The following is a 56211-nucleotide window of genomic DNA, read 5'->3' on the forward strand; positions in this document are numbered from 1 at the left end:
GCGATTTAACAAACTTCGAGAGGCTGTTGAAAAAACAGAAGTTAAATACAAGAAAGACACGATATTCGTAACAATAAGTATTGGTGCTGTCTTTGCTGAGGATAGCTTGAATCTTGACCTTAGTGTGTTACTTTCCAAAGCGGATAAACTGCTATATACGGCGAAAAAGAATGGCCGAAATCGAGTTATTCTAGAGTAATAAAAACTTTAGGCTGTGCGAGGTTTCACGTATTTGACAGCCTTAAGCCCCCTAGTTTTTATATACTAGGTGCTAGCCCCATGCAGCTTGCTCCATAGTTTCAAGATTTTGCGCTTGTTATTTGCTTTTAGGTGTATATACTTACAGGAACTGTATGAACAGACAGGTCTTTTATGCGCCCACTCACAGCTCGACAAACTGAAGTTTTAGAACTTATTAAAACAACCATGCAAGAAACGGGAATGCCGCCTACGCGCGCGGAAATAGCTCGTCAACTTGGTTTTCGTTCTGCCAACGCAGCAGAAGAACATTTGAAGGCATTGGCGCGTAAGGGCGTAATTGAAATTTTGCCTGGTACCTCGCGTGGTATTAAGTTAAATATCCCCCTCGAGGATACTGCACCAGAAGAAGAAGGCTTGCCTCTAATAGGGCGCGTGGCGGCTGGTGAGCCAATTTTGGCGCAAGAGCATGTAGAATCCCACTACAAGGTCGACCCTGCTTTGTTTCAGCCTCAGGCAGACTTTTTACTTCGTGTAAACGGCATGAGCATGAAGGACATCGGTATCTTGGATGGCGATCTTCTTGCTGTGCATCGCACGACTGATGTCCACAACGGTCAGGTAGTGGTCGCGCGGGTGGATGAAGACGTTACGGTGAAGCGTTTAGAGAAACGCGGTCGTGAAGTTTTACTTCATGCTGAAAACGAAGAGTTTTCGCCAATTAAGGTAGACCTTGCCAGCGAGCCTTTTGCTATTGAAGGTATTGCCGTAGGTGTTATTAGAAACGCCGACTGGATGTAAGGTTTTAGCATCTTCAATCAAAAGCGGCGTATTAGCCGCTTTTTTTATGCCTTTTAGTACCATATTTTAGTTAATTTTCTTAGGTTAGCGTTTGTTAGTATGTCTCAAAACTACGAAATCTGGCATCACCATTGTGCGAAAGATATGCGCTATTTGGCCCGAGAATGAATTGGCTAATACACATTTATTATTTGAAAGTTTGTTTGAAAAATAGGACGAGCGATGTGTTAATTGTTGATTTTATGACCAAATGAAGCTTCATCCTCATCAACACCCCGTTCAAAATGCGCGTTTGATTTTTTAAGCGCCGCGAGCACGCCCAATATCCTCTCCAACAAAATTGTAACGTAAGCCTGCCACAAGAAATGGTTAAAAATTAGCCTCTTCATTAAATTTTTAATAGAAAAGACTAGACGACACGACATTATTGCGCAATTCTTATACAGAGATTAACAAAATAATAACAATGACTCTAAATTTGTTTTACAAGTTGAGGTGATGGGTCAATCGTTCGCAAACCATTTGGTAGGGCAGCGCGCAGAATAATCAGCGTTTTTGGTCTTGCTATTACGGAGGTGCTGAGTGAAACAACTAACGACCGTTTTTGCAAAGTGGTGTTCAATAATACCATTTTTGCTTTTCTCCCCTTTGCTTCTTGCACAAGAAGTTAGTGAAGAAGCCTCTTCGCTTAATTTGAGACGCGGTGCTACCGACATCAGTGGGCAGGTCTATGATCTGCATATGTTGATGTTCTTCATTTGTGTAGGTATCGCGGTTGTAGTTTTTGGCGTGATGTTCGCCTCAATGTATCTGCATAGAAAGTCTCGTGGCGCCAAGCCCGCTAACTTTCATGAGAACGTGAAGGTTGAAATAGCGTGGACCGTTGTACCTTTTCTTATTCTCATCTTTATGGCTGTGCCTGCGGCAAACACGCTTATTGCGATGGAGGACACGTCTGAGCCTGACATGACTGTGCTAGTAACAGGCTCACAGTGGAAGTGGCACTACAAGTACATGGACAGCGACGTAGAATTTTACTCACTGCTTGCTACTCAGCGTGAGCAAATAGAGAACAAATTTCAAAAAACCGACAATTATCTGCTTGAAGTTGACCGTCCGTTAGTTATTCCAACTGGGAAAAAAGTACGTTTTCTTATTACCTCTGACGACGTTATCCATTCGTGGTGGGTCCCGGATTTTGCTGTGAAAAAAGATGCCAACCCGGGCTTTATTAACGAGTCTTGGGCCAAAGTGAATGAGCCTGGTATTTATCGCGGACAGTGCGCAGAGCTTTGTGGAAAAGACCACGGCTATATGCCGGTTGTGGTGATTGCTAAAGAGCCAGCTGAATTTGATAAATGGATGGGTGAACAAGAAGAAATTGTTCGCAAAGCAAAAGAAGAAGAGCAGCGTCTACTTTCTATGAATATGTCTATGGATGAATTGATGAAAGAAGGCGAGCGCGTTTACAACGCTACGTGTGCAGCGTGCCACATGCCAAATGGTGAGGGTTTACCAGGTGTATTCCCAGCACTTAAAGGCAGCAAGATGGCGTTAGAGGATCAGCAAGGTCACATCGACATTGTACTTCATGGTAAGGCGGGTACAGCCATGCAAGCGTTTAGCAAAATGCTGAGCCTTAAAGAAATTGCTGCGGTAGTCACTTACGAGCGCAATGCGTGGGGCAATAACACGGGCGATATGGTGCAGGCCAAAGACGTCAATGCAGTGGCAAACGGAAACTAGGAGCAGACAAATGAGCAAAGCAACTGAAGTTATTTCGCCAGATACCTCTGCGCCTCACAGTGGTCAAGTAAATGGCGATCATCTACATGATGACCATGAACATCACGACCATATTCCTAAGGGAATAACGCGCTGGCTGTTTACCACTAACCACAAAGACATAGGCACACTGTATCTGTGGTTTGCCTTCATCATGTTTTTGGTTGGCGGCGCAATGGCCATGGTTATTCGCGCTGAATTGTTCCAACCTGGCTTGCAAATTGTTGAGCCAAACTTCTTTAACCAAATGACCACGGTGCATGGGCTTATCATGGTGTTTGGTGCTGTAATGCCTGCCTTTACAGGGCTCGCAAACTGGCTCATCCCCATGATGATCGGCGCCCCAGATATGGCATTGCCGCGCATGAATAACTGGAGCTTTTGGATTTTACCTGGCGCTTTTTTAATTCTGCTTAGCTCGCTATTTATGGAAGGTGGCGGCCCTGCCTTCGGTTGGACTTTTTATGCGCCGCTCTCAACAACCTACAGTGGCGATTCGACAGCATTGTTTGTGTTCTCTGTTCACATTATGGGTATCTCATCCATTATGGGTGCGATTAACGTGATAGTGACCATCTTTAATATGCGTGCGCCAGGCATGACTTGGATGAAAATGCCGCTATTTGTATGGACGTGGCTTATTACAGCGTTCTTGCTGATTGCGGTAATGCCAGTGCTTGCTGGCGCGGTGACCATGGTATTGACAGACAAGTTTTTCGGAACCAGCTTCTTTGATGCTGCAGGTGGTGGCGACCCGGTGATGTTCCAGCATATTTTCTGGTTCTTCGGGCATCCTGAAGTCTACATTATGATCTTGCCCGCTTTCGGCATTATTTCTCAAATTGTCCCTACCTTTTCTAGAAAACAACTGTTTGGCTATGCCTCTATGGTTTACGCCACGGCGTCTATCGCACTGCTTTCTTTTGTAGTTTGGGCTCACCATATGTTTACCACGGGCATGCCGGTGTACATGGAAATGTTCTTCATGTTTGCCACCATGCTTATCTCGGTACCAACTGGGGTAAAAGTGTTTAACTGGGTAGCGACCATGTGGCGTGGTTCACTAAGCTTTGAAATGCCAATGATGTTCGCTATTGCTTTTATCGTGCTGTTTACCATTGGTGGACTATCTGGACTAATGCTGGCGATAACACCTGTGGACTTCCAGTACCACGATACCTACTTTGTTGTGGCTCACTTTCACTATGTTCTGGTAACAGGGGCGGTCTTTTCAATTATGGCGGCCGTGTATTACTGGCTGCCTAAATGGACAGGCAAAATGTACGACACTACTTTGGCTAAATGGCATTTCTGGTGTTCTTTAGTATCGGTAAATGTCTTGTTCTTCCCTATGCACTTTGTGGGTTTGGCAGGTATGCCACGCCGTATTCCTGACTATGCATTACAGTTCGCTGATTTCAATAAATGGATAAGTTTGGGTGGTTTTGCATTCGGTTTATCTCAGCTTATCTTTCTTGCCCTGCTTATTAAGGCGTGCAAAAAGCAAGGTGAGCCGGTATCAGCGCAAGTTTGGGACGGCGCAGAAGGATTGGAATGGGAAATTCCATCCCCCGCTCCTTATCACACGTTTGAAACTCCGCCTGTCGTCAAGTAATGATAGGTGGGATTTGTGAATTGACCATTCTTGTAAAGCGCTAAACTGCAGCGGTAAGGATGGTATTCACATATTGCTGACGGTGGAGTAGATAAGCGGCTAAAAAAGCGTTTACCAAGCTTCACTTTTGGAGTTACCCGGAGGTTGCGTGATGTCACAGCAAAGTGCAAATAACAAAATGGTTATCAAGCTTGTTGCTATTGTCATAGGCATGTTTGGTTTTGGCTTCGCTTTGGTTCCCTTGTATGACGTATTCTGTGACGTAGCGGGAATTAATGGCAAAACCGAGAACACGGCAGCCGTTTACCAATCAGTTGAGATTGATGAATCGCGAGAAGTGACCGTAGAATTTATTACTCGCACAAATACCGGTATGCCGTGGGAGTTTCGCGCTGAAACCAAGCGTGTGAAAGTGCACCCCGGCGAGCTAAACACGGTATCGTTTTATGTGAGAAATCCTGCATCAAGCAATATCGTCGCTCAGGCCATTCCTTCTGTATCTCCCGGAACAGCAGCACTCTATCTGAATAAAACGGAATGCTTCTGCTTCAATCAGCAGCCACTTGATGCGGGGAGTGAGGCCTATATGCCTATGCAGTTCTACGTAGACCCGCAGCTTCCTGAAGATATAACCTTTTTTACCTTGCAGTACACACTCTATGACGTCACAGCGCGAGCCAGTGACCTAACGACAACACCGAATCCCTTTATGGCTTCGACACCATCAACTGGCGAATAAGCAGAAGGGATAAGGAGAAGAAAATGCAAACCGAAGTACAGAATCACGAATACCAAAAATACTATGTACCAGCGCAAAGCCCATGGCCCATTGTAGGGGCCGTCGCTCTATTTCTTATAGCTGTAGGTGCAGGCAACTATGTGGTGCAGGCGACCAAAGGCGAAACCGGCTATGGCGGTCATATCCTTTTAGCGGGAATAGCCGTATTGCTGATTATGCTAGTGGGCTGGTTTAAAAACCAAATTGATGAGTCTATGGCTGGGCTTTACAGCGACCAGCTAGGACGTTCATACCGCCAAGGCATGAGCTGGTTTATTTTCTCTGAAGTAATGTTTTTCGCCGCGTTTTTCGGTGCGCTTTACTACGCACGGTTTATCTCGGTTCCATGGCTTGGTGGCGCATCGAATAACGCTATGACCAATGAAGTCTTATGGCCGACTTTTGAGGCAATCTGGCCGCTGGTATCAACGCCAGGCGGCACAACCACACAAGAAATGAGTGCTGCGGGTTTACCCACAATCAACACTGTTATCTTGCTTATCTCATCAATCACACTGCACTTCGCTCATGTGGGTCTAGAGCAAAACAAACGCAAGCAGTTGACCCTTATGCTAGGCATTACCATTTTACTCGGGTGTGGGTTCCTGTTTTTACAGGTGGAAGAGTACATTCATGCCTATCGCGACTTGGGGCTTACGCTTCAGTCAGGCATTTATGGCAACACCTTCTTTATGCTTACAGGGTTTCACGGTATGCATGTGACCCTCGGTACCATCATTCTTATTGTATTGTTTTTTAGAGTGTTAAAGGGGCACTTCACACCAGAAAACCACTTCGCTTTTCAGGCGGGAAGCTGGTATTGGCACTTTGTAGATGTAGTGTGGGTCATGCTCTATCTCTTCGTTTACGTGCTTTAGAAACAACACCCCAAACTCAATAAGGCCTTGGGTTTGGGGTAATTAAACCGGTACCAATAGCAATAAGAATAATAATAACAATGACGGCAGAAGTGAGCACTCGTCGACCAATATATTTACTCATTGGCCCCTTAGATGTGTCGTTTTTTATCATGATGCGCATCGCCATGAACAGATTAACAATCATGTACAGTACCAACGCAACAAGGACTATTTTTATCAACATACTCACCTCAGTTTTTATTCTCATTTTGCAGGGTGCGAGATAATCATGCTTTTTCGCACTCGCCACGTTATTCCTTGGTTACTCACAGGCTTTAGTGTGGCGATTATGTGCGGGTTAGGTTACTGGCAACTTGATCGCATGGTTCAAAAGCAACAACGTTTAGCTAGCATAGCGCAAAAGCAAAGTAATGGAACCTTGAGTTTAGAAGAGGCGCTGAACCACACAGATCCGAGAGATATCACCGTTTCTTTCAGTGGTTCCTTAGATGCAAATCACGTATTGCTTTTAGATAACCAGATTTACAATCAACGGGTAGGGTTTGACGTGATAGCGCCGGTATATACCAATGCCGGTTGGCTTTTAGTGAACTTTGGCTGGGTGCCCGCACCAGATTTAACTCGCACCTTGCCAGATATAAGTTTTACGAGCGAAATTCGCGATTTTACCGGTGTCGTCAGTGTTCCGGGTAATAACCCTTTAGTTAAAGAAACCAACATGGCCTTGGCGCAAAGCCCTGCGCTTGTTCAGCACATCGAATTTCCCGAATTAAACGACGCCTTAGAGCGACATTTTTTACCTTTTGTTCTCCAGCTTACTACGCCTGACCCAGCGTTTATTCGCGAACATCAGGCCGTTGTAATGTCTCCCGAAAAGCACCTGGGTTATGCCGTTCAGTGGTTTGGTTTAGCCATTGCCGCTGCGGCTATAGGTGGTTTTGCAATTAATAAGAAAGGACGTAGTTATGAGTAATGCTGCTTCGAAAAAAACGTTAATTATCATGGTAGCTGTGTTTGTTTTGCCTGTCGTCATGGCGAAGCTTGCACTTGACAACGATTGGTTTACCAAAGGCGCTACTAATAAAGGTCAGCTGCTTGCGCCAACAATCGACATGAGTGCACTTTTGAAAGATGCAGAGCCTAAGTGGCGTTTACTTTACGTCATGCCGAATGAGTGCGATGCAGTGTGTGAAAACGCACTATTTAGCATTAACCAAGTATGGCTTGCTTTAGGTAAAGAGTCTGATCGCGCCCAAGCCGTGGTCGTAACAAGCGATTCAAGTGATCAAGTCGCGATAGCAGCCTTAGCGGACTACCCCTTTGTAGAAACCTTGCCGGTTACCACGCCAACCGCCCTCGCCTCTAGCAGTGTTTATATCGTCGATACTCAAAATAACGCCATGCTCTTTTACGAAATTAAAGACGATAGAAAAGACGCGGTGATGGAAAGCCGTAACATGCTGGCGGACATGAGAAAGCTATTAAAGCTATCACGCATAGGATAAACGCCATGAAAAAGTTAACCCTATTCAGTATATTTTTAGCTGCTGTTGTTATCATTTTAGGTGCCTATACCCGTTTGACCGATGCCGGATTAGGCTGCCCGGATTGGCCTGGGTGTTACGGAAACTTAACCGTCCCCTTAAGTGAAGAAAAGGTAGCACAGGCAAACGCCGCCTACCCTGAGCGTCCGGTAGAAGCATTTAAGGCGTGGAATGAGATGATTCACCGCTACTTTGCAGGAACGTTAGGGCTATGTGTACTGGCTATTGCCATTATTGCTGTTCGGCAGCGCGACAAAGGCACGCCCGTTAAATTACCACTGTTACTGCTGGGGCTTATTATCTTCCAGGCTGCACTTGGTATGTGGACAGTGACGCTCAACCTGCTTCCCGTTGTTGTAATGGGGCATTTGTTAGGAGGCTTCTCCGTAATATCCTGCCTATTTATTCTCTATCTTCGCTTGCGCAATACCGCAGGCGGTGCACCGAAAACTAAACAAGCGCCCATAGCGTCAGCTATGCATGTTCAGGGCATTGTCGACTTACCTAAAGCTAGAGCCTTTCAGCGAAACCTCAAATTTTTCGCCTTTATTGGACTCGGCGTACTTGTTACGCAGATTGCTCTGGGAGGGTGGACTTCGGCAAATTATGCGGCCTTAGCTTGTACGGAAATGCCGGTTTGTGAAAGCGGTTGGCAGGAACGAATTGATTTGGCAGGCGCATTCAGTGTGCCTGATGCAGACAACTATGAATTCGGTGCTCACGATTACGGCGAGCGAGTCACTATGCACATAGTGCATAGGTTCGGTGCGGTCATTACGTTTTTATACTTGCTAGCACTGGGTATCAGTGTGTTGGTAAGCCGCCATACCTCAAGTAAACAAAAATATGTGAGCGCGTTTATGTTGGTAGCCTTGTGTACGCAGGTGGCATTAGGGCTTAGCAACATTATCTTTATGCTGCCATTGGCTGTCGCTGTAATGCATAACGCAGTAGCAGCCGTGTTACTTCTTTCCCTACTCAACCTCATTTTTACCGTATTTCTGGCACTAGAAAACGATAACGTCTTTGGTACAGAAAAACGAAGAACAGACTCATTCTCAGGCTCGAAACCACTGCAGGGGGCAGGTGCATTTAGCATACATGAAGCGCCTTTGCAGGGCCCATTTAACGCGTCAACGTCTTCTCATATTCTCCCTAAAGCTCCAGGAGGTTTCCATGGCTAAATCGGTCTCTTTACATGCGCGTACTTCACGCAAGCACAATGTAGTCACGTGGCGAGATTACTATGAAATGACTAAGCCTAATGTCGTCATGTTGTTGCTGTTAACCGCGTTAGTGGGAATGTGCTTAGCTACGCCTACTTGGGTAAACGCAACTGTGCTCATCTGCGGCTTATTGGGTATTGGTATGTTGTCTGCGTCTGCTGCCGTTATTAATCACGTTGTCGACCATAAAATAGACAGCGTCATGGCACGTACGTTTAATCGGCCTGTCGCGAAAGGCAAAGTCAGTATAAACAACGCGCTGTGGTTTGCCGGTATCTTAGGTGTGGTAGGATTCGTGGTGTTGGCCTTATTTGTAAATATGTTAACCGCGTGGTTAACCCTAGCAAGTTTAGTGGGCTACGCGTTTATCTACACTATGTACTTAAAGCGAGCGACACCGCAAAATATCGTGATTGGCGGTTTGGCGGGTGCCGCGCCGCCACTTTTAGGCTGGACGGCAGTAACCGGTGAAATACATGCACATGCACTACTTTTGGTCCTGATTATCTTTACTTGGACCCCACCCCATTTTTGGGCCCTCGCCATTCATAGAGAAAAAGACTATGCCAAAGCGAAGGTGCCTATGCTGCCAGTAACCCATGGTGTGTCTTTTACGAAAACTTCAGTATTGTTATATACAGTGTTGCTAGGACTTGTGTGCCTGCTTCCCTACCTTACAGGTATGAGTGACCTCATTTATTTAATTGGCTCAAGCATGCTTAACATTGGATTTTTATATTATGCTTTAAAGCTAAAATTTGATGCACAGCCTCAAACAGCAATGAAAACTTTTAGGTTCTCTATTATTCATCTCATGGTATTGTTTGTAGTATTACTCTTAGATCACTACATTCCATTGAGTTTATGAACCAACGAACTATTGTCGGCCTTGTAGCATTTTTAGCGTTGTGTGCGGGCATTGTCGGGGCGCTTTATATCGCGCCTCCAAGTGTTGAAAGTCAGCCTGAATACTTTCAAACCTACCCTGAGCCAAGAGCATTATCACCTTTCACACTAACGTCACATGAAGGTGACGTATTCGATAATTCCTCGCTCAAAGGCCAATGGAGCTTAGTATTTGTGGGCTATACATTTTGCCCAGATATTTGCCCCACGACCATGGCCGAGTTAAACGAAATATACTCTGAACTAAAGGCATTAAATACTGTCGAACCAATTCGAGTTGTATTTGTATCCGTTGATCCGAATCGCGATTCAATAGAAAGACTTTCAGAGTATGTGAGCTATTTTAATGAGGAGTTCATCGCCGTTACCGGAGAGCACAAAGCGCTATTCCCGTTCGTACGTAATTTAGGGATGATGTATGCTATTGCTGAAAGTACCGATAACCCCAACTATTTAGTTGATCACAGTGCATCTGTTGTACTTGTCGACCCTGAAGCCAGGGTGATAGGAAGATTCAAACCAAAAAGAGAGCCAGGAAAGCTATCGATAAGTGATTCTCAGCAAATATTGGCAGATATGCCGATAATTACCTCGAAGCAGTAGTATGGAAATAGAAATTAGGCAAGGTGTGGCATCTGATGCCGCGCAAACTACGCCGCTCATATTGAACGCGGCGCAGTCATTATTAACGTCTATTTTTGGACATAATAAGAATAAAACAGCCGATGGCTACCTTGCTCATGCTTGGGAACTAGGCGGCGGTCAGTATGGCTTCAACAATCATTGGGTGGCATGCAGTGGTGATGAAGTGCTAGGTGTGGTAACTGCTTGGCATAGCAAACTGGGTGCCGCATTTGATAGAGCAACCCTAGACAGCATTACGTCATACTTTACGCTTGATGAAGCTATGACAGTACTCATGCGTAACCAAACAGTAGCGGTAAACCTTACGCCCCCCACCAATACTGAACTAATGATTGGACACCTTTCCGTTGAAGAAAGCGCCCGACGAACCGGGGTGGGCTCTATGCTGATGGATGCTATGCAGGTGCGAGCGGAAAAACTCAAGAAACGTAAGCTTGTGCTCGATGTTGAAGTATCGAACGTGTCGGCTATCCGTTTTTATCAACACCATGACTTCGTGGAAGAGTCTATTAATAAAGGCTTTATCCGCTTTGCTCGTCCAGTTTAGGTAAACGTTTCCTTATGTAAGCGCGAGTTCATTGACGCGAACTCGCGCGAGCCCCACATCAGGCTAATTCCAAGTCAAAATTTTTAATTTACTTAGTCAGGATAATTGCCATTTTCATCCGCCACAAAGAAGGGCGTTGAGTACCAATAATAGCGACCAGCTTGAGTATTGGATGGTGCTGTACAGTTCACCCGTGAGCGGCCTACCGGGAGCGTCTTATCTAAGGTGAACGAAAGCACCTTACCTTCAAGGTCTGTCTCGATGGTATCGCCCCCAAAAAAACAATTAACCTGAGTAAGACGCACATCGTCACTGTCTATAGTCAAGCTTATGGGTGAAGACAAGGTTCGTGTCGTCATGCGAGGGTTTTCATGTGAACTGTGCGTTACTGGCATAGCAAGGCTATTAAGCTTGGTCTTGAGCGTTGCCAAATTTGCGTAAGGACCTGCAGCTGGAAACCGTGGAAGGGCTTGCATGTCGCTAGATGGGCCTACAGCCCCAGAGTGCTGTCCAAATCCAACATAACCTTCAGTTTTGAGCTTATTAGTAAGCGCGGTGTTGTACTCGCCAAACGGGTACGCTAGATATTTAAGGCTTATATTTAGCTTGTCTTCTATCTTCTTTTCAGCACTTTCTACGTTTTCCCACACTTTTTCCAGCCATGCGCGCTCCCCCATCGCTTGCTCACCGTTTAGCATATGAAGGTGATCTAGCGTATGGTTGGCAAAAGTAACGCCGTTGTTGTGCATGGCAATTACTTGCTCCCAGGTTAGCTGCTTCGGGCCTACGCCAATTTCATCGGGATTGATAAACACTGTGTATGGAAAGCCAAGGTCAGCCAGAATAGGATGAGCATTGTGTAAGATATTCGCGTAACCATCGTCAAACGTGATAGCCACTGCTTTTTCGGGCAGTGTTTTATTGTGTTGTATTGCTTCAACAACGTCCTGTAGCGAAACAACTGTGTGGTGTTTGTCCAAGTATTCCATGTGCGATCTAAAGGCTTCAGGCGAAATACTGGTACTAGCCGGTGTTGAAGACGACACATGGTGGTAAAGCAAAATGGCTGCGTTAGGCGTGGCACTCGTACTAGAATCTGAAGCGAAGCTAGGCGAGGCCAGCAACATATTGAAGAGCCCCAACAACGTTAAAGAAAAGATCTTCAAACGCGAGCGAATCATCATTCTATTTTGAATTACATTGTTGGTTTTCATATCATCATCCACTGAGTGCCTGAACAAATTCAATAGCATGGTAAACTTCAAAATTACGCAAATTGGGCCAATTTTATATTTGGTCGCGCAGGTACGCTTTTACTTATGCTGTTGCCTAGGTTGATAGTATATAGCGAAATTAACCCCTACTGAGATCATTTATGCCCCGTACCCAAGTAACTCAGCGCTCTTTTTTTGACGACCATTCCCGTCTGTTGGCGTTAGCGCTTCCCATGATCTTAGCAAATATTACCACGCCCCTATTGGGCTTGGTTGATACCGCAGTTTTGGGGCATATGTCTTTACCTGCAATGCTTGCGGGAGCATCGGTAGGCGCACTAATTCTAACGCAAATATACTGGGTGTGCGGATTTCTTCGCATGTCTTCAACGGGCTTAAGTGCACAAGCTAAAGGTTCGCCGAATAACACGTTAGAGTCAGCAAAAGTGTTGTGGCAAACGGTGGCTGTTGCCTTGGTATTGGGGGCATCGGTACTTGCTCTTCAATCTCCCATTTTGTCTATAGGCTTAGCTCTAACTCAGCCAAACAGTGACGTCGCCCTTCACCTTCAACACTATTTTTCGACGCGGGTATGGGGTGCGCCAGCGGCTATGCTGAACTTGGCATTGGTTGGATGGCTTGTCGGGCAGCAAAAAACGCGCAGCGTCATGGCTATTCAAATAGTGGGAAATTTATTAAATGCGGCACTCGATGTGGCGTTTGTGTTCGGTCTTGGTTTGTCCGTGGCTGGTGTAGCGCTGGCCAGTGTTATCGCTGAATACACCATGGCTATAATGGCGTTAATGGTGGCATTTAAACACGTGGGCAGTGTAGCGGTAAGTGCGTCTTGGTTTAACCGTGCGGCCCGTAAGGTGCTAATGAAGTTAAACGGTGACATGTTACTACGGAATCTGGCACTGCAAGGCTGCCTAGCGTTCCTCACTATTCAAGGGGCCCGTTACGGTGAAACGTCGGCGGCCGTCAATGCTATACTCATGCAGTTTTTTGTTCTAATTGCATTGGGGCTTGATGGTATTGCGTATGGCGTGGAAGCGCTGGTCGGTGAAGCCAAAGGGGCGTCTGACAGCAGCGAAGTGAAACGACGCACCTGCCAAGGGTTAGTCTGGTCGAGTATTTTTGCCCTTATTTATAGCTTGATATTTTTCGCTGGCGGTGAGGCTATTATTACGTTGCTTACGGAGCATAGTGACATTGTAGATGCTGCGCTACCTTATCTTGGCCTAATGGTATTACTTCCTTTATTAGCGCATTGGTGTTTTTTGTACGACGGCGTGTTTGTTGGTCTCACTCGAGCCAGCGCCATGAGAAATACCATGATAATAAGTGCTTTAGGTGTATATTTCCCTGTTTGGTATCTCACGCAAGACCAAGGTAATGTTAGCCTGTGGTACGCCCTACTCGCCTTTTTACTTGCTCGAGGCGTGACACTGGCGTGGAGCTTTTATCGTTTAGATAAACGCGGTGAACTAGCTACATCGCAAAACTAGCGTTTTTAGAGCGTATCGCTGACCTTATTTTAGGAGGGCGTGCCTAGCACGCTACTTCTTTCAGCCTTCTTAGTGCATTATCCCGCTTTATTTTTGCTACTGAGTTTTTTGCGCGGCTCTTTTTTGCACAATGATAATAGTGTGTAGCTCAGGGTGCTGATCAAACTCAACGTGGCGAATAAATCCGCCCGCTTCCATCAATATTTCCAAGTATCTATGTAGCCCTAGCGAGGCGTAGTAGACTTCTGGGCCCATCACTTCGTTTGTATGTTGACCACTTTCATCCGTGCCACCGCAGCTAAAAAGTAACACGCCGTCATCGTCTAAGTGGTTCACTAGCTTCTTAAGCAAAGGCTCTTGCTGCGTTAGAGGAATATGCCAAAAGCTATCCCAAGCGCTTATAAACGAATAGTGCTTGGGCATAGTGAATGTACACACGTCGGCGCGATAGAAGGTATGAGCGGGTAATTGAGTTGTCGCAATGGCGAGCATTTCTTCGGATACATCAATACCTTCGTACGTTAACCCTGCGCTTTCGATAATGGGAACAAAGCGGTTTGTGCATCCACAACCTATGTCTAGCGCGTAACCTCTTTTTTTTGGTTTGACTTGATTGCTCTCGTCTCCTTTATTTAGTGCTTCTCTTTTGTTAGGCGCTTCTCTTTTGTTAGGCGCTTCGCTTGGCACTGTATCGGGCTCTTGTGATGGGATGTCCGGCAAAAATGACAGGGCTTTTTGATAGGCCGTCATGCCATTTTTCTGATTAAATTCAGGGCGAGTCCAAAGGTGAGTAATGGTGTCGTAGGCCTTGCCGGTTTCTTCAGGTGTCATATTCCCTCTGTTAGCCGAGCTTATACTGGTTCAAGATTAATTCATTTAGCAGCAATGTATAGTCAAAGTACAAGGAAGAGAAAAAGCGAAACCCGTTTGAGGCATGGAGCGGCCTGACACTAACGCCTTTGCGTTTTCGTTTGGCTAGGGCTTATATGTAGACTTAAATAGGCATACCCAAAGCGCTATTACTAAAAGCGCTTTGGGCCAAATAGACATCTAAAAGCGAATAGCCTGCAAAAAGGCGTAGGCACCTAAGCAGGCTAGCTTCAGCTATTTTTTTACGATATGCGTGGCACAGAGTTTGTTACCTGACGGGTCTCTCAGGTAAGCAAGGTATAATTGGCGTTCGCTATTTCCCCGAATGCCTGGTGGGTCTTCACACGGAACGCCCCCATTTTCGCTTCCTACCTTATGCCACTCATCTACAACCTCGGGTGTGCGTGCCGCAAGGCCAAGTGTAGTGCCATTGCCGTGTGTCGCTGCCTCGCCATTAATTGGCTTGGTTAGGGCTAAAATACCTTTGGGCGTGTAGTAAAACACGCGTCCATATTCATCAAAAACGCCGGGTTCGTAACCCAATACACCTAAAATAGCGTCATAAAATTTCTTCGACGCCTCAAGGTCGTTTGCGCCTAACATAACGTGGCTAAACATAGTTGTGTCCTCTGAAATAGTAGGGGTAACCCCCTTTTATCAAATTAGGTTACTCGTGCTCTGCCTTAGTGTATTTATTGCCCTAAAGCGAAGTCTACCGCGGCTTTAGCATGGATAGCGGTAGTGTCGTATAACCTAACCTTGGTATGTTGTTGTTGCACTAATAACGCAATTTCTGTGCAGCCTAAAATAATGCCTTCAGCACCCTCGGCCGCAAGCGCGTTTATTACTTCAATATACGCCTCACGAGAATCAACACAAATCACGCCCTTGCATAATTGTTCATAAATAATGTTATGGACTGTATCTCGTTGTTGCGCATTTGGAATAACAACTTCAATACCAAAAGCCTCTTCAAGACGGGATGTATAAAAGGTTTGCTCCATGGTGAAGCGGGTGCCTAGCAGCCCAACTTTCTTAACTGAATTTTTCTGCAGCACACGACCCGTGGCATCGGCAATGTGAATAAGAGGGATACTAATATTTTGCTCTATGTCAGCCGCGACTTTGTGCATGGTATTGGTACAAATTAATACGGCTTTTGCACCAGCAACTTCTAAATGCTTTGCCTCGCGGATAAGTATATCGGCGGTTTTATCCCATTCACCCTTATGTTGAAGCTGTTCTATGTGAGCGAAATCGACGCTGCTTATTATTAGCGGTGCACTGTGAAGGCCGCCAAGTCGTGTATTAACGTCACGGTTTATTGCTTGGTAATAACTTACCGTTGATTCCCAGCTCATGCCGCCGAGCAAGCCTAGCTTTTTAATAGTATTTTCCACAGTTCACCTTTTTTAGGTATTTAGTACTACCTTCAATCTACCGATAAAATGAAGTCGCGACTAGTGGCTGGAAGAAGGAAAACATTATGAACAGAAATATAACAGCGATATAACTAGCTAAGTGTAGGGAGAGACGTTGGCGCGTTGTGAATACTTTAACGCGGTAAAGTGGCTTAAATTAAATAGATAAGCTCAATTGTTAGAACTTAGGCGGCCGCTTCTTATTTTTGATGAACGAGAAACGCTGAATGAAAATGCCCCAGTAACCTAACATGGCAATAGCAAAGCCAAGAAATAGCACTAAAAGGCTTAGGTAACGCAGCGCAACATGAAGTTCGCTAAGGGTAAACAACATCAAGACGCCGACAACGAAAATAGATAAGCCTATTTTGAATCGTTGCCAGCTCTTGAGTGGATCTTGCGTCAGCATAAGGGCAGCATTGTAATGTGCACCTAAACAAGCACAGTATTGCGCTTAGTAGTAAGAGTGCTCACCAGCTTGGTGTTCAGTTGCATCACGCACGCCTTTAAGCTCGCCAGCAAACTGTTCAATCATTTGCTTCTCTATACCTTCTTTAAGCGTAACGTCTACCATTGAGCAGCCATTACAGCCACCGCCGAATTGAAGAATAGCGTAGCCATCATCAGTTAACTCGGTAAGTACAACATTACCCCCGTGGCTAGCAAGCTGTGGGTTGATTTCTGATTCGATCATATAGTTGATCCGCTCAACCAAAGGGGCATCGTCAGCCACTTTACGGGCTTTAGCATTTGGCGCTTTAAGCGTTAATTGAGACCCCATTTGATCGGTAACATAGTCAATCTCCGCTTCATCAAGGTACGGCGCACTTTCTTCGTCCACCACGGCATCAAAACCGTTAAACGGAAGGCGAGTATCCGTCTCTTCCACAGCATCTGGCGGACAATAGGACACGCCACACTCAGCTGACGAGGTGCCTGGGTTTACGACGAATACACGAATATTCGTGCCAGACTCTTGTTTACTCAACAGTTTTACGAAGTGAGCCTGGGCTTCTTCTGATATAGTTATCATCAGCAAGTCCTACATATTTTGAAAATTTAGATTATTGTATCAAATTTACCTGAGTAAAACAGTCAGGTATTAATTAAATAAATTATTCCAGTGAATCGAATTTGTTGAGAGCGACGTACACCGCTATTACTCTCAACCATAACAACAAGACGGGAAGCGCTATGTTAGCGAAACTAAAAAACTCCGCCAAAAAGAACCCATTATCACTCGCTTTATTGTTGGCGCTTGGCACTATCGCCCTTGGCGCGACAACCAGCCAGCAAGCCCTGGCACAGCCAGCCCTATCATCAGTGGTTACTATTACCCCTGATACCGGCGGGCAGCCAGTTACCGCATACTTACCTGATACAGTATCCTACAACCCAGCTATTCCTACGCCTGAGTCTGTACTTGGCGCCAACATTGGTGAGTGGCACGTACGTCACGACCAAGTCGTAAATTATATGCAGCTGCTTGCCGAGAAATCTGACCGCATTACCATCGAGGAAACTGGCCGTACCCACGAAAATCGCCCGCTTTTACTGATGACTATCACTGCGCCGTCAAATAGAAACAACATTGAAGCCATGAGGCAGCAGCACATTGATGCCATGGAAAGTGGCAAAAAAGTAGGTGGCGGCGCTCCTTTGATTTTTTACATGGGCTACAGTATTCACGGTAACGAGCCTTCCGGTACCAATGCTTCGCTAGCGCTGGCTTATTACTTAGCCGCCGCTGAAGGTGAAGAAATTGATGCCTTGTTGAACAACAATATTGTGCTGTTTGATCCATCTTTCAACCCCGATGGACTTTCTCGTTTTGCTCAGTGGGCGAATATGCACAAAGGTAAGCAGTTAGTTTCTGACAGCCGCCACCGTGAACATGACGAGGGGTGGCCGTCGGGCAGAACAAATCACTACTGGTTCGATTTAAATCGTGACTGGCTATTGCTGGCGCATCCTGAGTCGCAGGCGCGTATTAAACAGTTTCACAAATGGCGGCCACATATTCTGACCGATTTTCATGAAATGGGCACAGACAGTACCTATTTCTTTCAGCCCGGCGTACGCTCTCGCAAAAACCCTTTAACGCCAGACGAGAACGTCACCTTAACCGAAGCGCTTGCGAATTATCACGCGGCTGCATTTGATGAACAAGGCGAGCTGTATTTCACCGAAGAAGCATTCGACGATTTCTACGCTGGTAAAGGGTCTACCTACCCGGATTTACACGGTAGCGTGGGTATTCTGTTTGAACAGGCCAGTTCACGAGGACACCTTCAAGACTCTATAAACGGCAAGCTTGCTTTCAAAGACACCATCGCGAACCAAATTACCACGTCTCTCAGTACCTTTAGGGGCGCATTGGCAAATAAGGCTGCAATACTTGATTACCAATCGGGCTTTGTGAAGAGTACGCAGTCTTTAGCTAAGCAAGATGCACAGGCTGGATTCGTGGTAAGTGCATCGAATGATACCGCTCGTTTTAATGCGTTTATCGCATTACTTGAGCAGCATCACATTGAATATGAAGTGCTTACAAAGAACTTTGACGTAAACGAGGTTAGTTACGAAGCTGGAAAGGCGATATTTGTTCCTACAGGCCAACCCCAATACCGTCTAGTAAAGTCAATTTTTTCTACGCAAACATCATTTGAAAATAACACCTTTTATGATGTTTCAACGTGGAATCTAGCGTTGGCGTTTAACTTGGACTACGCGCCCTTAGACAAAGGCGATGTGCGAAGCCTTACGCTAAGTGACAGTACTTCTTTGGCACAAATAGCACTTAATGATATTCATGAAGACGCTTATGCCTATGCGTTTTCATGGCTGCATTACTATGCGCCTGCCATGCTTCAAACCTTGCTGGAAGCCGGTGTGAAAGTGCGCAGTAGTGAAAAAGCGTTTTCCGCTATTAAATACGATGGCAAAAATGTTGACCTTCAGCCTGGTAGTGTCGTGGTGCCTAAAGGTTTGGGACAGCCTGAAAACTTAGCGTCCATTTTGCGTGAAGCGCAACAGCAACTTCAGGTACCTGTGTTTAGCTTGCGTAGTGGGTTAACGCCGACAGGTAATGATTTAGGTAGCCGGAGTATGGCACCAGTTGGCTTACCGCAGGTATTAATTGTAGGGGGTGAAGGGACGAGTGAATACGAAGTGGGAGAAATGTGGCACTACTTCGATACAAAAGTCGGCTTGTCTGCAAGTATTGTAGATCAACAACACCTATTAGGTGCGCTTGATGACCCTAGCACCTCATACACTCACATTCTATTTCCAAGCGGTCGCTATCGCTTTACAGACAATGACAGAGCGAGAATTGAAGACTGGGTGAAAGCCGGTGGCGTGATTGTAGGCCAAAAATCTGCACTGCGTTACTTTACTAAACACAAGTGGCTAGATGCGGAGGTTGTCAGTAGAGAGACCATAGATAATGCTTTTGATGAAAGCGACTTAAGCTACGAAGATGGTTCCTCGCTCTATGCTAAAAAGCTTGTGGCAGGTGCTGTATTTGAAGCCGATATTGATAATACGCATCCGCTTTTTTATGGCTATAGCGATGAAACGCTACCTATGTTTAAAACGAACAATATGATCGTGGAAGCAAGTAGTTCGCCGTTCGTCACGCCAGCACGCTACACCGACGAGCCCCTTGTGGCAGGGTTTAGTGATAAAAGAATGCTTGCGCTAATGGCTGAATCAACTGCGGTGACGACTCAGAAGATGGGGCGTGGAGTTGTCATTGGTTTTACCGACAACACGCAGTTTAGAGGCTACTGGTACGGCACGAACAAAATGCTGGCCAATGCAATTTACCAGTCGCACTTTATCCGCTAAATCAGTTTATAAGGCGCGGTGAATGCCGCGCCATAAAAGCGCATCTTTTCGTATTCTTCTTCGAGCATCATCCCCTTTGAAATAAGCTGCTTTTGGGAGGCGGCGTGAATGCCGCCGCCCAAACTTGTATTTGAATTTTGGGGTAGCGCTGTTTAAGTCTTTTACTTAGTGTGTTCACTGTCACGCCTGTGGTGAGCACGTCATCTACAATCGCAACGGTGAAATCGCTGCCTTCTTTATCACATTGCGCTGCCGCTATTTCGTCATCGATACACTGTTTCGATAGACTAAATACACGGTTTGCGTTCTCTGCTCTGGCTAGCTTTGATAAGTGATGCTGCACACTAAAGCCTTTGCGGCTAGCCCACGCTTGATTAATGGGTATATCTAGTTCGCAGCTAAAGCTGTCACACAAAAGCGTAGCTTGGTTGTAGTGCCGCTTTGCAAGCCGCCATGCACTAATTGGAACCGGAAGCAGTACATCTGGCACTGATAGAGTGCACTGTCGCTTTTTATGGACAAACCAGTTACTTAATACTTTTCCTGCCGTCAGTGAATGCGTAAACTTTAACTGGTGAACCAGCGATGACATGGGCCATGTGTGAAGCCCCAGCACGGATAGTGCGTCATAATGGCTATGCTTGACGTGGCCTGCCACAGGGCTGTATTGAAGTAGGTTACTCCCATGTAATGAGGCTTCGAAAAAAAACATGTCATCTTCACACCAGTGACATACTGGCGTAGGACTTGCCTGATAACATAGCAAGCATGAAAGGTTCATAGTGTTGATTCCATCAACTTCCTTGAATTGTCGAACGTCGACCTATTTTCATCATTTCGTGTTTTCTCAAAAACACGTTTCTGCCTAAGGAGGTGTAAATGGAAATTTTGCATACAAATGGCGAGCTTGTCACCCGTACTCAGGGTACAGGCGTAGATGTAGTATTTCTTCATGGGTGGGGTATGAACAGCGGGGCGTTCACATCCTTTATTCCATATCTTAGTGATAATTTTCGCGTTACTACCATTGACCTTCCTGGGTTTGGCGAAAACGCGGGAATCGTGCCCTCACCTTACAATGCAGAATCACTTGCCCAAGCTGTTGTAGATAAACTGCCAGAGCAGTGTGTCTTGGTCGGGTGGTCATTAGGGGGATTAGTAGCCCAAAAGCTCGCATTATTAGCACCAGAAAAGCTCACAGGACTGGTTACCATTGCTTCAACGCCTCGTTTTATAGCCGGACCATGCTGGCCGGGCATTGCGGGTGACTTACTTACTATGTTTGAAACGCAGCTGGAGAAGAATTACCAAAAAACACTGGAACGATTTTTGGCAATTCAGGCTATGGGCAGTGAAACGGCTAAGCAAGATATTAAGTCAATTAGAGAGCAGGTTACACAGTTTCCAGAACCTGCAGAGGAAGCGCTTAAAAAAGGGCTACGAATACTCTCTACAGAGGACATGCGACAAGATGTAGGGCGAATAACTACGCCTACATTACGATTGTATGGCAGGTTAGACAGTTTGGTGCCTACAAGCGGTATAGACCGAATTTGCGAACTGCATCCGCAGGCGGATACGGTGGTGCTGCCACACGCTTCTCACGCCCCGTTCATTTCTCATCCTCAGCAAACCGCCGATATTCTATTTCGTTTTGCAGCAGGTATTTACCAACAGAAAGCGTCTTGAACTAACGCCTCAACAGGCTTCAAACCTATCTAAATTGGTGGTTTGAAGCTTTTTCTTTCGTTACAGCCAAATAAAAGTCGCCAGCTAACAATAAGTTAATGTCAGTGCCTGATACACGTCTTTCCATTTGTGTGAAATTGGTCAATAATTACACATGAGAGGTTAGAGGTAGTGTATGACAAGTGTTGATGGTTTAGGTGTAGGCTCTGCATTTGCAGCGGCTCAATATGGATTACAAAGTGCAAGCGATGGCGTATCGCAGGCAGCGGCAAATATTGCTCAGCGCACAGCTGAAGATGCTATTGCACCCGCTCAACCTACAGTGGCTAGCAGCGAAACAAATAACGCTTCTTCTAACTCAGCTTCTAGCACTACCCGTTTAACCGACGACTTAATTGCGCTTAATGTAAACGAGCGTAATGCCCAAGCTTCCGCCAAAGTTTTAGGGGTGGCCGACGAGATGCTTGGCACTATCATTGACGTATTGGCTTAAGTGGAGCTGGTACGGTGAATATAGTAACGCCAATCCTTAACGCCATTGCTTATCCCACGGCGAATGTAAATACAGAATCTGCCCGTAGAGATAACGTGCAGCGGGAAACTATTCCTCAAGCGTCAGATTCCCAGCAAGGTGCTTCTCAAAAAGGTTTAGGTTCTGAAACTGATAAGGCTAAAAGCCCGGGTCAGCCGCCAGCTCCTGTCACCTACGAACGTCCTCAAATACAAACCGAGCTTCAAGCCGCTTTCCAAAACGTGTTTGGGCAAGAAAAAGACAATGCGCAGGACGAGAGTGCTGGCAAGCAAGACGCGAAAGACAGGCAGCAACAGCAACAAGAGAAGCAAGAAGCTTCGGAAATTGAACAGCTAAAAGCCCGTGATCAGGAAGTAAGAGTTCACGAGCAGGCGCATGCAGCAACAGGTGGGCAGTACGCTGGTGCACCGCGATATGAATACACTACAGGCCCAGATAATAAGCGCTATGTTACCGATGGCGAAGTGTCTATCGATGTTTCGGAAGAAAAAACGCCAGAAGAAACGCTGCAAAAAATGGAACAGGTGCGCGCCGCAGCGCTCGCGCCAGCTGAGCCTTCCTCGCAAGACTTAAAAGTAGCCGCAGAGGCATCTCAAAAAGCGACAGAGGCGCGAAGTGAGATTGCTAAAGCGCAAGCTGGTAACCCACCAACAGCGGAATCTATTACAGAGCAGACTCCAACCGATAGTGTCGATACAGTCTCAGGTATTGAAACTATCACTGAGTCTGAAATTAAAACTGGCCCAAGTATAGGAGCTGCGGCAGACGAAGTGTTGGATGTAGCGTCTAACCCCGCAAAACCTGTATCTTCACAGGGTTTAGAAGCAAATGCGCCTGACGCCATGCAGACAAGAATAGGCCGTATTCAAAACGCTTATTTGCAGGCTTACACACCGTCTAGAGAAGGTATATCTCTTCAAGCATAATAGCGTCAAGTTAGCGCTGGCTGCTTCACATTACACCAACAATTTAGCTTACAGAATAAATCACGATCTAGCCCAAAAAACTGCGAGCTAAATCGCAAGAACGGCACTTTTATTTATGCAAAAGTTTCTTCACATCAGCAAGCGTTAATAATCCAATATTGCCTTCGTAAACGGATATTTAGGTGAGCCACCAGTGATATCTGATAGCACCGAGTTCATGGTATCTACGTCGCTATCAAATCCACCGTGGGATGTAGCTGCCGTCGCATCACCTTCTTTTCCTTCGCTGTATTTAAACGTTACGTTAGACAGCGGCTGATTAAACACGGCCATACCTAATAATGGCATCTCAGGTTTAGGCTCAAATGCATTTGATACTAAATAAAGCAGCGATTTTTGGTAAATACGCGCCACGTGATCATCTTTTTCTAACGCTTCAGATAAGTTATAAATCGTAGTCGACTGGATATGTTCTCCCTCTATAAACTCCGAAAGCTTTTCGTCGAATAGAGAATAGCTAATGGCTGGGGCCATTAAATGCAGGCTTTTTACTTTTAAATTTTCATCAACTTTGAATAACCTTGATAGACTGTGTGCATGAAAAATAGAGCCTGCCGAATGACCCACAACGTGCAGCTGTATCCTTGGGTTGTTTTTCAAATAGTCGGCTAACTTTGTTAAAAAGTAGGTGCCATCGGACGTGGTGCGGGTAAAAGGCGTGCAAGCGTCTGATTTCATTTCACGCCACAGTGCGCCGCCCACTTTACGTGTCGCCCATTCTAAAATGCGGTCAGTGTAGTCGGTAAAAGCCCCAACTTTGGTGCTAATTTCTTCATTCTTAAAGCCTAAAATATCTTTTAGCTCTTCAAGCATGCCTGTGTCATACATGAAGTGAATGGGGTACACATCATTTTTAAGAAAGGTGTCTTTCATGGCGGCAATGCGTCTAGCCGAGGCTTTAATGCTATTCAAGCCTCCGTGCGCGTACAGCATTACATGTTCATGATTACTGTCGAAAAGCTTTTCAATAATGGCATCGACGTGGTTTTTATTGCTCCAATATTTACTTCTTGTATCAAAGTGCCCGTCATCAAAATGAACGAAGTGATCTTGAATACTTACTCGTGGCGTAGAGCGAGAGAACAGCCCTTGTGCGATAGATCGCGTAGCTTGATGGTAGGTACCCGTACCTGAAATGGGAAGAGCAAGTTGTACCACCCAGGCATCCATAACATTCAACGCCCAGTCATCGTATCGCCAAAGCGCTAGCCCTGATTTTTTCCAATCCGTACCCCACGAGTTCTGAATCCAAAAGCCTTCATCATTGTAGCCAACAATGGCGAACGCATGACCTCCCATGGGTTCAGGTCTTAAGTTTATCGCGTCGCCCGCGGCGTCTTTCCAGCCTTCATGAATTCTCGCAGAAACAAAGATTACACCCACTTCATTAAGTGCAGCATGAAAATCGCTAATTTCCCGTTCAAGCCGGTAGTATGCGCCGAGCCTATGATTACTGGCGTTATCAGCTATGGCGAGGGTCATTTCAAATTCGTTGCTGTGATTGATATTTTGCGTCAGTGAGTCGCTGCAAACTCCGCTGTTATACCAGCCTTTAATAGCGCCGCGGCAGCTAGAGCCATCATAAGCTTCACCCAACCATTCATCGTGACGCTTTGCCATGGCATAAAGCATCCATGGGCTCACGGTATGTTTTCGGCCTTGCTGGCGATAGATAAAATTTATGGTGGCGGCCAAGGCAAAGCCTGTACAAGCGCCGTCTTTGCCTTGATCTAAGATACCCAAGTTACCCGGCGGGTCGATAAAAGGTTTAAGCGGCGTAAGGTTGGGTTGGTAGTAGCGATCCCGAAGGTCGGGGTAGTCTGCGCTGACATTCAGCATACTTTTTGAAACAGGTAAGTTCATAGCATCATCCTCTGATGAGGGCAGTTGATCTTTGCTGTACAGCTAAATGAAACGTGCGTACATCAAAGGTCGGTAGCCGTTAACTCATTATGGTCGTCCGAAAGTACTGCCTAGAAAAAGGCTGAGGTCAAATGAGCTACATTACCTTCGTTAAACGTTAAGGCACTAAAAGCATGTCAACGGCCCTGCTAAACGCTACCAATATACGAAATTCGGTTTCGGGGTGACCCACACCTTTTTATTGCTTCGGTATTCTCTATTTTGGTGCTCTTGGCTAAAGAGTATTTAGGCATATAGAATTTCTATGCACTACAAACTAATGTGCCACAAAATAATGTAGAAAAAAACGACAGGCTAAATGAAAGGTGATAAAAAAGGGCCTGTCAATGACAGGCCCACTATAAGCAACATTAAATTGTTGTGAATCGCTACGATCTACTTTTTCGCTTTAGCAAACGCGTCAGCAAAGGCATTACCCATGGCGCTGTTTTGAGGCTGGCTGTTGCGATTGCCGCCACCCTTGTTTGAGCGCGGATTTGCTTTGCTGTTGGCACGCCCAGCCCCTTGGTTATTCGCACCTCTACCTGAAGCCCCCTTGCCTGAAACGCCCTTACCTGAAGAGCTATCGCCAGCGGTATTATTACTCTGACTCGGTTTATCGTCTAAGCGCATGGTAAAGGAAATACGCTTGCGCGGTACGTCGACTTCAAGCACTTTTACTTTAACGATATCGCCGGCTTTAACTACCTCGCGAGGGTCTGAAATAAACTTGTTGGTCAATGCTGAAATATGTACCAGTCCATCCTGATGCACGCCCACGTCAACAAATGCGCCAAAGTTAGCTACATTGCTCACTACGCCTTCTAGAATCATGCCCGGCTTAAGGTCGTTAATAGTTTCAACGCCTTCTTTAAATGCCGCTGTTTTAAATTCAGGACGAGGGTCACGACCTGGCTTGTCTAGCTCTTTAAGGATGTCTTTAACAGTAGGTAAACCGAATGCATCGCTGGTAAAGGTATCTGGCGACAGGCTTTTTAGAAGCTCGGTATTGCCGATGATGTCGTTAACCGCAACAGCAGTCGTATCAACAATCTTATCCACCACTGGGTAGGCTTCGGGGTGAACCGCAGAGGCATCAAGTGGGTTGGTGCCGTTCACAATACGCAAGAAACCCGCCGCTTGCTCAAAAGCTTTAGGCCCTAAACGTTCTACTTTTAACAGTGCTTTACGGTCTGGGAAAGCACCATTGGAGTCTCTGAAATTCACAATGTTGTGCGCTAAAGTTTTGTTTAAGCCTGATACATAGCTCAATAGCGCAGGCGATGCCGTGTTTAGGTCAACGCCTACCGCATTTACACAATCCTCAATCACACGGTCAAGAGACTTACCCAGCTGGCTTTGACTTACGTCGTGCTGGTATTGGCCTACACCAATGGCTTTAGGCTCAATTTTAACGAGTTCTGCGAGAGGGTCTTGCAGGCGGCGTGCGATAGACACGGCACCGCGAATTGAAACATCCAGTTCAGGCAGTTCTTTCGAGGCAAGCTCAGACGCTGAATACACAGAAGCGCCAGCTTCACTTACCATAATTTTCTGTGCTGTAAGTTCGCTATTGTTCTTAAGCATTTCTCCGACAAGTTTGTCGGTTTCACGAGAACCTGTACCGTTACCAATGCTGATTAAGTCTACTTTGTATTGTTTACACAGGGTTGTTAGCGTGCGAATAGACTTATCCCACTGGTTTTGCGGAGCGTGGGGGAATATGGTATTCGTCGCTACCACCTTACCTGTACTGTCTACTACCGCTACCTTAACGCCAGTTCTTAAACCTGGATCTAGACCCATAGTGGTTTTTGCACCTGCAGGTGCAGCCATTAATAGGTCGTTTAAGTTTTTAGCAAATACTTCAATGGCTTCTTCTTCAGCACGTTCTCGAAGGGCGCTGAATAGCTCAGTTTCCATGTGTAAACCAATTTTGATTTTCCACGTCCACTGCACTACCTGAGCTAAGAAATCATCAGCGCCACGACCGCGGTGCATGATATCGTAGTGGCTTGCGATAATGTGCTCGCAATGAGATGGTCCCTTTTCTTCTGATTGTGGGTCGGCATCTAGCTGAATATGAAGCATGCCTTCATTGCGACCTCGGAACATGGCCAATGCGCGGTGCGATGGAACTTTTTTGTATTTTTCGCTGTGTTCAAAATAGTCTTTATACTTGGCCGCCTCTTGCTCTTTACCTGGTACAACCGTACTTTTTACGTGAGCATTTTCAGTAAGGTAATGGCGCACTTTCGCTAGCAAAGCAGCATCTTCAGCAAACCTTTCCATAAGGATATAGCGAGCACCTTCTAGCGCGGCTTTAGTATCAGCAACGCCGTTGTCTGCATTTACAAACTCTTGCGCTTTGCTTTCAGCGTCTGTGTCAGGGTTGCTAAACAATGCATCGGCTAGCGGCGCTAAACCTGCTTCGATAGCAATTTGTCCTTTAGTACGCCTGCGAGGCTTATACGGTAAGTACAAGTCTTCAAGGGTTGTTTTGCTGTCAGCACCGGCAATGCTGCTTTTGAGTTCGTCAGTGAGTTTGCCCTGCTCTTCGATAGATTTAAGAATAACGTCGCGGCGTTCTTCTAGCTCACGTAAGTAGGTCAAGCGCTGCTCTAGATTACGCAGCTGCGTATCATCAAGGCCTTGGGTTACTTCTTTGCGGTATCGGGCAATGAAAGGAACGGTTGCCCCTTCATCGAGAAGTTTTACTGCGGCAGTTACTTGCGAGGGTTGAACGCTAAGCTCTTCTGCAATTTTATTGGTAATCATAAGTCGCTCTAAGATACTAAAAGTTCGCGTTAGGCAATGGCGAATAAACGGTGTGTGACAGGCTTACATACACAGCGTTAGTAGTGAAAATAAGAGCGGTGAGTATATCACCGCGGTGTAGGGAAAGTCGTCTGATCATTGTGTTACAACTGGGTAGTTAAGAAGACCATCTCTTTATTTAAAGTTTGTCTGTTGCGTCATACCAAATACGGTTTATCCACCACTCTTTAGTACCCGCCTCAGTTTTAACAATAAACTCATCGTCCTCTTCTTTGCCAAGTAGAGCACGAGCCATGGGTGAATCAATAGAGATGTAGTCCTTACGGCCAAATATTTCATCATAGCCAACTAAGCGAAGCTCCATAACAGCGCCGGATTCGTTTTCAATTTCAACCCATGCACCAAAGAACACTTTTCCTTCTTGCTGTGGATCATAATCAACAACTTTTAGGTTCTCTAAGCATTTGCGTAAGTAACGAACTCGACGGTCAATTTCGCGAAGCTTCTTTTTGTTGTACTGGTAGTCAGCATTCTCACTCCTATCGCCCAGGCTGGCCGCCCAAGTTACCTTGCGAGTGATTTCTGGCCGTTCTTCACGCCACAAGAAATCCAGTTCTTGTTTAAGCTTTAAATAGCCTTTTCGAGTGATAAGCGGTGTTTTCACAATGTCCTATAAATAATCCAGCTAATTACCCCTACTTTATGTGGGTAATAAGGCAAAACGCAATCTTTCGATAAGGTAAAAAGTGACAAAACAGACAGATTGAATAATTATTGAACATAAACCTTTCTGTCAGTGTCGTAGTATCAATACCATACTAGCCATTAGGGGAAATGAATGCGTAACAGAATGCCTGTGTTGAACCGCCGAAGGTCGGGAAGCGATCCGCTTCAAACCAGCGGCACTATCATAGGTTTTATGCTGTTTTTAAGCGGCGCGCTGTTATTGTTGTATGCCTTACTTGATATAGTTGTTCGCTTAAATAGTGTACGAACCGTGATATACCTTATCTTAGCGTGTGCCATGTATAAAGTAGGGCACTCACTGCTTAATCATTTTGCGACGTTTAAAGTCCATACGGAAAGACGACGCGCACCTAACCGTTAAAACCTTTAGTTTTAAGCCCGCATTTTTAAGGTTTAATTGTTCCTAAAAAACCTTGTTTGGGCCGTGAAATATTTCAACTTTAGGCTAAGCTTAACAGTGTAATTCGAGGCACCAAGCATATTGAATAACCCACATTACTATTTGGGTACGCGCGTGGTGAAAATCCACTAGCTCGTAGGGAAAAGGTAAGCAAGGATCACGCTGACTCACTAAAACAAAAAAGCCGACGCATAGCGTCGGCTTTCTCTTTTCTGAAACTCTAGCTTATTCAGCTGGCGCTTCGGCTTCAGGTTTAACCACTTCTAGAAGCTCAACATCAAAAATTAGCGTTGAGTTAGGCGTGATCGCGCCTGTTGAACGTGCGCCATAAGCAAGCTCTGATGGAATGTGGAAGCGGTATTTCGCGCCTTCTTTCATAAGCTGTACGCCTTCAGTCCAACCCGCGATTACGCGATTAAGTGGAAATTCAGCTGGTTCGCCACGCTTATAAGAAGAGTCGAACTCTGTACCATCAAGCAAGGTACCACGGTAGTGAACTTTTACCATGTCAGTTGCTTCTGGGCTTGCGCCTTTGCCTTCTTCAAGTACTTCGTATTGAAGACCAGACTCTGTTGTGGTCACGCCTTCTTTCTTACCATTTTCTTCTAGGTAAGCAAGACCTGCTTCAATGTTTTTCTCAGCCGCTTGTTCAGCCATTTCTTGCTGTTTAGCACGCAATACTTCTTCGCCTTCTTGAGCGATTTGCTGAATTTGCTCTGGCGTAAACTTAAGGGTGTCGTTCAGGCCGTCTTTAAAGCCTTGTTGTAGCGCATCTTGGTCTAGGGTTAAACCAAGCTGCTCTTGTTGTTCGGCACGGTTGCTAACGAACAGACCCATACTCGCGCCCATGGCGTAAGCTTGCTTTTGTGTATCTGTCATTTCTTCTGCTGCAACAGCAGTTGTTTTTGCACTATCAGCGCTTGTAGAAGCGGCCTCATCAGATGTGTTTGGCTGGCAAGCGAAAAGGCCTAGCGCAGCGATAGTAGATAAGGCAACGAGCGACTTCTGCATAAAAACGTCTCCATTAATTATTATCATCATGCGTCTATGTCTATACTGCTGCATCTAAGGCAGTTTGCACGATAGTTAAAGATGCGTGATCCATGCTATGTTAAACCTAGCGTTTACAAAGCGAAACCCATTTGATTATGTTTAGGCCTCAAATGTTCCATAGAATAGTGTTACTCACCTTACTTATTGGCAATTCCATGGGATGTTCTGTCCCTGATACTACGCCAATACAGCAGTGGCGTCATGTAGAAGAGGGCGCATACGCGGCAGATATATCCACCGACGGCACCTTAGCGGTAGTGTCTGGCGTGAATAATGGTGTCAATGTGTGGAGAATTGGGCAGAGCGAGCCCCTCTATCATTGGAGTCATCAAGGGGAAGGTAACAACCTAGTGATGTCAGTGCACATCAGTGCAGATAAGCGCTATGTGGTCACTGCCGACCGTGAAGCGTTTGCTCTGTGGAGTTTAGAAACTGGCGAACCAGAAGGGTTTTGGCGAATAGATGAGTCCTCTATTCGCGATGTGGTAGTCACCAATAATGGTAATGGCATACTCGTCGCTCGCTCAAATGGTAAGGTAATGTATTTTGAGCCGCGCACCTCTCGTCGTCTTGAGTTTTTTGGGCATCAGGAAAAAGTTAATTCCATTGATATCTCACCTAATGGCAAGTTTGCTCTTACTGGTGGCAATGACTATATTGCCTATTTATGGAGTACAGACACTGGGCAGATTATCCACTCCTTCACGCACCCCACTCGAGTAACCAAGGTTGCGCTGGACGATGAAGGCCGGTTTGCTTTTACTGCCGACAGTCAAAGTAAGTCGCAAGTGTGGAATGTACAAACAGGGCAGCCCGTAACTTCACTGAAGTTTGCATCACGACAAAAAATCTTCACCGACGTCGAGTTTTCAAAAGATGGTCAGTATTTATTAACAGGCTCGCCAGCCAGGAAGGTTTATCTTTGGAATTTGAAAAACGGCGAGCAAATCCAGTCAATTCAAGTCGCCTCGAGAGAGTCTATTTCACCGCCAACCGCAGTTGTTTATGGCGTCGGCTTCCTTCCCAATGATAATATATTGTCTATAAGTAGCAGTGGCCTTGCCGAAGAATGGCAACGAGAGAGATAGAGAATTTACATGACAAACAAAAGCGCTGAGCAGTTACAACAGCAAATAGATAGCGCCAATAGCTATATTGAAGAGTTACAGATGAAAGTAGCCTTTCAAGAACACACTATCGAGGCACTTAATGAAGCGTTGGCTTCACAACAAAAGCAACTCGATGATTTAGCGTTTAAAGTAAGTCACGTAATAGACCGTGTTAAAAGCATAGAACCGTCTAATATTGCTAAGCAATCGGAAGAAACCCCGCCTCCGCACTATTAATTTTAGCCATTATTGAGTGGTATAGGCGCTTTTTTGGTTTGAAAGAGGCGCCTCAAAGGCAGTCGACAAATTAGTAAAATCAACCGTTTATGAGGCTTCGGGTTAAACACTAGTTTATCTTGTTATGAGTTAGGCTAAGACTGCATTTATCCTGATAATCTAATTGAATTACACTTGCGCGCAATTGCACAGGCCCAAGTAATACCGAGCCTTATCTTCAACAAATAAGAGAGTAGTTATGAGTGATTTTGATATGGATGCGTTTGACAGCATCGATTTTGACTCAGTTGAACAGTCAGTAGCCGAAAAGCAGGCTGAAAAAGACAAGCAGGAAAGCCAAGAAATTGAAGGCATGCGCGACGGTGCCAACGATTGTGGCGATAGCTGTACTATATAATACTATCTAAACCGCTAAGGGCTCGTGCTAAGCCCTTAACGAATAAATGGCCCTTAGCGTTATATAAGCCCTTAGCGGTTAAATCAGCCCTTAGCAGCGTAAGAAAAATTCAGCGTTTTTAATTAGACCCCTCAGGGTTCTCTAGTCGGTCTAACTCCAATCTGTCGAGCTCTACACTTTCCTCCACATCGCCTTGAAATGCTTTAATAAATGCGTTTTTCAATATCGCCGTAAACGCCTCCCAAGTCTGTGTTTCTGGGCTAGATAAGTCGCCCTCAATGGGAATACGCGTGGCAATTTGGTCTTGGCTCTGATTTTCAAACAGTTCAGTGATAAACGCGGAAATTGCTTCAATACTGCCTTCAACAAAACCGTCTCCGTCACGTTCAATGTCGCCTTTCCAAGAAAATACTTCAACGTTATGCAAAATAGGTTTTATATAGCCTTTTACCTGCCCTTCATTAGACGCGACCTCGGCAGCAAGCGTAAGCGTTCCGGCTTCTAGGTCGAAAGGCGCATAGGTATCAAGCAGGTTTTTAAAATTCACCAGTCCCACATTGTCAGCTTGAATGTCTAAATCAAAGGTAGGGGCTTTGGTCGCAGGATTAAGCTTGGCGTTTAATGAAATAGTCCCTTGCTCTGCCGTCTGGCCTTTCGCAGTAGCGGTAGCCACGCGCGTGTCTGATAAATCGTCGCTGTTTACTAAATTATTCACTTCAAGGTGAATGTCGTGTAGCGCAATATCGATAGCCGGAGAGGTATCAGGATTGTGAAAGGCAATTTTCCCTTCGTTAATGGTGAGTTTGTCTATACGTAGAGGAAACAATTGGTCGGCAATAGACAGCCAGTTTTCGTTCTTACCCGACTGACTCTTTTTTTCCGTGTTTCCGTCTACAAAGTTAATTTCGGGAGAATTTACCACCACCCTGCCAACGGCCGCACCTTTAAAAAGCTGTGACCACGATAGTGTAAATTCCACATAGTCAGCCTTAAACAACGGCTTATCTATTTGTCCATTCGCTTTATACAGCAACACATATTCTAAGCTGTAGGCACCACGCCATAGCATTAAATCGACATCGCCCACACGACCATTGTATTGGTCCGACTGGCTTAGTGTGTTGTTGATGTATGTGGCTGCGGCATAAGGAAGGTACAACCTAAACGCGACGAGCATGAGCAATAGCCCTGCTACTACATAGCAAAATCGTTTTTTAGCGTGTTTCATATTTCACTCCTTAGGGAAAGGAATACAAAAAACATGCCTTGGAGAGCGTTTTTCCTCGGTAAGGGCGTTAGCCGCTAGTGGCGCGATACCCAGAGAAGGTTTTAAAAAGCCTGAGTACAGTATGAGAAGGTGTTACACAGGCTTAAGGGTAAGATTTACTGAGGTGTGGGTAGGAATGCTAGTGCGGTTTAAAGATACCAATCACGTTTTCGTTAGAGCGCGTAGCGGCACTCACCTTTTCGTCGGTTTGCGCTTCGTTGTACCCACATGCGACGCATTCCAGCTTTTCCACGTTATTTTCAAAATATAACGAAATAGTATCTAGCTCTTGGCATTTTGGGCACGTAGCCCCTGCTACAAAGCGACGTTTTACACGTTTTGACATACATACACCTTTGGGGAATTTCGCCAGTATTATACCTTGAAATGGTATGTGTTGATCAGCTTTTACCTTAAGTTTTTGATACTATACGCGCCCTAGATTGTTCTATCACAGGTTAGTCATGATTAAGCTTTCAAATGTATCGCTACTTCGCGGCCGCAAAATGCTGCTGGAAAAGGCGTCGGCACAGGTTTTTCCAGGCCACAAAGTGGCGCTAATAGGCAGCAATGGCTGCGGAAAGTCCACGCTGTTTGCTCTGTTGCGTAGTGAACTAAGCGTCGATGCCGGAGATTGCAGCGTACCCAGCGATTGGCGCATTGTGAGCGTGGCTCAGGAAACGCCAGCGACTGATCGAACTGCGATAGATTACGTGATAGACGGTGACAAACATTTACGTGATTTACAGGCTAAGCTAGACGCCGCTGAAAAAAGCGGAGACGGCGTAAAGATTGGCCAAATTCATGGGCAACTAGAGCAGGCTGGGGCTTACGATGTGGAATCACGTGCAGCGACTATACTTTCCGGCCTAGGGTTTACTAATGCGCAGTTAAGCGCACCAGTCAGTGACTTTTCTGGTGGCTGGCGTATGCGCCTAAACCTGGCTCAAGCGCTGCTTTGCCCTTCAGACTTACTGCTGCTTGATGAGCCCACTAACCACTTAGATTTAGATGCCGTAATTTGGCTAGAGAAATGGTTGCAACGCTATGCGGGCACGCTTTTACTTATTTCTCATGATAAAGCGTTTATAGACAATACCGTCGCGCAAATTATTAGTGTTGAGCAACAGAAGCTTGTTACTTACACAGGTAATTATTCATCTTACGAAACCCAGCGTGCTGAGCGTATACGCTTACAAAACATTGAGTATGAAAAGCAGCAGCAAAAGGTAGCCCATCTAAACTCGTTTATTACGCGGTTTAAAGCCAAGGCTAGTAAAGCGAAGCAAGCGCAAAGCCGTATTAAGCAGCTAGAGAAAATGGAAACGTTAATGCCAGCCCATATGGCTAGCCCGTTTAGCTTTTCCTTTGCTCCGCCTACTGCACTTCCTAACCCGCTGGTTCAAATGGAAAAAATACAGCTGGGGTACGATGACCATATAGTGCTTCAACAGGTAAAACTGAATTTAGTACCCGGTAGCCGAATAGGTCTTCTAGGTAGAAATGGGCAAGGTAAGTCAACGTTAATCAAGCTGTTAGCGGGCGTTCATGCGCCCAAGCAGGGCATTTTCAATACCGCAAAAGGTCTGAAGATTGGCTATTTTGCCCAGCACCAGTTAGAAACACTAGACGCTAATGCCACACCCCTTTTACATTTGCAGCGCATTGATGAAAAAGCTACTGAACAGCAGCTACGCGATTACCTGGGCGGTTTTGGTTTTAATGGTGATGAAGCATTGGCGCCCGTGGCACCTATGTCAGGTGGTGAAAAAGCGCGCTTAGTGTTGGCACTAATTGTCTACCAAAAACCTAACTTATTGCTGCTGGATGAGCCTACCAACCATCTAGACTTAGAAATGCGCCACGCGCTTAATATTGCTCTTCAAGGTTTTGAAGGCGCTATGGTGCTGGTATCGCACGACCGCTTCTTACTTTCCTCGGTTTGTGAAGATTTCTATTTGGTAGACAGCGGTGAAGTTGAGCCATTTAAAGGCGATTTGGATGACTATCGCGACTGGATTCTAAAACAGCAGGCGGCAGAAAAAGCCAAGGCCAATAGCGAGGCTAAAAGTGCCAACAGCGACGCTAAAAACGGCGCGCAGCAAGAGGCCGGAGCGGACAGTAAGCCGGAACGCAAGTTAGATCGTAAAGAAGAAAAGCGCCGCGAAGCCGAGTTCAGACAAAGCGTAGCGCCACTTAAAAAAGCCATCGAAAAACACGAAAAAGCCATGGAGAAATGCAGTACCGCCTTGGCAGAGGTAGAAGCATCACTCGCCGATACCTCGCTTTACAGCGACGATAAAAAAGCAGAACTCATGGGCTTGCTCGACAAGCAAACTCAGCTTAAGCAACAGCTTGAAGAGGAAGAGGTGGCATGGCTAGATGCCCAAGAGCAGATAGAGCAAAAGCGAGAAGAGTATGACAGTGTCAGCGCCTAATATTAATAGCAACGAGTTTTGGGAGTACAGCGTATCTCGCTATACGAAAGGTGATATGGCACCGCTCGCGCTTCTGCTTCAAGATAACCACAAGGTGAATGTAAACGTTCTCTTGCTGATTTGCTGGTGTTTAGAGAATAATGTCATTATAAATTTGCCTCAGCTTAAATCGGTTATAGCGGCATCAGCGAGCACTGACGAAAAGTTAAAGCAGCATCGCGAGAAGCGCAAAGCAGCAAGCCCTGAGAAAGGTGGTGAGCAAACAGCCTACGATGCACTCAAAGCGCAAGAATTAGAGCTTGAAAGGCAACAGCAGCAAGACATCGTTGCATCTTTTAATGAGCAGGCGGTTACGCACTTGGGTCAGCAGGCCTCGTCAACGAATATATTTAACGCGTCTATTGCTGCGTTCATTAATGCATACGAGTTACGCGACAACAACGAGGCGCGCCAGTTAGTGAGCCTTGTGGTTAATCAATTATCGTAAAAACACAATAAGAAAATACAATGAGCAAATCAGCGCTATCGCATGGAAAGATAATAAAAAGTAGCTTTAAAGTGCCAGGATGGGCAAAGAACCGACATGTGCAAACCATATGGCCGCGTTTTATTCAAAAGCGCTTACCCCTTTCTTATAACATGGAGCGTTTAACCTTACCGGATGACGATTTTGTTGACGTAGCATGGGGTCCCAAACCACAAGAAACATCAGGAATAGTGGTAATGTTTCATGGATTGGAAGGCAGCATCAAGTCGCATTATGCGAACGATATGATGGCCCAACTGTCTGTGAATGGTTGGCAGGTGGTAATGATGCATTATCGCGGCTGTAGCGGTGTGCCAAACCTAAAAGCGCGCGCTTATCACAGTGGCGAAACAGAAGACCCTAGTTTTTTCTTAGAGTGGCTGCACGATAAATTTCCACGTATTCCCAAGGTGGCTATTGGCTTTTCGCTTGGCGGTAATATGTTGTTGAAACTCTTAGGTGAAAACCCTGCACAAAAGTGGCTGAAAGCGGCGGTTGCCATCTCTTCTCCACTTAAACTATCTGAGTGCGCAAAGTCAATTAATCAGGGTTTTTCTCGGGTATATCAAAAGTATTTACTTACTAGCATGAAAGATACTTTGCGTAAGAAGATGGAATACATTGATTATCGCAAGCTTATTCAGCTTACAAAAAGTGATGTAGAAGGCATTACTAGCTTTACTCGATTTGACGAAAAGATCACGGCTCCCCTGCACGGTTTTGCAGATGCGCAAGACTATTATGAAAAGTGCAGCGCGTATCACTTTTTAAGCGCCATCCACTGCCCAACGTTAGTATTGCATAGCATCGATGACCCCTTCATGAACCACTTAATTGTGCCAAAAGAAGAGGAACTTGCGCGTAACGTCACCGTAGAATTGAGTGAACGGGGCGGTCATGTTGGCTTCATGCAAGGCTCTGTATTAAACCCGAAGGTTTGGCTGCACGAGCGCGTAAAACGCTTCGTTAGCGAAGCCTTACCGGTAAACTCAACCTGTGGTTATGTTAGTCGCTAATACTGAGGTGATCTTAGTGCGGTTTAAGTTTTATAAAACGTTTTTCCCAGGAGTGTGAATGATAATTCCCATCGACGCATTAGAAGCCGATACGCTTTATAGCTTGGCTGAGTCTTTTGTATTACGCGAAGGCACCGACTATGGCGCTGAAGAAGTTGAGCTAGAAGTAAAAGTTCAGCAGGTGCTAGGCAGGTTAAAATCTGGCGAGGCAGTACTCGTATACTCAGAGCTTCACGAAAGTGTAGATATAAAAAGAAAAGAAGAGATTGAGCCCAGCGACACAGCTGAATAGAAAACAAAGCGAAAGAAAAACCGTCTTCTTGAAATGCAGACATAAAAAAGCCGGGTCGAGCAACCCGGCTACCTACCTGAGGAGAGGAAGGCTTAAAAAGCGTAGCGTGCAGTTACCTGCATAATGTCTAAATCATCAATGATTTTATAGTTTGCACCAACAGCCCACTGTGGCGTGATGTAGTAGTTAGCGCCTACTTTAAATGTCGCTTCACCGTCGTCTACATCGTAATAGCCTACTTCACCAGCAAGCTCTACCTGTTCTGTAATCATCGAGCGAAGACCTGCATTAATGCTGTAGCCTGTCTCATCATCTATGTCACCATCAACACGCTCTAGGTTAGCGCCAAAATAGGCATCTGTTGTGGCGTTTACAGGTAAGCGGTAACCTGCACCTAGGGTTAGCATATCGAAGTCGAAGTTACCTTCTTCAAAAAAGCTGTACTCTCCGTTTAAGTACCAGTTGCTGTTTAACAGGTACTTGCCATTAACGGTTAGGCCGTCTGGTTCGAAAGACTCGTTGTCGTCAAAGTCCATTTTGGTGTAACCACCTTCTACGTAACGCCAGTCTGGCTTGTCGGCCATTGCTGTAAGAGGAAGTGTTGCCGCAGTAAGTGTAGCTGCAATAAGTGTGATTGATTTACGCATGTGATAACTCCTTAGTATGCTCAGTAGCCCAGTTTCTGCAACGCAAACATCCAATGTGTTTGCGAAGCGTGTCACAAGCCAGCGTTTCTAAAGCGCGCTGCTCTTCTGCACACACGCTGTCTTTCTAAATCGCTCTGCTTCTATACATCGCTGTGCAGTGGGCCACTTGATTGATGAACACAAAACCAAAAACGTCTTCATGTCATCTCAATTATTTCTTTTCAGAAATCGTGTCCGATGTATTTATCAACATGGTGGAGTGCAAAGCGTCTGCCAACTGCGAAAAAAACTCAGCTGAAATTCAAATGGGAGGCATTCATTTGTCTGATAAATATAGAGAAATTAAAAAATAAGAAGAAGCGTTATATGAATACCTAAGCTGGTAATGCCTAGGTGAAGTTTAAAAAGTAAACATATTGGCATGGGGAACTGTCGCTAAAAAACAACAGATAACCTTTTGTCTAACTCATCGGACAAATTTACAACAAAGAAATTGGCCACTAACTTCAATGTCGATGCTTTTAAGTGACTGTAAATAAATGTAAATATAATAAATTAGCCCGTCTTTTTAGTGTTGGAACAGCTTTTGCTGAAGTACCTGTGTGTTATCCAGCATTCACTTTTGCCAACAGGCACGGAATTCGGTTTTTTTTCGCGATACCAGTGAATAAGGAAAGGAATAGAGCGCCTTTCTTGAATGGTTTCAATGAATACTTTTTCTCATCATCGCTTTTAAAGCAGCGGATACTCTGTTGCTAGCTATACATAGCTAAGGGATAAAGTTAAGAGATTGACGACCATCTGGATAACCATTGTTTTCATAAGGAGAGGACAAATGGCTAAGCCAGTTTCAATTTTCGGAAAAGAATTACAAACTAATGCGTTTCAGCATCGAAAGCTGTCGCGCATTCTTTTAGCAATGACCAGCGTTATTGCCCTATTTGCATTTCACCAAGCAGGCGCTGTCGAGGTTAATGACAACAATCAGCCTCAAAAAGCATCACCCGTTCTTCAATCTATAATTGATGCTGCTCGCAAATCAGCAACAGAAAGCTATGAACAAGACGATCACGGATTAAACAGCAAGTTAAAAGAGATTGATTACACCACTTATCGTTCTATTCGCTTTAAGCCTGAGCAAAGTCTTTGGCACGGCGAGAACGACTACGAACTTCAGTTTTTTCATCCGGGTTTTTTATATGAGTACCCCGTCACCATTCACACTATTGGCGAAAGCAACAAGCCTGAGCGCTTAGCGTTTAACAGCGATATGTTTAACTACGACGGGTCTGCGTCGGGGTTAGCTGGGTTAACGGATGAAAAGTCAGGGTTCGCTGGATTTCGCGTTCACTATCCTATCAAGAACGAAGAGTACAAAGATGAATTTGCTGTATTCCTGGGTGCTTCATATTTTCGTTTGGTAGGTAAAAATCAAGTTTATGGTATTTCAGCACGCGGTTTGGCAATTGATACCGCGTTAGCGAAAGGTGAAGAGTTCCCTCACTTTACAGAGTTCTGGGTTATCGAGCCCGGTGAAGGCAAACCAATTACTATTTATGCTCGCCTAGAAAGTCCTTCTGTTGCAGGTGCGTATAAATTCGTTATTCAGCCTGATATCGATACCAGCGTAAAGGTAGAAAGCTGGTTATTTGCTCGCGACGACGTGAATAAGCTAGGTATTGCACCATTTACCAGTATGTTTTTGTATGGCGAGAACACAGAAAAGCGTCATGACGATTATCGCCCAGAAGTGCACGATAGTGACGGTGTGCTAATGGTAACTCATGCGGGTGAAGAGATTTGGCGTCCACTGACTAACCCAGCACGCCTTCAAGTAACGTCACTTAGCGATACAAATCCCAAAGGCTTTGGCATGCTTCAGCGCGACGGTGAGTGGGGTAACTACCTTGATGCTGAGGCCAACTATCATATACGTCCTGGGCTATGGGTTACCCCAGAAGCCGGCTTTGAGAAAGGCCGTTTAGAAGTAGTAGAAATTCCAACTAAGTCTGAAATTCATGACAATATCGTGGCTTTTTGGACACCTGAAAAACCATTCAAATCCGGTGAGTCTCTGTATTTCTCTTACGACCTTAAAACGGTAGAGCAAAACCCTTTTGTTAGCGAATTTGCTTCTGTAGTGCGTACCCGTCAGGGAAAGGCCGTGTTACCAGGCGATGAATTTAAAGATGATAGCTTGAACACTACCCGCCAGTTCAATGTGGACTTCAGTGCTCCTTCTGCCATTTCTTTTGACAATGAAACTATGAAGCTGGTGGTACAGGGCACCAACGGAACGATTTCCCAACAGCGCCTTTATCCTGTAGCCGACGGCCAAGAGTGGCGCGCTTCCTTTTTTGTTAAGCCGAAAGAAAAGCAAACGGTAGATATGCGCGCTTACATTGAAAAAGACGGAAAGCGTGTTAGTGAGGTTTGGAATTATGTCTACCAGCCAAAGTAATCGTCCTCAAACATCAGTATCGAACGAGGCTAAAGCCGTGCCTCAGGTTAAACGTGACAGCACCGCACGTGCTGCACACTTCATCTTAAAAGGAGAGCATATGCGTTTGTTTATCATGGCAATGCTAGTGATTCCAAGCACGGCATTGGCCGGTTGGAGCTTATACGAGATATTTTTACCGAACGGCCTTACGAATCTAGAAATTGCGCAGTTAGGCTTGGGTTTGACCCTATTCGCTTGGCTGTGCATGGCGTTTTGGACGGGTATCATTGGTTTCTTTTTACAGCTTTTCAATATAGATCCGCTGAGTTTACGCAGAAACCAAGTAAAGCCCGATGCTTCGTCGCCGTTAAAGCAAAAACACGCCGTAGTCATGCCGGTTTATAACGAAGATACCCGCCGTATTATGGTGGGGTTCGAAGCCTGTATTCGCGAGTTAATGGAAAGCGAAAACAGTTCGAATTTCGATTTCTATATGCTCAGTGACACCCGTGACATGGAAAAAGCGGATGCTGAGCTACGCGCTTTTACTCGATTGAAAAAGCGTTTGGGAGCATTCTCTAGCCAAGTGTTTTACCGCCGTCGCGAGCAAAACCTGCACAGAAAAGTGGGTAACCTTAAAGAGTTTTGCGAACGCTGGGGCGCAAATTACGAGTCGATGATTGTATTAGATGCCGACAGCGTAATGACCAAAGAGCGTATGCAGGACCTAGCCCGCCGTATTGAGCAAAACCCTGATACGGCCTTAGTGCAGACCATTCCAATGCCGGTGCGTCAAAACACCTTCTTTGGTCGTTTTGTGCAGTTTGCTGCTCACCTTTACAGCCCAATGTTGGCGACAGGTCTATCGTTTTGGCAAACGGACAGTGCAAACTACTGGGGGCATAACGCCATTATTCGCATTGCACCATTCATGCAGCATTGCGGTCTACCCACACTTGAAGGTCGTGCACCTTTTGGTGGCGAAATACTAAGCCACGACTTTGTTGAAGCTGCGCTTTTGCGCCGTGCAGGTTGGCAGGCTTATTTGCTTACCGACACTACGGGTAGCTATGAAGAAGTGCCAAGTAACATTGTTGACTACGCCATTCGCGACCGCCGTTGGGTGCAGGGCAACATACAGCATTTAGGGCTTTTGAAGGTGAAAGGTCTTAAAATGGCGAATCGCCTGCACTTCTTATTTGGTGCGTTTGCGTACATTTCTTCACTAATACTGTTTTGTATGTTGGCACTAGGGACCGCAGATGCATTAATTCGCGCTACGTCAGTGCCAGAGTTCTTCGTATCTGAGTATCAGCTTTTTCCTAGTTGGCAGGTAGCTCGTCAAGACATGATGATGGTAACCATGTGGGGCACTGCAGCCTTACTATTTTTGCCTAAGCTTTTAGGTATTACCTTGGCTTTAATGAAACGTCGTGAAGAATTTGGTGGGGCGTGGTCTTTACTAAAAGGCGCGGCAATTGAATTAGCCATGGCTGTGCTAATTGCTCCGCTGATGATGTTCTACCACAGCTATTTTGTGATCAGTGTTTTTATCGGTCACTCAGTTAAATGGGAAGCACAAGAGCGTGAAGGTCGAAAAGTGCCGTGGAAAGTTGCAATTAAACACACGCAAATTATGAGCTGCTTAGCGGTTGCGTGGGGCGTAACCACCTTTTATTTCACACCGTCGCTGTTTATGTGGCTGCTACCTGTATTAATTGGCATGGTGTTGGCAGCACCGGTTATCCGCTTAACAAGCAGTGATAAACTAGGCATAGCGATGCGCAAATGGGGCGTGTTTGTCATTGATCAGGAAGTAAATGAATGTAAAGCACTGAAGCGTTTACGTGTTGCGATGGGATATTTCACTGTCTCTCAATATAAGGCAGAAGTACCTGCCCTTCCCGAGAACGTGTGGCAAGGTATGCCAGAGCAAGCGTTAAGTCAAAAGCCATTACCTATGCGTTACAGACTTCCTAACAGACTGCATCAGTCTTAGAGAGAAGCTCTCAAAACCAAAAAAACCGCACGTTTTCGTGCGGTTTTTTTATGCTTTCATTTATTACCACTGCCTAACTCTTATCGATAGACCCTAGCAATAGCAGTATTCTATTGCGTAAAGGTAACAGAAAACGTCACTGGGACTGTCGTCGTTATACTCTTTAGCCCTGCAATTTTTTGTAGCGCAGCTACGCCTTCGGCAAGGCCGAAAGATTCTGCTTTAATAAGTGTAGGAGCAGTAGTAGATACAGTTAGGGTATCGTCGTCTACTTTACTCGCCTTAACCGCAAATGATGTAGGAACGGCTTTTCCATGTAACATCAAAATGCCATCTACTTTCCCGTTAACAACTTGACCCGCTTTCAGGCTCATCATCGACTCAGGTAAATCGGCCTCAAACTTAGCTTGTGCATATTTGCTCACGTTAAAAAGCATCTCTTGCATTCGCTGATTGCGAATATCAATGGCTGTATTAACTGACGATAAGTCTACCGCCACGGAGAGCTTGCCGCTATCAGACAGGGTACCGTCAAAGCTATCAAACTTATGTACTTCAGTGACTTGTGCATTCTTAGTTGATAGGAAATGTAGTGCACTTGTGTCGCCGTCTATTGACCAGTCGGCTGCGGCAGGGAATGCTAGCCCACATGCGAGCAATGCTGCAGATAACGTGCGAATACGTGTAGTCATCATAGGTTACTCCTTTTACTTTTTGGTTCCATCTGGCTTGATTTAACCAATACCAGAGTAATGTGGCCCAGCAACATTACTACGCTATTATACGTAGGTTTATTGCACTGCGCTAAAGAAATAATACGCGCTAGTGCTGATGTGGGTTTACAAAGTCATCATACTGGACTACGTCTTGCCATGGCACCCTTTGATCGCCCATTACTACAAAATCTGGGTTCTCCAGCGAATGACGCTGATTATACGTAAGCGGCTCGAAGTTGGCCGCGGCGATACTCCCGCCAGCTTCAGAAACAATGCATTGAGATGCGCCTGTGTCCCATTCACCTGTGATACCGATACGCATGAATACATCAGCTTTGCCTTCGGCAATAAAGCATGCTTTCAGTGAGCAACTGCCCAGTGGAAGGGTTTGGTATACGCGCTTCGCGCACATTCTGCTGAGTACTTTCTCTCTTGACTGGCGACGGCTAATTGCAATCATCACCACGCTGTTTTTAGGGTCGTCTAGCTTGCGAACGCTTATTGGGTGATCGCCATCAGGGGATGACTTAAACGCACCTTTACCTTTTTGCGCATAATACAGCGATTGTCCTGGTGGCCAGAAAATAACGCCGATAGTTGGCTCATTGTTCTCTATTAGGGCAATGTTGACCGCAAAGTCTCCGCTTCTGGCGATAAATTCTTGGGTGCCGTCGATGGGGTCGATTAACCAGTATCGAGGCCAATGCTTTCGCTCTTCTAAACTTGCGTGTTTGTTTTCCTCTGAGAGGATTGGGATATCAGGCGTTGCAGCTTGTAAGCGCTTGTTGATGATATCGTTTGCTAGGTAGTCTGCACTGGTAACAGGAGAGTCGTCGTCCTTTTGATAAGCGTCAAACTCACCTTTATCGTATACCTCTAGTACGGCTTGACCCGCTTCAATGGCAATGTCTTTCGCAAGTTCTAGTAAGTCGGCATGGGCGTCATCGGGCATTGTTTATTGTTCCTTAAACCACTTTTGAGCTAAAAACAGCGCGGCTATGCAGCGTGCTTCAACAAAGTCTTCTCGTGCAAGTAAAGCATCTGCTTCATCTAAAGGCCAGTGAATCACCTCAAGAGGCTCGGGTTCATCGCCTTCAAGCTGTTTAGGATACAAGTCGCGGGCCAAAACGATGGTCATATTTGCATTGAAAAACGTAGGGGCCATGCTGACCTTATGGAGCTCTATAAGATCGTTCGCTGCAAAGCCCGCCTCTTCTTGTAGTTCGCGATTAGCGGCTTCAATAGCCGTTTCACCTGGGTCTATTAAGCCTTTAGGAAAACCTAGTTGATACGAATGTGTACCGGCAGCATATTCACGAATTAACACCATGGTATTTTCATCAAGCATGGGCACTATCATTACAGCACCCCGGTTTCCGCCCGCCATCCGCTCGAATTCACGGGTAGCGCCGTTCGAAAACTCAAGGTCTAAGCGTTCTACCCTAAAGAGTTTGCTTTGCGCAACGATTTCACGAGAATGAATGTGTGGTAACGGTTTGTTCGGATCGATTTTTGGCATGTCTCTCGCTACAACTTTGTTATCATACTTGTATACAATTTCTTAGCTTACTTCATTATAAGGAAAATCGCTTGCCCTTTCTGCCCTGGAATGAAATAGAAACTGTACTGCTAGATATGGACGGTACTTTGTTAGACCTTCATTACGACAACCAGTTCTGGCTGCACCATTTACCAAAACGGTTAGCTCAGATAAAAGGTATTTCTGAGGCCGAGAGTCAAAAGGAAATGAGCGCGCGTTATGAGTCAGTATTTGGGCAAATTCAGTGGTACTGTTTAGACTACTGGGCTGAAACTCTAGCACTGGACCTAGAAAATGAGTTTATGCCGCTGAAACGAGAGTTGGCGCACTTGCTAGCCCTTCGCGACGATACCATTCCCTTCCTTGATGCACTTCATGATTCAGGTAGGCAGGTAGTGTTAGTAACCAATGCGCATCCAAACAGTCTGGCGCTTAAAATAGAGCATACCCAACTTGATGCGCATATCGACAACCTTATTTCTACCCATGAATTTGGCGTTACCAAAGAGTCTCAGCTTTTGTGGGAGCGGCTACAAAAGAGAGTGCAATTTGATAATAGCCGTACCTTATTTGTCGATGACTCACTGCCTATTTTGAAAGCGGCACAGACGTACGGTATTAAACATTTACTTGCTGTAGATAACCCTGATAGTACCTTGCCAAATCGCAATATTAGCGAATTTCCAGCAGTACGTGATTACCGTTTAATGCTAGAAGATATTAAACGCAGCCCAGTGGGTGATGTTGCAAAAGAACGTTTTTAAAGGACAAATGCAAATGGTTTCTGACACAATTTTTGTAGGGTCGCTGAATCCGGTAAAAATAAATGCTGCGCTCAATACACTTTCTGACACATTAGAGCATGACTTTGACGCCCAGGGCATGGCTGTGCCAATCGGCGTGCCCGAACAGCCAATGAACGAGGATGAAACGCGCCTAGGTGCTATTAATCGGGTGAAGGCCATGCTGGCTCATCATCAAGGCGGTTTAACAGATGCATGGTATGTGGCAATTGAAGGTGGTGTAGATGTATTTGAAGATGGCCCTGCAACCTTTGCGTATGTGGCGATTTACCATGAAGGTCACTGGTCGGTAACACGAAGTGCGAGTTTGCCGCTGCCTGTTAGCGTGTATCAAGCGCTGCAGCGAGGCGAAGAGCTTGGTCCGGTCATGGATAAGCTTTTCGATACGGTAAATATTAAGCAAAAAGGCGGCGCTATAGGGTTACTGACTCTAAATCATGCCTCTAGACAAAGTGTTTATGAAGTTGCGTTGACCCTTGCTATGGCGAAGTTTCATTTTCCAGACTTATATACCGACTAGTCAGGTTAAGTTTCCTTACACTAAATTAGCCATTACCAAACGCAGCATATCGGCCCTCGAACAAAAGTAATCCCCTTGAGGGCCGCCTTTCTTTTCCTGAAGTGCTCGCTCTGAAATCTTTACTGCGATAGGTAATCTTTTCTAATTCCAGTTTTATTCTCAGACTTCATCCTTGCTGTGACCTTGCTCTATGTTGCTGAATATGTTGCGAAAAAAAGTTTTTTGCAATTTGGCTTTCTAGTTGCACCTTCACTTTAACAAACGGATTAAGGAGAGTGACAATGAGTGAGACAATTAATACCTACAACCCTGCTACAGGTGAAAAGATCGATCATTATCATTTGATGTCAGCTGAAGACGCCGAACAAGCGGTAACGCGTTCTCAAGAAGCCTATTTGAACTGGCGCCGTACGTCATTTGAAACTCGAGCCGATTTATTTAATAACCTTGCCAATTTAATGGAAGAGCGCATTGACGACCTTGCCAGCCTAATGACCCGCGAAATGGGAAAAGTGACGGCGCAGGGTAAGCAAGAAGTGCAGCTGTGTGCTCAAATTTGTCGATATACCGCGGAGCATGGCGCATCATTTTTAGAAGACGAGCACCGTATTTTTGAAGGTGGTCGTGCGATCATTACTTACCAGCCTATTGGCGTTATTCTGGGTATACAGCCTTGGAATTTCCCTCTTTATCAGGTTATACGCTACAGCGTATCGAACATCATGGCAGGTAATACGACAGTGCTTAAACACGCTAAAAACGTGTTTGGTATGGCACAAGCCATTCAGCAGATGTACGAAGATGCTGGTTTCCCGAAAAACGTATATCAGTCGTTATTAATTGATGGCGGTACGGCAAGCGACCTAATCAAGCATAAATACGTACGCGGCGTTACCTTCACCGGTAGTGATGAAGTCGGTAAACAAGTTGCGAAAGAGGCCGCGAGTTTATCGAAGAAAACCGTGATGGAACTTGGTAGTAACGATGCTTTCTTAGTACTTGAAGATGCCGATATCGACCATGCGGTAGAAATGTGTATTCAAGGCCGTGTTATCAATAACGGTGAAACGTGTGTAGCGGCTAAACGCTTCGTTATCGTGGATAGCGTTTATGACGAGTTTAGAGACAAGTTCGCAGCACAGTGTAAGAAGCTTAAAGTGGGTGACCCAACGGATGAAAACACTGATCTTGGTCCTATGGCCAGAGAAGACTTGCGAGATGAACTTCATGAGCAAGTGAAAAAGTCAGTAGAAGCTGGGGCGAAACTCACTCTTGGTGGTGAAATTCCAGACTCTAATGGCTACTTTTACCCAGTAACTGTGCTTGAAGACGTATCATCTGGTATGCCGGCTTATGATGATGAACTGTTTGGCCCTGTTGCGTCGTTAATTCGTGCCCGTGATGATAAACAGGCGATGGAAGTTGCGAACGATTCGCGCTATGGCCTAGGTGGCGGTATCTTTAGTACTGATACTGATAAAGCTGTTGCCCTAGCGAAAGACGAATTTGACACCGGCATGGTAAACATTAACGGGTATTCTTTAGCGCAGCCGAACTTACCCTTTGGCGGTGTAAAAGACAGTGGCTATGGCCGTGAGCACGGTGGTTATGGTATGCGTGAATTCGTAAATATCAAAACCATTATGGTAGCGGAGAACGCTGCGGAGTGATCATTAGTTAAGTAAAGCCATTAGCTAATTAATATAATGAGTTAAAAAAATGGGGCACGTCATACGTGCCCCATTTTTGTAAGTCTGCGGCCCTACTCTCAACCTTTCTTAGCTATCACAGAGCTTTCATTGAATGATTTTTCACCCATGTTCGGTCTTTTCCTTTGATATAAATGTATAAATTCTTATGAAGCGATATAGGATGATGGCGATGAAGGTCTTACAAAGACAGATAAGCGGTATAGGATTAAGTGCTGACATTAAGTACAACAAGAGGTCCATTAAGTGCGCGAAGCAAAGCGGTAAGGCGTGCAAGGGCTCGCTAAGTATACTAGCCGCTACTGCTGCGCTGGCATTTTCTTCTGCAGCATTGGCATCGTCTGATGCGCTACTTCATACATCATTGCAATCGGATATATCACCTCATTCATTGTCTCAACAAACAAATAGTGCAAAAAGCGAGAGTGAAGGCGACACCTCTATGGCTTGCGGTAATGTCTCCGTGCAGGTGCTAGGGTCGGGTGGGCCTGAATTGGATGATGGAAGAACCTCTAGCGCTTATTTGGTCTGGGTAAAAAATAAAGCTCGTGTGTTGATAGATGCTGGCAGCGGCAGCAGTGTTCAGTTCGGCGCCGCTGGCGCGTCATTTGAATCACTAGATGTGATTCTACTTTCCCACTTACACACCGACCATTCAGCGGATTTACCCAGCTTCGTAAAAGGTGGCTATTTCACTAATCGCGATAAAAATCTATGGGTAATGGGGCCAGACGGTAACCAAACTATGCCCTCTACTAACGCCTACGTGTCATCGTTAATTGGCGAGAAAGGCGCGTTTAAATACCTGTCTTCTTACACTATCGATGGTCAAGACGACTACACAATATCGGCGAAAAGCATTGCAAATGCCACATTAGAGAAACCCTTTGAATACACAGTGAATAGTGACATTAGCGTTCAATCTATGTCGGTAAATCATGGGCCTATACCAACACTTGCGTGGAAAGTTAAGGCTAACGGGTGTGAAGCGGTATTTTCTGGCGATACTAACGATAAAGAAGGAAATCTAGCGCGCTTTGCTAAAAACGCCGACCTTTTAGTGCTGCACAATGCGATTGACGATAACGCGGGGCGCGTTGCGAAGAACCTGCATATGACACCAACACAAATCATCGATATTGCCGAGCAGTCTAAAGCAAAACGCATTGTGCTGTCTCATATTATGAAGCGCAGCGAATCGGGCTTAGATGCGCTTACCGAGGCTATTACAGTTGTAGCCGAAGGGCGTGTCTACGCTGCTCAAGAATTGATGAATATCGAGTTGCTTGATGACAACTAGCCGCAGTTTCAAGTCAAATACGTAGCTATGGTAGCCTATAACAAGGAGCTTGGTTTTTACGGGTTTTGGATGTTTAAAGCTGAGTTGAATGGGGTTATCAAAAAAATGCAGAGCGTTTGGGCTCTGCATTTTTAATTTGGGCATGTTTAATTCAGAGTAAGTCAGTCAACGCTCAGCGCAAATAGCGCTCGTACTATTAACCGCGCTTTCAACCGTACTTTTCACCGTACTCTTAACCGTACTTTGCTTTTCGGGTACTTAAAATACTGTTCTACTTGTTACTGAGGCGCAAAAGGCAGTGGAATAGGCGTGCCGTTAACGCTGGCTTTGCCGTCTTTAAGCTCCAGTTTTGTTTCGTAACCCTTCTCGGTTTCCTTTATCAAGCCTTGCTGAGCAAAGGTGCTTAACATCATTGGTGTTTGCTGCTCTACCGCGGCTTCGAGTTCTTCTGCTGACATGTTTTGCGCTTGTGGTGTTGCCATCAATTGGCCCATCATATAACCAGACGCTACGCTTTGCGCAAAGGCCTTATCAGCAACTATTTGTGCATCAGCCATGAGGTGTGTTACCCAATAAGCCACATCTTCCATGGTACCCGGTAGCGCATCAATGCCTACTAGCTTAGTATTCGCATGGGCACTAAACGAGCCTTCAGGTAACGTCGCTTTCAGCGTCGTAATGTTAAGTTCGGGTTCGGCTTTCAGCTGTGGAAGTAAGTTAGCCTCGATAAACTCCATCATTTTAGCAGGTACTTCTTCAGAAGGGATCATTAAAGATGTGTTGCTAAAGTCTTGATAAGCCTCGATGAAGTCTACGTCTAAGTTGTTTAGGGCAACGCCTAACACCATATCAGAGGCTTCAAGTTCTGGCCCCACGACCTTATCAATGGCGTATTCTACGTACACATTGGCGGTGTTGTTATCTTTATCAATGTCAGTGTCTGTAATCAGTGCAATATTCTCTAGCTGCACCGTAGCGCCCGCTTCAAGGCCGGAAACTTCCATGGTTTCGATAAGCGCTTCAATTTTAGTTTCAAACAATTCGCCCTTGAAAGCTTCCATCATGCTGCCGTCATAGGCTACATCCATAGATAAATTAGCCATTTTCATTGAAAACTCATCGGCGTTAATACTTAGCGACTCGCCCGAGGACGTATATAAGGTTTGCCCTCCATCAGGCTTCGCTTCACCCGTATAACCGGAAAACAGCAGGGTAAAGCCTTCTTCCTCATTAGTTGCGCTAAGGGCCGGAATGACATCTTCATAGCTTAGACCGCCAAATAGACCAACCACGCCTTCATTGTGATAGATAGACTGTTGCGCATTCCATTGAACGTATTCTCTTAATTCATCGCCATCAATTGACACTGTATAATGAACGCGCCCTAATCCAACGCCGTCACCAAAGTACACAGGACCGTGATGCGCAACCAAAGTAGCGGTAATGTTAGGGTTTTCGTCTAAAGGCATTTCTGCTGCATCGACATTTTGCGCATTGAAAAGCGCTTGAAAGTCTATAGCAAGTTTGATTTCCGCTTTTGTTGAGAACCAGCCTTTGTCGTACGAAAGGACTTCGGCTGAATATACAGCCTGTTCATTAAATCCGTTTACGGCAGCGTTAACATTATCTTCAACGCTAGAACCGATAAAATAAGGGGCAATACCAAGCGCAACTAAAGTCACGCCAGCGCCAGCTAAAAGAGGTTTGTTCATTGTACAATCCTTTGTTGAGTGTGTTTCCTAGTGGCCCTGGTATAAAAACCAGGGCGCATTCTGTGATATTAATTGGGTTTAGTACGTTAAAGCTTTATTGGGATATACCCACTGCTATTAGGCGCACCAAACAAGCGAGCCGCTTGGTGTACTTCGTTGGGCAAGCTATCGTCGGGTTTAAATTTACCGCTAACGCGGATATTTTTCATGTTGGTAGGAATAACCGCGTCCATAGATAAGCTCAACAAGTTAGGCTCGCTTACCATGATGCCAATGTCTTTCCCTTCGCAACGAAGTTTCGCTGAGTAAGTACCGAAATCAATGGGTCCTTGAGTTCCCGCAACCGTCGCGTTTAACCAGTCTCCTGTACCATCTAGCGACTCACACGCTGGACCAAAGGTTAGATCATTTAACGAGACTTTAAAACGTCCGCCAGCGTTGACAGGTAAGGGGAGGCGAACTTGTGCAAGCACTCTATCTACAGGCAGATACAGCGTAAAGTTTTCGGTATTGATCGTATCTTGGCTGAAAAGCCGTGTAGTAACAGGCCCTTCAAACGCGATCTCGTTTTTATCGCGAATATTACCGGCTTTAAGATCTAGCTTAACTTTACCCAATAACATGTGAAGTGGGCTAAGTTCCCATTTCAGGTTATTAACAGGCAAGCCGTTAACCACTAGGGTCTGTGCTTTACCAGAAAATAAGGTGCCACTTACTCCGCTTACCGAGACATTATTCGGCAGTGTTACACGACCAATAACCTGCACTGCGGGCATATAAGCAATAGCAAACAATAGGAAGGCAAGAATTCCGCCTATGATCCAACTAACTTTCGACTTCATGCTTTACCTAACTGTAGTCGGCGAATTTTGATATAGCCCGGCGCATCTGCTTCAGCTATATCGGCTTGAAGAATAACTACGCCCATGTTTTCCATGGCTTTAAGCCATTCCAGAACCGCATTAAATGGCGCTTGGTCCACCCATACCTGCAGTTCATCACCTTGAGGCTGCATACGGGAAATAGCAATATCATGTTGGGCAGTGGTTCGGTTCACCGCTTGCGGTAACGACCCTGAAAACGCCCTTTTGTTGCCCGAACTACGACGTAACTGCTGAGCGCGTGCACCGCTGTCTTTTACCCAAACTAAAAGCGATTGCTGGTTATCAAGTAATTGCTTTTGTTTGTCTAGCGCAGCATTAAGTGGCGACCAAACTGCAAAATAAAACAGTGCTATCACTACCATCACTGCAGAAATTAGCACTAATTTTTGTTCCCGTTCAGTGAGGGCTTTGTATTTTTCTAAAAGCGCGTTCACAACGTACTCCTTACTGAAACTGTACCCACAACGCCATTGTCACGATTATTGATAGCACCCTGTTCAACCACAAAACCGGCGTTTTCAGCGCTGCGTTTAAACTGTTCCAAGGCTTCGAAGTTTTTGCCCTGTGCCTGAATTCGAATTTCCGTGCGGGTAGCATCAAAGCGCAATGTTTGCGGCTTAACGTCGGTGGCTGAAAAAGCCGGTGCAAGCCGATCTAACATAATAAGCATGGAAGCATCCCCACCACCCTGCTCTAACTTGGCAAGCTCGCTTTGTAGCTTTAACCGCACGTTGCGATAGGTACCAATATTTGGGAAACCGGCTTTAACCGCGCTACTTATTTCACTGCTAAGTGCTTGGTTTTGCGACTTTAGCTGATAAAGAGTAACGCCTTTATCTACTAAGCTGGTACACAGTGCAAGTACAGCGAGTACAGCGGCTACACGCCACTGACTTAGCACTCCGGCGCGCTTACGTTTAATCTTGTAATCGCCCTGGCACAAGTTAAAGCTGCTTTGCATGGCTTCTTTAGCCAATACTTGCATGGGCAACTCAAGTGAGGCCTGCGCCTCTTCAATATTCGGTAAACCGCTTAAATCGATACCGGCGTAGTTCGTAATGGTCACGGGCGCTTCTTGCTGCGTAGTAAAGTGCACTAATGTAGGAAGCAACCAAGTTTGTTCACCTTGAACCCCTTTAAACTCGTCTTGGCGAACCAGTAGCTGCTCACCTAAGGTCAGTACCGACCAGCCGTTTTCGGTTATTGGAACAGCGAGTACATCAGGAATAATAGTGTCGCAGAATAACTCTGCTTCGCTTAGCCAAGCTTGCCATTGCTCCATTTTTTCATGGCTAACCACAGCGACAGCTTGGTTGTCGCCGCGCTTAGGGCCAATAGCGAAGAACTGCTGGCTAATGTCGGTAGCCAATTCGTCTTCCAGCATAAATGGAATTGCAGAGATAATTTTACGCCCAGCTTTAGGTGGTAGCTCTACCCATTTAAGCAGAATCTCACTGCTAGGAGCTAGAGCGATAACGCTTCGCTGACCAGCGCGCTCGGTAAGCGTAGATAAGTCTTCTGCACTAGGTAGTTCGCCAGAAGCAATGATCTCGTCTTCAGATTTTGAATAAACGAGCCAGCTTATCGGGTCTGTATAGTTGGCGCCTAAACGCACCAATAATTGTTCCATTAATAGGTTCCCCCAAACTCGCGATTCACAATGCTAACGCCACTATCGGCGCTTGCATGAAACACGGTGGAAAGCTTAAAGGTTGCTTTGTTGTATTGTGTTTTTGTATGCAACATAAAATATTCAGTTTTAACCGTAAACCAATCTTGTCGAGAGCTTGTTAAATTAAGCGCTTGAACAGAGGGCTCGCTTAAAAAATCATTGATTTCGTCCCAGCCGTTTTGCGGGCGGCTGCTGAGTAAACTCGTCGCTTGCTGAATATCAAGCCCCGTTAGGCCTGCTAGTAGTGGTGCATCTTCTTCTTCTAACGTATTAACGTTTATTTTCAATTCACTGTGATCTGGGATCACGCAAACCAAAGGCATTAAATCGTCTAGCCACGCTGGTGATACGCCGTTAACAATACGCAATTCACTTTTTGATGCCAGTGGTCCGTTGGCTGCAAGATATGGAAACTCTCTTGACTCATACTCGCTGTCTTCTGCACCATAGGGGCGCATGCTGTCATCTTCATCAACCCAGTCTGCTAAGCTGTCGCGCAGTGTATCGGCGGTAAAGTTGTCTAGCCCATCTACGTTTAGCGATAGCAACATGGTGTGAAAAGCTTCCATTGCTTCGGTAGTATTACTTGAGGCGCTACTCGATGCACTATTTGCGTTATTCGAGGCACTACCCGACGCTATCGCGTTAAGATTAAAGCAAGCTTGAAGGTCTTCCAAATTAGCCGTTAAGCCGCCGTTTTCTAACGGATAGCTAAATTCTTGTGCCCAAGGTTGGTCAATAGAAATAGTATCTGGGCTTTCCTCTATCAGCGACTGAATTGACTTACGTGCAAAAGCTTCGGCGCCCATGGCGTACCAATAAGCCTGATTATTGTCTTTTAAATTCATGGTGCGCTGTACTTGTAGCTGCAATCGCGTGCCCATTTCTGTAGCTAGCACGGCCACTAGTGCCACAATCATAAGCACAATCATTAACGCCACACCCCTTTGGTTAGCTGGTGGGCTAGACAGCTGGGGCATACACGTCTCAGCCTTGGCGCGCGTATGGTTTTTTAAAAGGCGTCTTCCTGTGTTTGGCATTATGACGATTCACCCGTAGTTAAGGTAAATTCCCTTCGAATTTTGCCAAAGTCTTTACTTACAAATTCTATCGCCACCGCCCGCGGTAGCGCCGCGCCTTTGTAGCTTTCACTCCACGAGATATCTTCTTCATCATCTAACGAACTGCTGTTCGAGGTGGCGAGAAACTCAATTTTTAAACTTTCTACGTCTTCTAGTAGTACTCGTACTTTTGGTTCGTAGCCAATAACATTATCCACGTAATTACTGTAAAGACGCTCAAGCTTGTTCTCTTGAAGCCTGTAGGCAACAAACTGCAAAGTACTTCTTGGCAGCATTAACTGAGGATTGTGCCAACCGCCCCGCACAAAACCAATGCCATCATCATCGCTGTCGTCGGTTTCTCCACCTGCCATTACTACATCTTGCTTTTCTCCGTTTACACGAGAAGCGCGAGGTACTGCCTGTTGAAGATCACGTTCAATAGTGATCATGGCCCTCTGTAGCAATTGGAGCTTAGCAAAGCGCTCTTCAGAAATATCATTGCTGTCGATAACTGTGGTAAGCAATCCCGTTGACGCCAGCCCGATAAGGGTAAATATGGCCATGGCAATCAGTATTTCTATAAGCGTAAATCCGCGCTGCATACTAGTTCCCCGCCGTTGGCTTAGCCACAAAAGTGGTAACCGATGTCACTGAACTTTCGTAGCTTTCGTCTTCGCCTACCGAAACGGTAACTGCACGCAAGTCGTTATCGTTGGTCTTCGCAACGGTTTGTTGCCAGTACCAAGTGCGGTCAGCCATCTCCATGGTGCCTTTTAAATTATTTTTGGGTGGCCAGGTGGTATCAAGCTGAAGCTGGTTAAGTCGATTGCTTGCTACCCAATTGGCAAAAGTGACAGACTCTATTTGGCCAACGCTAGATAAGTGCTCGCCAGCGGCTTTAAGCACGGCGGTGCCTGTTAGTGCGAATATAAGGAGGGCCACCATAACTTCAAGTAGGGTTAAACCACGTTGGTTATGGGGGCTGTTACACGACATGCTCTTGCTAGGCGAATTTACCGAGTTTGTTCTCATACAAGGTGCTTTCATAGTGGTCGCGTTCATAATGGACGCTCCAGGGGACCTTCAAGCACTAAAGGCGGTAAGTCTTGGTTCTGCAAGCTGTAATAGACAGGGTCGTCGCCGTCATCGCCCTCATAATTAAACGATAGGGTAAAAGGTGTTATTTCGCCGCTCGACATAATCAGCACTTGAGGCGGAGGCAGCTTTTTCTCTTCTTCGTTACCTATTTCTACGCCTTCGTCAGAAACACTTAGGTTCTCGTCGAATAATTCTCTGTCAAAGAGTCTATCTTCAACGTCCCACGGAAGGTCGTCTAAATTTAAGGTGAAGGTAAAAGGTTCGGGTAACGTGTAAGGCTCGTAGGTTTTTTCTCCTTCAATACGCTGCCACTCATCATCGTCGTCTAGGTAAACGAAGTAGTATTCGTTTTTGTCAGCTTCAAAACGTACGCCCAGCTGCTGTTGATTTAACACCGCGAAGTCGCTGGCCATATCAATGATCACCTGCAGGCGTTGAGCTTGGGTTTTTAATAGGTCTGACTTACTTGCGCCGAAGGCGTTAAACATAACGTACCCCGCCGCCAAACCCATAAGCAGCAGTACTAGCATGACTTCTAATAAGGTAAAGCCTGCTTTACAAGCCGATGTACTGCCGCGGTAGCGCATATAGGTTAGTTCAAGTATTCGTTGATGTTCCAGTTACCGATGTCATCATCAGTACCCGGCTCACCGTCTGGGCCATTAGAGAAGATATCCACCACGCCAAGCTCTCCCGGGCTAATTAGCGCATATGGGTTGCCCCATGGGTCTTCAGGTAGACGCTTAATAAAGCCGCCTTCTGGATAGTTGCGTGGGATTGGGTCGATAGTCGGCGCTGTCACTAGTGCGTCCAGACCTTGTTCAGTGGTTGGGAAGCGGTTGTTACGCAACTTGTACATCTCAAGCGCACTTTCCATTTGCTGGATGTCTACCGCGGCCTTTTTAAGCTGTGCTTCCTCTTGATTACCCAAAATTTGTGGTGCA

58 protein-coding genes (2 of these 58 only partly in view) are annotated in these 56211 nt (G+C 45.7%); 31 read left to right on the forward strand and 27 right to left on the reverse strand.

The window, feature by feature from the left end; translation table 11 throughout:
- The 6 genes from ACXACS_RS02090 to ACXACS_RS02115 form a co-directional block, all read left to right on the forward strand.
- Positions 1 to 199: the end of a sensor domain-containing diguanylate cyclase gene (locus ACXACS_RS02090; protein WP_474803477.1), read on the forward strand. Its footprint begins 2084 nt before the window's first position; 199 of the gene's 2283 nt are visible here — the last part of the coding sequence; its start codon lies beyond the left edge, outside the window; the stop codon is at positions 197 to 199.
- Positions 200 to 372: 173 nt separating this feature from the next.
- Positions 373 to 999, forward strand: coding sequence for a transcriptional repressor LexA (gene lexA / locus ACXACS_RS02095; RefSeq protein WP_474803480.1), 627 nt, complete (start codon positions 373 to 375; stop codon positions 997 to 999).
- Between the two features lie 582 nt (positions 1000 to 1581).
- Positions 1582 to 2745: a cytochrome c oxidase subunit II gene (coxB, locus tag ACXACS_RS02100; protein ID WP_474803483.1), complete on the forward strand. Its 1164-nt coding sequence runs from the start codon at positions 1582 to 1584 to the stop codon at positions 2743 to 2745.
- A gap of 10 nt (positions 2746 to 2755) precedes the next feature.
- Positions 2756 to 4399 (forward strand): cytochrome c oxidase subunit I, encoded by a 1644-nt coding sequence (gene ctaD / locus ACXACS_RS02105; protein ID WP_474803485.1) that lies wholly within the window; start codon positions 2756 to 2758, stop codon positions 4397 to 4399.
- Between the two features lie 151 nt (positions 4400 to 4550).
- A complete protein-coding gene (locus ACXACS_RS02110; protein ID WP_179985293.1) occupies positions 4551 to 5138 on the forward strand; it encodes a cytochrome c oxidase assembly protein in 588 nt (195 codons plus the stop codon).
- A gap of 23 nt (positions 5139 to 5161) precedes the next feature.
- Positions 5162 to 6055, forward strand: coding sequence for a cytochrome c oxidase subunit 3 (locus ACXACS_RS02115; protein ID WP_474803488.1), 894 nt, complete (start codon positions 5162 to 5164; stop codon positions 6053 to 6055).
- A 16-nt stretch (positions 6056 to 6071) separates the two neighbouring features.
- On the opposite strand, the gene ACXACS_RS02120 is transcribed toward ACXACS_RS02115, so the two are convergent.
- Positions 6072 to 6281: a DUF2909 domain-containing protein gene (locus tag ACXACS_RS02120; protein ID WP_474809186.1), complete on the reverse strand. Its 210-nt coding sequence runs from the start codon at positions 6279 to 6281 to the stop codon at positions 6072 to 6074.
- 45 nt (positions 6282 to 6326) lie between these two features.
- Between ACXACS_RS02120 and ACXACS_RS02125 the strand changes: the two genes are divergently transcribed.
- The 6 genes from ACXACS_RS02125 to ACXACS_RS02150 are packed head-to-tail and all read left to right on the forward strand — an operon-like array spanning position 6327 to position 10926.
- Positions 6327 to 7031 (forward strand): SURF1 family protein, encoded by a 705-nt coding sequence (locus ACXACS_RS02125; RefSeq protein WP_474803491.1) that lies wholly within the window; start codon positions 6327 to 6329, stop codon positions 7029 to 7031.
- Positions 7024 to 7563 carry a hypothetical protein gene (locus tag ACXACS_RS02130; protein WP_179985043.1) on the forward strand — a complete coding sequence of 180 codons (540 nt, stop codon included), beginning with the start codon at positions 7024 to 7026 and terminating at the stop codon, positions 7561 to 7563. Before ACXACS_RS02125 ends, ACXACS_RS02130 begins: the two co-directional genes overlap by 8 nt.
- 5 nt (positions 7564 to 7568) lie before the next feature.
- Positions 7569 to 8786: a COX15/CtaA family protein gene (locus ACXACS_RS02135; RefSeq protein ID WP_474803494.1), complete on the forward strand. Its 1218-nt coding sequence runs from the start codon at positions 7569 to 7571 to the stop codon at positions 8784 to 8786.
- A complete protein-coding gene (cyoE, locus tag ACXACS_RS02140) occupies positions 8779 to 9696 on the forward strand; it encodes a heme o synthase (protein WP_474803497.1) in 918 nt (305 codons plus the stop codon). The genes ACXACS_RS02135 and cyoE overlap by 8 nt, the downstream gene beginning before the upstream one ends.
- On the forward strand, positions 9693 to 10337 hold the full coding sequence (locus ACXACS_RS02145) for an SCO family protein (protein ID WP_474803500.1): 645 nt from the start codon (positions 9693 to 9695) through the stop codon (positions 10335 to 10337). Before cyoE ends, ACXACS_RS02145 begins: the two co-directional genes overlap by 4 nt.
- A 1-nt stretch (position 10338) precedes the next feature.
- The gene (locus ACXACS_RS02150) at positions 10339 to 10926 is read left to right on the forward strand and encodes a GNAT family N-acetyltransferase (protein ID WP_474803502.1); all 588 of its coding nucleotides are present in this window, start codon (positions 10339 to 10341) and stop codon (positions 10924 to 10926) included.
- Positions 10927 to 11018: 92 nt separating this feature from the next.
- On the opposite strand, the gene ACXACS_RS02155 is transcribed toward ACXACS_RS02150, so the two are convergent.
- Positions 11019 to 12179: a polysaccharide deacetylase family protein gene (locus ACXACS_RS02155; RefSeq protein ID WP_474803504.1), complete on the reverse strand. Its 1161-nt coding sequence runs from the start codon at positions 12177 to 12179 to the stop codon at positions 11019 to 11021.
- 122 nt (positions 12180 to 12301) lie between these two features.
- Here ACXACS_RS02155 and ACXACS_RS02160 point away from each other — a divergent pair, with 122 nt between their 5' ends.
- Entirely contained in the window at positions 12302 to 13648 is a 1347-nt protein-coding gene (locus ACXACS_RS02160) for an MATE family efflux transporter (RefSeq protein WP_474803506.1), read from the forward strand.
- 96 nt (positions 13649 to 13744) lie between these two features.
- Here the strand turns inward: ACXACS_RS02160 and ACXACS_RS02165 are convergent, their stop codons facing one another.
- The 5 genes from ACXACS_RS02165 to nfuA all read right to left on the reverse strand — a co-directional run bounded on the left by ACXACS_RS02165 (position 13745) and on the right by nfuA (position 16972).
- Positions 13745 to 14479 (reverse strand): class I SAM-dependent DNA methyltransferase, encoded by a 735-nt coding sequence (locus tag ACXACS_RS02165; protein WP_474803508.1) that lies wholly within the window; start codon positions 14477 to 14479, stop codon positions 13745 to 13747.
- 273 nt (positions 14480 to 14752) lie between these two features.
- Positions 14753 to 15136 (reverse strand): VOC family protein, encoded by a 384-nt coding sequence (locus tag ACXACS_RS02170; protein WP_474803510.1) that lies wholly within the window; start codon positions 15134 to 15136, stop codon positions 14753 to 14755.
- 74 nt (positions 15137 to 15210) lie between these two features.
- Complete coding sequence (locus ACXACS_RS02175; protein WP_474809188.1) at positions 15211 to 15906, reverse strand: aspartate/glutamate racemase family protein; 696 nt, start codon at positions 15904 to 15906, stop codon at positions 15211 to 15213.
- Between the two features lie 211 nt (positions 15907 to 16117).
- A complete protein-coding gene (locus tag ACXACS_RS02180; protein WP_474803512.1) occupies positions 16118 to 16348 on the reverse strand; it encodes a hypothetical protein in 231 nt (76 codons plus the stop codon).
- Between the two features lie 45 nt (positions 16349 to 16393).
- A complete protein-coding gene (nfuA, locus tag ACXACS_RS02185) occupies positions 16394 to 16972 on the reverse strand; it encodes a Fe-S biogenesis protein NfuA (protein WP_474803514.1) in 579 nt (192 codons plus the stop codon).
- 161 nt (positions 16973 to 17133) lie between these two features.
- Here nfuA and ACXACS_RS02190 point away from each other — a divergent pair, with 161 nt between their 5' ends.
- Positions 17134 to 19791, forward strand: a complete 2658-nt coding sequence (locus ACXACS_RS02190) for a M14 family zinc carboxypeptidase (RefSeq protein WP_474803516.1) — start codon at positions 17134 to 17136, stop codon at positions 19789 to 19791.
- Positions 19792 to 19858: 67 nt separating this feature from the next.
- Here ACXACS_RS02190 and ACXACS_RS02195 read toward each other — a convergent pair whose 3' ends face one another.
- Positions 19859 to 20572 carry a ComF family protein gene (locus tag ACXACS_RS02195; RefSeq protein ID WP_474803518.1) on the reverse strand — a complete coding sequence of 238 codons (714 nt, stop codon included), beginning with the start codon at positions 20570 to 20572 and terminating at the stop codon, positions 19859 to 19861.
- 98 nt (positions 20573 to 20670) lie between these two features.
- Between ACXACS_RS02195 and bioH the strand changes: the two genes are divergently transcribed.
- From bioH to ACXACS_RS02210, 3 genes are all read left to right on the forward strand, one after another.
- Positions 20671 to 21480, forward strand: a complete 810-nt coding sequence (gene bioH, locus ACXACS_RS02200; RefSeq protein ID WP_474803520.1) for a pimeloyl-ACP methyl ester esterase BioH — start codon at positions 20671 to 20673, stop codon at positions 21478 to 21480.
- Between the two features lie 175 nt (positions 21481 to 21655).
- Positions 21656 to 21973: a hypothetical protein gene (locus tag ACXACS_RS02205; RefSeq protein ID WP_474803522.1), complete on the forward strand. Its 318-nt coding sequence runs from the start codon at positions 21656 to 21658 to the stop codon at positions 21971 to 21973.
- Between the two features lie 14 nt (positions 21974 to 21987).
- Positions 21988 to 22938 (forward strand): putative metalloprotease CJM1_0395 family protein, encoded by a 951-nt coding sequence (locus tag ACXACS_RS02210; protein ID WP_474803525.1) that lies wholly within the window; start codon positions 21988 to 21990, stop codon positions 22936 to 22938.
- 144 nt (positions 22939 to 23082) lie between these two features.
- Here the strand turns inward: ACXACS_RS02210 and ACXACS_RS02215 are convergent, their stop codons facing one another.
- The 3 genes from ACXACS_RS02215 to greB form a co-directional block, all read right to left on the reverse strand.
- Complete coding sequence (locus ACXACS_RS02215; RefSeq protein ID WP_474803528.1) at positions 23083 to 24861, reverse strand: C1 family peptidase; 1779 nt, start codon at positions 24859 to 24861, stop codon at positions 23083 to 23085.
- A 435-nt stretch (positions 24862 to 25296) separates the two neighbouring features.
- Complete coding sequence (locus ACXACS_RS02220; RefSeq protein WP_474803531.1) at positions 25297 to 27678, reverse strand: Tex family protein; 2382 nt, start codon at positions 27676 to 27678, stop codon at positions 25297 to 25299.
- 178 nt (positions 27679 to 27856) lie between these two features.
- Positions 27857 to 28342 (reverse strand): transcription elongation factor GreB, encoded by a 486-nt coding sequence (greB, locus tag ACXACS_RS02225; RefSeq protein ID WP_179985025.1) that lies wholly within the window; start codon positions 28340 to 28342, stop codon positions 27857 to 27859.
- A gap of 174 nt (positions 28343 to 28516) precedes the next feature.
- On the opposite strand from greB, the gene ACXACS_RS02230 reads away from it, so the two are divergent.
- Entirely contained in the window at positions 28517 to 28786 is a 270-nt protein-coding gene (locus ACXACS_RS02230; protein ID WP_179985024.1) for a hypothetical protein, read from the forward strand.
- Between the two features lie 264 nt (positions 28787 to 29050).
- On the opposite strand, the gene fkpA is transcribed toward ACXACS_RS02230, so the two are convergent.
- Complete coding sequence (gene fkpA, locus ACXACS_RS02235) at positions 29051 to 29836, reverse strand: FKBP-type peptidyl-prolyl cis-trans isomerase (RefSeq protein ID WP_474803535.1); 786 nt, start codon at positions 29834 to 29836, stop codon at positions 29051 to 29053.
- Between the two features lie 197 nt (positions 29837 to 30033).
- Here fkpA and ACXACS_RS02240 point away from each other — a divergent pair, with 197 nt between their 5' ends.
- The 3 genes from ACXACS_RS02240 to ACXACS_RS02250 all read left to right on the forward strand — a co-directional run bounded on the left by ACXACS_RS02240 (position 30034) and on the right by ACXACS_RS02250 (position 31621).
- The gene (locus ACXACS_RS02240; protein ID WP_474809189.1) at positions 30034 to 30966 is read left to right on the forward strand and encodes a WD40 repeat domain-containing protein; all 933 of its coding nucleotides are present in this window, start codon (positions 30034 to 30036) and stop codon (positions 30964 to 30966) included.
- A 9-nt stretch (positions 30967 to 30975) separates the two neighbouring features.
- Positions 30976 to 31224 (forward strand): SlyX family protein, encoded by a 249-nt coding sequence (locus tag ACXACS_RS02245; protein WP_474803538.1) that lies wholly within the window; start codon positions 30976 to 30978, stop codon positions 31222 to 31224.
- A 238-nt stretch (positions 31225 to 31462) separates the two neighbouring features.
- Positions 31463 to 31621: a hypothetical protein gene (locus ACXACS_RS02250; RefSeq protein WP_012520154.1), complete on the forward strand. Its 159-nt coding sequence runs from the start codon at positions 31463 to 31465 to the stop codon at positions 31619 to 31621.
- Positions 31622 to 31739: 118 nt separating this feature from the next.
- Here the strand turns inward: ACXACS_RS02250 and ACXACS_RS02255 are convergent, their stop codons facing one another.
- Positions 31740 to 32849 (reverse strand): DUF748 domain-containing protein, encoded by a 1110-nt coding sequence (locus ACXACS_RS02255; protein WP_474803543.1) that lies wholly within the window; start codon positions 32847 to 32849, stop codon positions 31740 to 31742.
- 178 nt (positions 32850 to 33027) lie between these two features.
- Positions 33028 to 33234, reverse strand: a complete 207-nt coding sequence (locus tag ACXACS_RS02260; protein WP_012520152.1) for a YheV family putative zinc ribbon protein — start codon at positions 33232 to 33234, stop codon at positions 33028 to 33030.
- Positions 33235 to 33352: 118 nt separating this feature from the next.
- Here ACXACS_RS02260 and ACXACS_RS02265 point away from each other — a divergent pair, with 118 nt between their 5' ends.
- The 4 genes from ACXACS_RS02265 to ACXACS_RS02280 are packed head-to-tail and all read left to right on the forward strand — an operon-like array spanning position 33353 to position 37160.
- A complete protein-coding gene (locus tag ACXACS_RS02265; protein WP_474803548.1) occupies positions 33353 to 35326 on the forward strand; it encodes an ATP-binding cassette domain-containing protein in 1974 nt (657 codons plus the stop codon).
- The gene (locus ACXACS_RS02270; protein WP_474803551.1) at positions 35307 to 35813 is read left to right on the forward strand and encodes a TIGR02444 family protein; all 507 of its coding nucleotides are present in this window, start codon (positions 35307 to 35309) and stop codon (positions 35811 to 35813) included. Before ACXACS_RS02265 ends, ACXACS_RS02270 begins: the two co-directional genes overlap by 20 nt.
- A gap of 20 nt (positions 35814 to 35833) precedes the next feature.
- A complete protein-coding gene (locus ACXACS_RS02275) occupies positions 35834 to 36868 on the forward strand; it encodes a hydrolase (protein ID WP_474803554.1) in 1035 nt (344 codons plus the stop codon).
- Positions 36869 to 36926: 58 nt separating this feature from the next.
- On the forward strand, positions 36927 to 37160 hold the full coding sequence (locus ACXACS_RS02280; protein ID WP_474803557.1) for a YheU family protein: 234 nt from the start codon (positions 36927 to 36929) through the stop codon (positions 37158 to 37160).
- 92 nt (positions 37161 to 37252) lie between these two features.
- Here ACXACS_RS02280 and ACXACS_RS02285 read toward each other — a convergent pair whose 3' ends face one another.
- Complete coding sequence (locus tag ACXACS_RS02285; protein WP_474803560.1) at positions 37253 to 37807, reverse strand: outer membrane beta-barrel protein; 555 nt, start codon at positions 37805 to 37807, stop codon at positions 37253 to 37255.
- An 835-nt stretch (positions 37808 to 38642) separates the two neighbouring features.
- Between ACXACS_RS02285 and ACXACS_RS02290 the strand changes: the two genes are divergently transcribed.
- Complete coding sequence (locus tag ACXACS_RS02290; RefSeq protein ID WP_474803563.1) at positions 38643 to 40268, forward strand: glucan biosynthesis protein G; 1626 nt, start codon at positions 38643 to 38645, stop codon at positions 40266 to 40268.
- A complete protein-coding gene (gene mdoH / locus ACXACS_RS02295; protein ID WP_474803566.1) occupies positions 40249 to 42249 on the forward strand; it encodes a glucans biosynthesis glucosyltransferase MdoH in 2001 nt (666 codons plus the stop codon). The genes ACXACS_RS02290 and mdoH overlap by 20 nt, the downstream gene beginning before the upstream one ends.
- Positions 42250 to 42359: 110 nt before the next feature.
- Here the strand turns inward: mdoH and ACXACS_RS02300 are convergent, their stop codons facing one another.
- The 3 genes from ACXACS_RS02300 to nudE form a co-directional block, all read right to left on the reverse strand.
- Entirely contained in the window at positions 42360 to 42944 is a 585-nt protein-coding gene (locus tag ACXACS_RS02300; protein ID WP_474803569.1) for a YceI family protein, read from the reverse strand.
- Positions 42945 to 43071: 127 nt separating this feature from the next.
- Positions 43072 to 43917, reverse strand: coding sequence for a 3'(2'),5'-bisphosphate nucleotidase CysQ (cysQ, locus tag ACXACS_RS02305; RefSeq protein WP_474803572.1), 846 nt, complete (start codon positions 43915 to 43917; stop codon positions 43072 to 43074).
- 3 nt (positions 43918 to 43920) lie between these two features.
- Positions 43921 to 44484: an ADP compounds hydrolase NudE gene (gene nudE / locus ACXACS_RS02310; RefSeq protein WP_179985011.1), complete on the reverse strand. Its 564-nt coding sequence runs from the start codon at positions 44482 to 44484 to the stop codon at positions 43921 to 43923.
- 71 nt (positions 44485 to 44555) lie between these two features.
- Between nudE and yrfG the strand changes: the two genes are divergently transcribed.
- The 4 genes from yrfG (at position 44556) to ACXACS_RS02330 (ending at position 48837) form a co-directional block, all read left to right on the forward strand.
- On the forward strand, positions 44556 to 45269 hold the full coding sequence (gene yrfG, locus ACXACS_RS02315) for a GMP/IMP nucleotidase (RefSeq protein ID WP_474803576.1): 714 nt from the start codon (positions 44556 to 44558) through the stop codon (positions 45267 to 45269).
- A gap of 7 nt (positions 45270 to 45276) precedes the next feature.
- Positions 45277 to 45828, forward strand: a complete 552-nt coding sequence (gene yjjX / locus ACXACS_RS02320) for an inosine/xanthosine triphosphatase (RefSeq protein ID WP_474803579.1) — start codon at positions 45277 to 45279, stop codon at positions 45826 to 45828.
- A gap of 281 nt (positions 45829 to 46109) precedes the next feature.
- Positions 46110 to 47498: an NAD-dependent succinate-semialdehyde dehydrogenase gene (locus ACXACS_RS02325; RefSeq protein WP_474803582.1), complete on the forward strand. Its 1389-nt coding sequence runs from the start codon at positions 46110 to 46112 to the stop codon at positions 47496 to 47498.
- 211 nt (positions 47499 to 47709) lie between these two features.
- Positions 47710 to 48837 (forward strand): MBL fold metallo-hydrolase, encoded by a 1128-nt coding sequence (locus ACXACS_RS02330; protein ID WP_474803585.1) that lies wholly within the window; start codon positions 47710 to 47712, stop codon positions 48835 to 48837.
- A gap of 278 nt (positions 48838 to 49115) precedes the next feature.
- Here the strand turns inward: ACXACS_RS02330 and ACXACS_RS02335 are convergent, their stop codons facing one another.
- The 9 genes from ACXACS_RS02335 to gspG all read right to left on the reverse strand — a co-directional run.
- On the reverse strand, positions 49116 to 50549 hold the full coding sequence (locus tag ACXACS_RS02335) for a YdgA family protein (protein WP_474803588.1): 1434 nt from the start codon (positions 50547 to 50549) through the stop codon (positions 49116 to 49118).
- Positions 50550 to 50635: 86 nt separating this feature from the next.
- Positions 50636 to 51391 (reverse strand): type II secretion system protein N, encoded by a 756-nt coding sequence (locus ACXACS_RS02340; RefSeq protein WP_474803591.1) that lies wholly within the window; start codon positions 51389 to 51391, stop codon positions 50636 to 50638.
- On the reverse strand, positions 51388 to 51867 hold the full coding sequence (gene gspM, locus ACXACS_RS02345) for a type II secretion system protein GspM (RefSeq protein ID WP_474803594.1): 480 nt from the start codon (positions 51865 to 51867) through the stop codon (positions 51388 to 51390). Before gspM ends, ACXACS_RS02340 begins: the two co-directional genes overlap by 4 nt.
- Positions 51864 to 53063 (reverse strand): type II secretion system protein GspL, encoded by a 1200-nt coding sequence (gene gspL / locus ACXACS_RS02350; protein ID WP_474803597.1) that lies wholly within the window; start codon positions 53061 to 53063, stop codon positions 51864 to 51866. The genes gspM and gspL overlap by 4 nt, the downstream gene beginning before the upstream one ends.
- On the reverse strand, positions 53063 to 54085 hold the full coding sequence (gene gspK, locus ACXACS_RS02355) for a type II secretion system minor pseudopilin GspK (RefSeq protein ID WP_474803600.1): 1023 nt from the start codon (positions 54083 to 54085) through the stop codon (positions 53063 to 53065). The genes gspL and gspK overlap by 1 nt, the downstream gene beginning before the upstream one ends.
- 59 nt (positions 54086 to 54144) lie before the next feature.
- Positions 54145 to 54771: a type II secretion system minor pseudopilin GspJ gene (gspJ, locus tag ACXACS_RS02360; protein ID WP_474803603.1), complete on the reverse strand. Its 627-nt coding sequence runs from the start codon at positions 54769 to 54771 to the stop codon at positions 54145 to 54147.
- Between the two features lies 1 nt (position 54772).
- The gene (gene gspI / locus ACXACS_RS02365) at positions 54773 to 55165 is read right to left on the reverse strand and encodes a type II secretion system minor pseudopilin GspI (protein WP_474809191.1); all 393 of its coding nucleotides are present in this window, start codon (positions 55163 to 55165) and stop codon (positions 54773 to 54775) included.
- 62 nt (positions 55166 to 55227) lie between these two features.
- Positions 55228 to 55854, reverse strand: a complete 627-nt coding sequence (gene gspH, locus ACXACS_RS02370) for a type II secretion system minor pseudopilin GspH (protein WP_474803606.1) — start codon at positions 55852 to 55854, stop codon at positions 55228 to 55230.
- 5 nt (positions 55855 to 55859) lie between these two features.
- Positions 55860 to 56211, reverse strand: the 3' portion of a protein-coding gene (gene gspG / locus ACXACS_RS02375) for a type II secretion system major pseudopilin GspG (RefSeq protein ID WP_012520130.1). Its footprint extends 86 nt past the window's final position; only the last 352 of its 438 coding nucleotides appear in the window; its start codon lies off the right edge, out of view — the gene reads right to left on this strand; the stop codon is at positions 55860 to 55862.

The organism is Alteromonas sp. AWM4_230, from assembly GCF_056158305.1.

What these genes read in the sequence shown, in the direction of transcription:
- lexA (WP_474803480.1), top strand. Translation starts at nt 373, where the DNA reads ATGCGCCCACTCACAGCTCGACAAACTGAAGTTTTAGAACTTATTAAA.
- ctaD (WP_474803485.1), top strand. Translation starts at nt 2,756, where the DNA reads ATGAGCAAAGCAACTGAAGTTATTTCGCCAGATACCTCTGCGCCTCAC.
- ACXACS_RS02110 (WP_179985293.1), top strand. Translation starts at nt 4,551, where the DNA reads ATGTCACAGCAAAGTGCAAATAACAAAATGGTTATCAAGCTTGTTGCT.
- ACXACS_RS02115 (WP_474803488.1), top strand. Translation starts at nt 5,162, where the DNA reads ATGCAAACCGAAGTACAGAATCACGAATACCAAAAATACTATGTACCA.
- ACXACS_RS02120 (WP_474809186.1), bottom strand. Translation starts at nt 6,281, where the DNA reads ATGTTGATAAAAATAGTCCTTGTTGCGTTGGTACTGTACATGATTGTT.
- ACXACS_RS02125 (WP_474803491.1), top strand. Translation starts at nt 6,327, where the DNA reads ATGCTTTTTCGCACTCGCCACGTTATTCCTTGGTTACTCACAGGCTTT.
- ACXACS_RS02130 (WP_179985043.1), top strand. Translation starts at nt 7,024, where the DNA reads ATGAGTAATGCTGCTTCGAAAAAAACGTTAATTATCATGGTAGCTGTG.
- ACXACS_RS02135 (WP_474803494.1), top strand. Translation starts at nt 7,569, where the DNA reads ATGAAAAAGTTAACCCTATTCAGTATATTTTTAGCTGCTGTTGTTATC.
- cyoE (WP_474803497.1), top strand. Translation starts at nt 8,779, where the DNA reads ATGGCTAAATCGGTCTCTTTACATGCGCGTACTTCACGCAAGCACAAT.
- ACXACS_RS02145 (WP_474803500.1), top strand. Translation starts at nt 9,693, where the DNA reads ATGAACCAACGAACTATTGTCGGCCTTGTAGCATTTTTAGCGTTGTGT.
- ACXACS_RS02150 (WP_474803502.1), top strand. Translation starts at nt 10,339, where the DNA reads ATGGAAATAGAAATTAGGCAAGGTGTGGCATCTGATGCCGCGCAAACT.
- ACXACS_RS02155 (WP_474803504.1), bottom strand. Translation starts at nt 12,179, where the DNA reads ATGCTATTGAATTTGTTCAGGCACTCAGTGGATGATGATATGAAAACC.
- ACXACS_RS02160 (WP_474803506.1), top strand. Translation starts at nt 12,302, where the DNA reads ATGCCCCGTACCCAAGTAACTCAGCGCTCTTTTTTTGACGACCATTCC.
- ACXACS_RS02165 (WP_474803508.1), bottom strand. Translation starts at nt 14,479, where the DNA reads ATGACACCTGAAGAAACCGGCAAGGCCTACGACACCATTACTCACCTT.
- ACXACS_RS02170 (WP_474803510.1), bottom strand. Translation starts at nt 15,136, where the DNA reads ATGTTTAGCCACGTTATGTTAGGCGCAAACGACCTTGAGGCGTCGAAG.
- ACXACS_RS02180 (WP_474803512.1), bottom strand. Translation starts at nt 16,348, where the DNA reads ATGCTGACGCAAGATCCACTCAAGAGCTGGCAACGATTCAAAATAGGC.
- nfuA (WP_474803514.1), bottom strand. Translation starts at nt 16,972, where the DNA reads ATGATAACTATATCAGAAGAAGCCCAGGCTCACTTCGTAAAACTGTTG.
- ACXACS_RS02190 (WP_474803516.1), top strand. Translation starts at nt 17,134, where the DNA reads ATGTTAGCGAAACTAAAAAACTCCGCCAAAAAGAACCCATTATCACTC.
- ACXACS_RS02195 (WP_474803518.1), bottom strand. Translation starts at nt 20,572, where the DNA reads ATGAACCTTTCATGCTTGCTATGTTATCAGGCAAGTCCTACGCCAGTA.
- bioH (WP_474803520.1), top strand. Translation starts at nt 20,671, where the DNA reads ATGGAAATTTTGCATACAAATGGCGAGCTTGTCACCCGTACTCAGGGT.
- ACXACS_RS02205 (WP_474803522.1), top strand. Translation starts at nt 21,656, where the DNA reads ATGACAAGTGTTGATGGTTTAGGTGTAGGCTCTGCATTTGCAGCGGCT.
- ACXACS_RS02215 (WP_474803528.1), bottom strand. Translation starts at nt 24,861, where the DNA reads ATGAACTTACCTGTTTCAAAAAGTATGCTGAATGTCAGCGCAGACTAC.
- ACXACS_RS02220 (WP_474803531.1), bottom strand. Translation starts at nt 27,678, where the DNA reads ATGATTACCAATAAAATTGCAGAAGAGCTTAGCGTTCAACCCTCGCAA.
- ACXACS_RS02230 (WP_179985024.1), top strand. Translation starts at nt 28,517, where the DNA reads ATGCGTAACAGAATGCCTGTGTTGAACCGCCGAAGGTCGGGAAGCGAT.
- fkpA (WP_474803535.1), bottom strand. Translation starts at nt 29,836, where the DNA reads ATGCAGAAGTCGCTCGTTGCCTTATCTACTATCGCTGCGCTAGGCCTT.
- ACXACS_RS02240 (WP_474809189.1), top strand. Translation starts at nt 30,034, where the DNA reads ATGGGATGTTCTGTCCCTGATACTACGCCAATACAGCAGTGGCGTCAT.
- ACXACS_RS02245 (WP_474803538.1), top strand. Translation starts at nt 30,976, where the DNA reads ATGACAAACAAAAGCGCTGAGCAGTTACAACAGCAAATAGATAGCGCC.
- ACXACS_RS02250 (WP_012520154.1), top strand. Translation starts at nt 31,463, where the DNA reads ATGAGTGATTTTGATATGGATGCGTTTGACAGCATCGATTTTGACTCA.
- ACXACS_RS02255 (WP_474803543.1), bottom strand. Translation starts at nt 32,849, where the DNA reads ATGAAACACGCTAAAAAACGATTTTGCTATGTAGTAGCAGGGCTATTG.
- ACXACS_RS02260 (WP_012520152.1), bottom strand. Translation starts at nt 33,234, where the DNA reads ATGTCAAAACGTGTAAAACGTCGCTTTGTAGCAGGGGCTACGTGCCCA.
- ACXACS_RS02265 (WP_474803548.1), top strand. Translation starts at nt 33,353, where the DNA reads ATGATTAAGCTTTCAAATGTATCGCTACTTCGCGGCCGCAAAATGCTG.
- ACXACS_RS02270 (WP_474803551.1), top strand. Translation starts at nt 35,307, where the DNA reads ATGACAGTGTCAGCGCCTAATATTAATAGCAACGAGTTTTGGGAGTAC.
- ACXACS_RS02275 (WP_474803554.1), top strand. Translation starts at nt 35,834, where the DNA reads ATGAGCAAATCAGCGCTATCGCATGGAAAGATAATAAAAAGTAGCTTT.
- ACXACS_RS02280 (WP_474803557.1), top strand. Translation starts at nt 36,927, where the DNA reads ATGATAATTCCCATCGACGCATTAGAAGCCGATACGCTTTATAGCTTG.
- ACXACS_RS02285 (WP_474803560.1), bottom strand. Translation starts at nt 37,807, where the DNA reads ATGCGTAAATCAATCACACTTATTGCAGCTACACTTACTGCGGCAACA.
- ACXACS_RS02290 (WP_474803563.1), top strand. Translation starts at nt 38,643, where the DNA reads ATGGCTAAGCCAGTTTCAATTTTCGGAAAAGAATTACAAACTAATGCG.
- mdoH (WP_474803566.1), top strand. Translation starts at nt 40,249, where the DNA reads ATGTCTACCAGCCAAAGTAATCGTCCTCAAACATCAGTATCGAACGAG.
- ACXACS_RS02300 (WP_474803569.1), bottom strand. Translation starts at nt 42,944, where the DNA reads ATGATGACTACACGTATTCGCACGTTATCTGCAGCATTGCTCGCATGT.
- cysQ (WP_474803572.1), bottom strand. Translation starts at nt 43,917, where the DNA reads ATGCCCGATGACGCCCATGCCGACTTACTAGAACTTGCGAAAGACATT.
- nudE (WP_179985011.1), bottom strand. Translation starts at nt 44,484, where the DNA reads ATGCCAAAAATCGATCCGAACAAACCGTTACCACACATTCATTCTCGT.
- yjjX (WP_474803579.1), top strand. Translation starts at nt 45,277, where the DNA reads ATGCAAATGGTTTCTGACACAATTTTTGTAGGGTCGCTGAATCCGGTA.
- ACXACS_RS02325 (WP_474803582.1), top strand. Translation starts at nt 46,110, where the DNA reads ATGAGTGAGACAATTAATACCTACAACCCTGCTACAGGTGAAAAGATC.
- ACXACS_RS02330 (WP_474803585.1), top strand. Translation starts at nt 47,710, where the DNA reads ATGAAGGTCTTACAAAGACAGATAAGCGGTATAGGATTAAGTGCTGAC.
- ACXACS_RS02335 (WP_474803588.1), bottom strand. Translation starts at nt 50,549, where the DNA reads ATGAACAAACCTCTTTTAGCTGGCGCTGGCGTGACTTTAGTTGCGCTT.
- ACXACS_RS02340 (WP_474803591.1), bottom strand. Translation starts at nt 51,391, where the DNA reads ATGAAGTCGAAAGTTAGTTGGATCATAGGCGGAATTCTTGCCTTCCTA.
- gspL (WP_474803597.1), bottom strand. Translation starts at nt 53,063, where the DNA reads ATGGAACAATTATTGGTGCGTTTAGGCGCCAACTATACAGACCCGATA.
- gspK (WP_474803600.1), bottom strand. Translation starts at nt 54,085, where the DNA reads ATGCCCCAGCTGTCTAGCCCACCAGCTAACCAAAGGGGTGTGGCGTTA.
- gspJ (WP_474803603.1), bottom strand. Translation starts at nt 54,771, where the DNA reads ATGCAGCGCGGATTTACGCTTATAGAAATACTGATTGCCATGGCCATA.
- gspI (WP_474809191.1), bottom strand. Translation starts at nt 55,165, where the DNA reads ATGTCGTGTAACAGCCCCCATAACCAACGTGGTTTAACCCTACTTGAA.
- gspH (WP_474803606.1), bottom strand. Translation starts at nt 55,854, where the DNA reads ATGCGCTACCGCGGCAGTACATCGGCTTGTAAAGCAGGCTTTACCTTA.